Origin of the sequence: Streptomyces cupreus, from assembly GCF_014257025.1 — a bacterium.
Taxonomy (GTDB): domain Bacteria; phylum Actinomycetota; class Actinomycetes; order Streptomycetales; family Streptomycetaceae; genus Streptomyces; species Streptomyces cupreus.
In genome coordinates this window covers 1-54,630 of sequence record NZ_JACMSF010000024.1, presented here as the reverse complement: position 1 = coordinate 54,630, position 54,630 = coordinate 1, and the positions used below count along the sequence as shown (strand labels likewise).

Below are 54,630 nucleotides of genomic sequence, written 5' to 3'. Positions count from 1 at the left end.
CGCGTCCGAGCGCCAGGACCAGCACGGGACGTCCCCTTCGGGCCAACCCTCGGGCTTGTCCTCCCACGCCTCGCCGCGGCCGTAGGGCGTCATGTCGAGCAGACCCAAGGAACCGTTGACCCGCTCGTTGCCCCGGCCCGTCGTGGAGTAGGTGAGGAACACCCGGTCGCCGTCGCGCAGGAAGCAGGTGAGGTACCCCATGTCGCCACCGGCCGGCCCCTCCACGCCCCGCACCGAGTACCAGGGCTGGGTGTAGCCCATGAACTCGATGTAGGAGGCCACCTCCTCCCAAGGTCCCGTGGTCAGGACGGCGAACGAGACGCCGCGGGCGTTGAGGTAGACGGCGTCCTTCAGGTGCCAGGCCGTGGTGGTGCAGCCCTCGCACTGCCCCTGGTGCGGCGCGCCGTCGTACCACATGTGCTTGTACACCACGAGCTCGTCCCGGCCCTGGAACAGCTCCAGGAACGGCACCGGTCCGTCGGGCCCGACGACCTCGACCGTCCCGTCGAACTCCACCATCGGCAGTCGGCGCCGCGCGGCGGCGATGGCGTCCCCCTCGTGGGTGTGGGCCTTCTCGCGGACCAGCAGCTCGTCACGCGCGGCCTGCCAGGTGGCCAGATCGACCACGGGCGGGCGGCCGGGCTGCGCGGTGGTCGGGTCACTCGGCGTGGTCGTCATGGTGTCCTCCGTGGTGTCACGTGCCGGGCAGGCGTCGTACGACGTGTACGACGGCCACCAGAACAGACTCCCGACGCGACCGGAACTCACCGGCGCTTGGTGTTCCCGCGGTCCTGGGCCTCGCCGGTGAGTATCCGCTGTTTGTGCGTCCAGAGCTTCTTGCGTTCCTCGTGGGTGAGATTGTCGGCGAGACGGTTGACTTCGTCCCAGGCCGCCGAGCGCGCCGTGCGGGCGGCCGGCCAGTCGCGCCGCTGGACGGCTGCCTCCAACTGCGCCATGAGTTCGGTGAGCTGCTTCCGGGCCGCCTTCTGGCTCTTCGTGAACCCGGGCCGGCGGGGCACCGCGTCGTTCCTCCCACGCGGGACCACCAACGTGTGCAGGGAGGGCGGATGCCTTCGGGCGGCGTCGGTGGGCGCTGACGCTCACAGCAGCCCGTGGTCGCGGGCGTAGAGCGCGGCCTGGGTACGGTCGCGGAGGCCGAGCCGGGACAGGACGCGGGAGATGTGGTTCTTGACGGTTCCCTCGCTGAGGAACAGGCGAGCGGCGATCTCGCGGTTCGTCGAGCCGTCGGCAAGGAGCCGCAGTACGTCGACCTCGCGGGCGGTCAGTCCGGTGGTGCCGGGAGGAGGGACGGACGGCGGCCGAGGGCCCGAGGCCGGGGACGGGGTCAGGTATCCGGTCACCGAGGAGTCGAGCTGGGCGACCCCGGCGTGCGCCAGCCGCACCGCGTCCGCGAGCTGAGCCGCCGGAAGGTTCTTGAGCAGATAGCCGCTCGCGCCCGCCCGCAGCGCCGCCACCACGTACTCCTCGTCGTCGAACGTCGTCAGCATGACGACCCGCGCGGAACAGCCTCGTCGCCGCAGGATCGCCAGTGCTTCGACGCCGTCGATGCCCGGCATCCGCACGTCCATCAGCACCACGTCGGGTCCGAGCGCCAGCGTCTTCTCGACCGCGTCCCCGCCGTCGACGGCCGTGCCCGCCAGCACGATGCCGGGCTGGATGCCGAGGAGTGAGGCGATGCCGTCTCTGACCAACTGCTGGTCGTCGACGACGAGTACGGACACGGACTCGGCTTCCGGGTTCTCGGTCATACGTCTGTCTCCGGTACGGCGCGAGGGACCTCGACCGTGAGACGCGTGCCCGCCCCCGGTGCACTGTCGATCCCTACCGTGCCGCCGACCAGCCGCGTTCGCTCCTGGATGCCGAGCAGCCCGAAGCCCTGGGAGACCGTGACGGCCCCGGGTCGGAACCCACGCCCGTCGTCCGCGACGACGAGGCGCGCGCCGGCCGCGCCGAACGTCAGGAACACGCTCACATGCCGCGCATCCGCGTGCCGCCGCACGTTGGTGAGCGCCTCCTGTGCCGCGCGGTAGAGGGTGGTGAGCGCCGCCCCGTCGGGGCCCAGAGCGTCGTACGGTTCGCCGTCGACCTGCAAGGACACCTCAATGCGGCCGTCGTTCGACTCCCGTACGAGATCGGCCAGTGCGGACGGAAGCGGGAAGGGCGCGGCACGGTCGTCGCGCAGCGCCCGCACCGATGTCCGTACGTCGTCGAGCGCGCGCCCCGCCGAGCGACGGGCGTCCGCCACGGCCTGGTCGGCGGTGTCCGGATCGTGGTCGCGGAAGGCGGCGGCCTTCTCCAACTGGACGGCTATCGCGGTGAGATGGTGCCCGAGGCTGTCGTGGATGTCGCGGGCCAGCCGGTTGCGCTCGTGGGTGGCGGACAGTTCGGCGATCCGTGCCGCGTACTCCTCCAGCCGGGCCCGTCCCCGCTGCTCGCCGATCGCGACCGCGGCCATGGAAAGGGCGAGAACCAGGCCGATGAGCAGCATGAGCAGATCGGAGACGTATTCGGGGTCGGCGTACCAGGCGGGGGCGGTGAACGTGTAGAGGGCGAGGACCACGGCCACGCAGCCGCCGGCGAGGGCGAGAGCTGCTGTGCGGCCGAAGGCGAAGTAGGCGGTGAAGGGGACCAGGACGAGCAGCGCCCGGGACAGGCCCGAGTCATCGAGTGCGGCGACGGCGACGATGAGGACGACACGGGCTGCGAGCACGGCCAGGGGCGGCCGGACCGGCTTGCGCTCCAGCAGGAGGAGCAGCAGGAGTCCTACGACGAAGGCGGCGGTACGGGCAGTGGCGAGGGAACTGTTGTGGGCGGCGGCGGTCAGCCCCGCGAGGAGGACCGCGACGTAGAGGAGGGGCGCGACCCAGGGAACAGGGCGGGAGGGGGTGGCGGGCGGGGGGCCGGTGTCCGTCCTCATACCAAGGTCCATACGACGGCCGTTCAGCCCCACTGTCGCCATCGTCCCTCCCCGAGCCGGCACTGTCAGGCTACGTGCCGTCGCCCCGCCACGGACCCTGCCGAACGTCACATGACCTTTGGCCGCGAGGACTGGTCACCCGGCACTCACGGCCCGCGCCGGCCCGCTCCTACATTCGCCGTGTCCCGCTGAACTGCGGGAACCGTCGTCCTCGGAGTGTGCTGAGATGCTGCTGCCTCCTGCCCCTTCCCCTTGGTTCTTCCGCTTCGGTGCCGTGTGCGGAATGCTGTCCGGTCTCCTCATCGCACTGCCAGGTGCCATCGAGGCCTTCACCGGCGAGACCACCGCCACCAGCTTCGTCCTGGGTGTCTCGCCCGCCTTCGCCACACCGCTGCTCGTCGCCCTGCACCTGCGCCAGCACCGCGACGCGGGGCGCGCGGGCGCGATCGCGTACGCCGTGAACCTCATCGGCCTGGGGCTGTTCGGCGGTGCGGCGTTCACCCTGAACATGGCACTGTTCGGCCTCGACGACGCGACGCTGGACGAGGTGCTGACCGGGACGACCCGGGTGGCGCTGCTCGGGAGCGCGCTCGTGTTCGCCGTCGGTACGGTGCTGTTCGGGCTCTCGATGGTGCGTACCGGACTCTTCCCGAAGGCGCCGTCATGGGGGTACGCCGTGATGCTGGGCGCGCTCGCGCTGCTCGGGCCGCTTCCCGACTCGGTGTTCACCAGCCTCGTCCATGTCGTCGCGGGCGCGTCGGTGGCCTGGCTCTCGCTGTCCCTGTGGGGGTGGATCCGGTCGGTGGGCACCGTCGTGCACGACGGGTCCGCCACGTCCGTCTCCATGCCCTGGCGGTCGACGCACCGGCGGAAAATGCCTCGCGCTGTGGCCGGAACGGGCCGAGACTCCTCTCATGTCTGACATGGGGGCGTTCCGGGACGCGGTCACCGCGTGGGCGGCGGGTGGCCCCGGCGAACGCGCGCAGGAGTTGGCCGCGCGGCTGTCCGTACGGGTGGCCGTCCTGCTCGAAGGCGCCAGCGATGTCGCCGCGGTCAACGCGCTGGCAGAAAGCCGCGGCCGAAACCTGGCGGACGACGGAGTCTGCGTCCTGTCGATCGGCGGCGCGATGAGCGTCGGGCGCTACGCCCGACTCCTCGGCGCACCCGGCCTGGGACTGCGCCTCACGGGCCTGTGCGACGAGGCGGAGCGTCCCTACTACGCCCGCGGCTTCGCACAGGCCCGTGCGGCAGAGCAGGACTTCTTCGTCTGTGCCGCGGATCTGGAGGACGAACTCATCCGCGCGCTGGGCGTGACACGGATGGAGGAGCTCGTCCGGGCCGAAGGGGAGCTGCGTGCCCTGCGGACCTTCCTGCGCCAGCCCGCACAGCAAGGCCGGTCGCCAGAGCGGCAGTTCAGGCGCTTCCTCGGAACGAAGAAGGGGCGCAAGATCCGCTACGGCCGTGTCCTGGTCGAGGCCCTCACCCCCGGCCGCGTCCCAGCCCCCCTCGACGGCCTGCTCTCCAGCCTCTGACCGAGCTCAGCTCTCCGCCGGCTCGTGCGGTTGGCCGTTGGCCCAGTACAGGGCCGTGTCGAGATCGCGGGCCGTCCAGCCGCCGGCGTGGGCTCCGCCGTGTGCGAGGAGGTCGTCGAGGAGCTGCATGTAGCGGCCGTAGCGTCCCGGTTCGCGGGTCAGGGGCAGGCCGAGGGCGTCGAGGGAGCGTTGGACGCGCTCGTCGTAGACGGCCATCCGGGTGGGCGCCGCCGCAGTCAGGACCGCTGAGGCGAGGGCGTCGCCCTTGCGGAACCCGGGCATCTTTGAATCGGCAAGGATGGCGCGTCCCAGGCGGGCGGCTTCACTTCGGGGCAGCGCGGTGTCCCGGACCGCGGCGACGGCCCGTTCGGTGACCGCGCGGACGTGCGTGTCGGGCAGCGACATGAACACCGACACCCACCGAGTCTGCGCGGACAGCCGCTTCCAGACGAGCAGTGCCGCGATGTCCATCTTGCCCACGCTACCGACGCGTTCGGCTCTCTCCGCTACCTCGTGGAGGACCTCGTCGTAGTGGGTCGAGACTGCGGCCAGGTAGCGAGAGCGGGTGGGGATCAGGACGTTCCACGCCCGGGCACAGGCGGCGGCGAACTCGTCGTCAGCCGGCGTATCCGTGGTCTTCTTCATGCCCGCATCATGGCGGTCCGGTCGGCCGGGATTCCGGTCAGCGGCCCGTCGAGCGGGTTACGCCGACGCCGTGAGCATCGCTCGATCACGGGGTCAGCCTCCTAGGCAGCCCAGTCGAGCCCGAGGCCGGCCAACGCCCGAAGCCTGTCGGTGGTCAGCTTCGCCCGTCGGGTCTTCGTGTTCGTCAGCCACACGCCGAGCTTGACCTCGGTCCCGTCCTCAAGTCGCTCCACGTGGGCCCGAGGAACCGTCACGGAACCCGTACGCGCCTTGTACTGCGCAAGTGCCGCAAGCCCTCGCTCGAATGCACCGGCACCCTTGCGGGGCCCGGCAGGAGCCTCCTCCTCCGGCGGCAGCGGCACGATGCCGAGTTGTCCCAGGCGCTCGCGCTGTCCGGCCGTCAGCGCCTGCCAGACGGTGTGCCGACGCTGCTTGTGGAGCCACTTCCCGACGTCCATGCCGTGGCAGGTGACGCCCGGCAGGAGCTCGGGCTGTTCCTCGTCGCGCAACAGCTCGCGTACGGCGGCGTAGTGCCGTTGCCAGTCGGTCGGCCACCGAGGGTTCCAGTCCGGGTCGATCTCGTTCAACGCCTCCTCCCAGTCGGGGTGTCCGGCCAGCGCGCCGGGCCGGCGGAGGTTGGACAGCCACTGCCCCAGCGGCCGGTCCCGGGCGGTGGCGGAGCGGGGTGCGCACAGTGTCCAGTGCTCGTCGTAGTACACGCGGGCCGCCGCCAGGTTCTCCTGGAAGCGTTCGTCCGCGAGGCTCCAGACCATGCCCAGCGTCTCCAGCCGCCGGGCGCGATGACCGCTCATCTGCCCGGCCGCGTACGCCCTGCGCTGTTCCGCGACCCACTGTCCGAGCGGGTAGGCGCCCTCTTTGTGCTCGTACGGAACCCTGGTGTGCCCCGTTCGCTCGGTGAACGCCTTCAACTTCGCCCAGCCGCGCGCCCAGTCCTGCCTCTCCGTGTCGATCACGTTGAAGGACACCCAGGCCGCGACCATCTCCGGGTTGCGCGGCGAGGCAAACCGCAGCAGCAGGCGTGATTCTTCCTCGCCCTCCTGCGGTGCCGGGCCGATGCTCGTGGAGGGCTGCACCACGTTCTTCTGCGGCTCCTGCGGGATGGCGAGGAGTTCCACGGCTTCTTCGTCGTGAGCCCGCAGGCCTTCGAGCACCTTCACCAGCGGCCGGTACGAGGCGGAGGTGAACATGTCTTCCGGCTGTTCTCCGGGTTGGAGGAAGACGGGCACGATGAGGGACGCCACCTTCCCCTGTCCCGGCTTCTGCCGGAGCGCCCGGCCGATGGCCTGCACGATGTCGTGGGGCGCCCCTTTGGGATCCAGGAGTGCGACGGAGTCCACGGCACGGATGTCGACGCCCTCGCCCAGGACACGGCAGTTCGACAGGACGGCCGGACGGGCCGTGGTGGCGAAGCTGCCCAGGACGGTGCGCCGGTGTTCCGGGTCGTGCTCGCCGCACAGCCAGTCGGCCCAGATCCTCGCGGGGTACTTCTCCGGCTGGTCGGCGTGCAGCTTCGCGGCGACGTGCTCCAGGCCCTCCGCGTAGGCCTGCGCCTCGATCGTGCGGTGGTGGAAGGTGATGCACGTGCTGAGGTCGTGTTCCGCCATGGTGCGCAGCAGCGCCGCGTGGAGCGCCCCGAGCCGCTGCCCGCGTACCTCCTCAGTGCGGCGGTCCTCGCCCATCAGCCGCTGCGGGGTGACGACCGGGTCCCGTAGCTCCATGACGATGATCTGGTAGCGGGCGAGCAACCCGCGGGAGACCGCCGATGCGAGGGAGAGTTTGTAGAGCACGGGACCGAAGATCCGCTCGTCGTCCATGGAGGCCGCCATCTCCGCCGGCAGCGGGTCCCGGACGCCTTCGACGACCTCCCAATGCGCGGGCTGCTCCTGCCAGATCCGCGGCGTCGCCGTCAGATACAGCCGACGCGCCGCTGGGATGACCGACTGGTCGTGGACCTCGGCCCACGCCTTCCCCATCGACCCGCTGGTCCGGTGTGCCTCATCGACGCACACCAGGTCCATCGGGGCCAGCTGCCGGCCGTACACCCCCTCGAAGGCCTCGGCCAGGACGCCGAGCGAGGCGTACGTCGCGTAGATGGTGACCGGGCCGTCGCCGTGCCAGAGCGCGAGCCGGATCGGGTTGGTGGTGCACCGGACGTCCAGGGTCCACAGTTCCGGGTCGTCGTTGAGCGAGCAGACCGCCACGGCCGGGCCCTTGTGGCCGACCGCGCGCCACGCGCGCACGGTCTGGGTCAGCAGGTCGAGAGTCGGTACCAGCACCAGAACCCGGCCCCTGGCTGCGATCCGCTTCGCCGACGCGGCGGCGATGACGGTCTTTCCGGTTCCGCACGCGGCATGTACCTGGCCCCGCAGCCCGCCCACGGGAATCCCCTCGGGCGGGACGTCCAGCCCTCGTACGATCGCGGCCACCGCCTCGATCTGGTGGTCCCGAAGCCGAATACCGGCCACCTGCCGTCCCCTTCTCGCGTCCCATTACAGCCAGGAGGATAAGCGCCGCCCGTATTCCGTCCTCGACACACGCCTTCACAACTTGCCGAATGGGTTAAATCACAGGATAAAAATGCTAGGGTGCCGCGCGGAGGTTGACACGTATGGCATCCGAGGAAGAGCTGCTCCTGTCCGTGGAAGCCCTGCTGGAGGAGGAGCCGCAACTCCCGCCCCCGGCGGAGCGGGTACGGCTGCGTGAGGCCGCCGGAATCACCCAGGCCCGCACGGCGAAGGCCCTGGCCGTGACCGAGCAGACCGTGAAGAACTGGGAGAACGGCCGGAGCGAGCCGAGGGGGCCGCGTCTGGCGGCGTACAAGCGACTGCTGGACGGCTGGGCGGAGCGGCACTCCGCGCACGCCGCCGCTCCCGCCGCGCAGCGCCCGGTCCCGGCGGCACCCTCCGTCCCGGCCGCGCCCGAACCGGAGCCGACGCCCGCCCCGCAGACCCCGGCTGCCTCGAGCGCGCCGCAGCTCGGGCGCCCTGTCGGCCGACCGGCGACATCGCGCCGCCCGGCCAGGCAGCCCGCCGCGCTCCCCGGCGCCGACCCGCGTTTCCCGCACGGGCCGCTCGCGGTGGTGGATGGTGACGGTTCCGCGTACGGCGTCGGCGGCCTCGTGCTGGACTGCCCCGCGACCACGATCCCGGAGCTCGTGGAGTGGACGCTGCGCGAATCAGGCCTCGGTGCGCCGAAGCTGCACCGCCACGGCAAGGACGCCGACCCGCTGATCGTGCTCACGGCCGCGGCCGCCGTGAGGTTCGGGCTGCCGGAGCGGCTGGAGGACCGCCGCAACCTGCGCCTGCCCGACGACCACCCCGTCGTCGGGCAGGTGGGGAAGGCGAAGTGGCAGTTGACGCAGCGGGGTTTCGGGCCGTGGGCCCGGGTCTACCGCAAGGCTCAGGGGACCCGGCGGCAGTGCGTGCAGTTCGCGATCCTGCCGTGGGAGGCCCTGGATGAGCGCTCCTGGCCCGGCGTGGCGGACATGGAGCCGGCCGACATCGCCCGCGTGCTGGGCGTGTACGCCCAGCGTGTCATCACCCCGCGCGGATCTACGGCCGTGTCCGGGCTGGAACTGATGACCGCGCTGCGCCCGCCCACACGCCCGGAGCGGGACGAGGCGACCGGCAACTGGATCTCCGGCCACAACCCCGGCAGCCTCGGCACCGAGCCGATGGATCCGGCGCCGCCGGAGGCCACCCAGGAGCACCCCGTGGTCGTCAACTCCGGCTGGCGGGGCGGGTTCCTCAACGAGGAGGCGTATCAGTGGGTCCGGCCGGTCGACCTGCTCACCGATGAGGAGTGCACGCTGCCCTACGTGGTCGGCCTGGACCTGAACACGGCGTTCCTCGCCGCCGCGGCCCGCCTGGTCGTCGGCCTGTCCGCCCCGGACCACTTCCACGCCCCGACGTTCAACCCGAAGATCCCCGGCTCCTGGCTGGTGGACCTGAGCCACGTCGACCTGGACCCGCGTCTGCCGAGCCCCTTCACACCGACGGGGGAGCGCCCGGAGGGCCCGGCCTGGTACCAGACGCACACCGTCGCCTACGCCCAGGAGCTCGGCTACAACGTCGCCCCGATCGAGGCCTACCTGCGGCGAGAGACCGGCGCGTACCTGGACCCGTGGCACGACCGGCTGAAGAACGCCTACGTCGACACCCTCGCCGACCTGGGAGTCACCCGGGATCTGTCCGATCATGAGTTCCTGACGGCGATGGAGCGGCACAAGGACGTCGACCCCGTTCTCACCGCCGTACTGGCCGCCGTCAAGGCCACGGTCAAGGGCGGCGTGGGCAAGTTGCGCGAGCGCCCCCAGGGCAGGCACTACAAGGACGGGGACCGCTGGCCGGCCCTGGAGCGCCCGACCTGGCGCCCCGACATCCGCGCCGCGGTCATCAGCAAGGCGCGCGTCAACATGCACCGCAAGCTGCTGAACATGGCGAAGATGACGGGCCTGTACCCGCTCGCGGTGCTGTCGGACTGTGTCGTCTACCCCTCACCCGGCGCGAGCCCGCTGGACTTCCTGCCGTACGCGGCCTCCGGCAAGCCCCAGCCCGGCGGCTTCCGCCTCGGGCCCACCCCGGGCCTGGCGAAGCTGGAGGGCGTCCAGTCGATGCTGTGGGCGGTCGACCTGATGGAGCAGGGCTTCAACCCGGCCCGCCACATCAAGGGCGGCGACGCCGTCCTTGAGGAAGGGGAGTAGGCCCGTGGGAGACATCGACGAGGCCTTGGACCGCGCCGACTTCGAGCACGTCACCAAGCCGCCGCCGAAGACGCCGGCCGCGCAGATGCGGCTGCTGACCAGGGCGGAGAAGGGCTCCACGAAGGCGGTGGCCCGGCGTCTGGGCATCTCCCAACGGCAGGTGGAGCGCTACCTCGCCGGGAAGGCCAAGCACCCCCGCCCGGCGCTGAAGGCGGCGCTGGAGAGGGAGGTGGCCAAGGCGTGGCAGCCGCGCGTACGGCAGCAGGCCCGCAAGAAGGCCGCCACCAGCACCGGACTGACGATCGAGACCCGGGCCCGGTTCGGCTACACCGCACCCGTCGGCACCACCGACGACCCCCGCATGCGCCGCCTGACCGTACACCTGCCACCGGAGTACGCCCACCGCCTCTTCAACGCCCAACAGCAAGGCGCCGACGACGCCCAACTGCGCGGAATCGTGGCCGAAGGGCTACAGGAGATCTACTTCAAGGACAGCGGACGCCGCGCCGACAACCTCGAAGTCGACATCAGCGACATCGACTACTTCGACGTGTCCTTCTAGGAACACGTCGGCACCCGACGGGACTTCGCTGGTCAACGCTTTCATAGAGAGGCCCAAGGGAGACGCCCCCACCTCGTCCCCTCGGAGGATGCTCAGTCGAGACAGAACTCGTTGCCCTCGATGTCCTGCATCACGATGCATGACTCGTAGTCGGCATCGGCAATCAGCACTCGCACGCGTACCGCGCCGAGCGCGACCAGTCGTGCGCACTCGGCCTCAAGTGCGGCGAGTCGCTCTTCACCCACGAGCCCGGTACCGACCCGCACGCAAAGATGCAGGCGATTCTTGACGACCTTGCCTTCAGGAACACGCTGGAAGAACAGTCGCGGGCCCACTCCTGAGGGATCAACGCAGGCGAACCCTGAACCCTGATGCTCAGGCAGCAGTGAGCGATCGAATTCGTCCCAAGTGGCAAACCCCTTCGGTGGCGGTGGTACGACGTACCCCAACACGTGGCACCAGAAGCGAGCGAGGCGCTCAGGTTCTGCGCAGTCGAAGGTGACTTGGAACTGCTTGATCGACGACATCGGCGCACCATAGCAGAGGGACTCTACTGGTCAATTCCCCGTGTGAATCCGCACGTTGTCGTGCTCCGCTGGGGCGTCGGCCACGCGGTCAGCGACATGATCGCCAAGGGAGAGCTCGTCCGCGCCGAGGCCGAAGCCAACCAGCCCATCAACCGCCTCGGTATCGCGGAGGATCGTCCAGGCGGTCCTGCGGCTGTGCACCCCCGGATCCGGCTTCGTCGTCGGCGTCGCCCTCCCCGTGGACGGCGGCCGCGGCATGTCAGCGGTGTACTTGGGGCCAAGCATGCCGGGATACTTCTCGGGTGCTGCTGACATGGATCGCTGAGATAGCGGACGAGCCGCTGTTGTTGGACCCTGCTGACCGTCGGGTGGAGTCCGAGACCAACACCTGGTGGCTGGGTGCGGAGGAGGACAGGCGTTCGCTGTCCGTGTCCGAGGTGGTCGACGCTTTCGAGCGGACCGCGGAAGGCATTCGGCTCCGTATCCGCGAGATGGGTTTCCCCGGGGTGGCGACGTTCTACGTGTGGCACGACGAGCAGGCCGGGCAACTGCGGTGCTCAACCGCGTCGGTGGCTGCGCATGAACTCCCTTTCGGCGGTGCCTATATCCCTTCTGGCGATCTCAAGCCTGTGGTTGAGGGCTTCCTGAGCGACCGTGAGCCGGGCGTGGTTGCCTGGTCGGAGCTTGAAGCCGTACGCGATGACTCGGAACCGACCGGGCCTGAGCCGGAGGCGGTGCCCTTTCCGGTGTGGGTGTGCAGCGTCGGATCGGTCACACAGTGATCGGTTCGGGCCGCTGTCACGGGTGATGCGCCTTCGACGAAGGTGAGGGGGTTGAGCAGGCCGAGCAGGTTCGTGCCTGAGGGCACCAGTCTTGCGAGGCACAACGCCATCCGGCACGGAACCTTGCCCGTTTCGGCAAGGCGGGCGCCTGGATCGCACGACGGCCGACGACGGGTACGGGACGGACACGAACTACCGAGCGTCAATTCCAGGGGTCCTGGTAGGGGTTTTCGCCCAGCACCTGCGCGGCGGCCGCGCAGAGGTCTTCCCCGTAGAGCTGGTTGCTGCCGTATTCGGAGCCCCAGAGGTCGGACGCGGCCTGGGCCACGGCGCGCCAGCTGAAGTCCTCATCGACTCGCCACGTGCGAAGCTGTACGGCCATCTCCGTAGTGACTGTCGCCGGATCCACAAGGTTGTGTGTCATTCCACCGACCCTAGAGACGTCGCCGACGAGGTGACCATCGGATTACGGCCTCGCCTGATCCACGGGACAGGACCCCAAGGCCTCTCTTTAGTAGACGGACAGCCCATGCGTGGCGAGGACCTCCTGGATGGGCTGGTAGTAAGTCGTCCCTCCAGTCGCGCAGTTGCCCGAGCCGCCCGAGAGGATGCCGATGATCTTGTCGCCCGCGTAGAGGGGGCCGCCGCTGTCGCCGGGCTCGGCGCAGATGTTGGTCTGGATGAGGCCGTAGACGATCTCGCCGCCGCCGTAGTTGACGGTGGCGTTCAGTGCGGTGACCACGCCGCAGTGGACACCGGTGGTCGCGCCGCGGCGGCAGACGCTCTGGCCGACGTAGGCGGTCGCCGTGCCGGTGATGTCGACGGTTCCGATGGTGCCGGGGTGCGGTACGGCCGTGTTGGCGTAGCGGACGACGCCGAAGTCGTTGCCCGGGAAGCTGCTGCTGGTGGTGGGGCCGATCGCGGTGGTCTGGGCGGAAGTGGTGTACCAGGTGGACGCGGTGTCCGTGCAGTGACCTGCGGTGATGAAGTAGTGCGTGGTTCCGCTGCGCACGTTGACCCCGGCCGAGCAGCGCAGGCCGGAGGCGTAGACGGCGTCGCCGCCCGACAGGAGGGTGCGGAGCCGGCCGTCCTGCCGTTCGAGGGTCATACCGTCGGCAAAGCGCGCGGCGACCTGTCGGAGTCGGGCGAAATCCGTGTCCGTCACCGTGGAGTCGGCGTGGACCCGCAGCGTTCCCGTGCGCCGGTCCTCGTACCAGGCCGTCCCGGGGACCCCCAGGGACTCGACGGCCGAGGCCGCGCGTGACGGTGCGTCGGGTGCGGCCACTGTCGTCGTGCCTGCTGTTGCGGCGTCGGTCGCGGGCTCGGCGGCCGAGCCCGTTCCGAACACGGTGAGGACGGCCACGACGAGCAGGCTCAGTAGGCAGGCGGTCGGCCGGAAACGTCTCATAGTGGTACGGCGTGTTTTCATCGCCCACAACTTCCGAGAACCGTCGGATGGTTGGCCGGGTGTACCGGGTACTGGTGCGGTGATGCCGGTGTGATGCGGCGTTTCACGCGGCGTGTCTGAGCCGCCTGCTGGAAACGGCAGCGCCCATTGTGCCGGGTCGCTGTAGGCGGGGGTAGGTCGGCTTCAGGCCGGGCCTCCACGCTGGACCCTGGTGCGCTGCAGCCCGTGCCGACCCGATGGGCAGGGGGCATGCCAATTCCAACGCCCTTGAGAAGCTGAGGCCTTCATGGAGTTTCCGCCCCACTCACCGTCCGGCTGGACCATGGCCGCGTTCGACCTCCTCGCCGCCGCCCTGCGCTTTACGGCCCCGTGGCTCCCGGGCACTTGGAAGGTGACCGCCCGGTCTTCGCGACCGCTCCTCCATAGCAGCGGTCAACTTGGGGCTGTACACCCTGGCCGTTTGCTCGGACTGGGAGACGTTCTTCCGCTGGACCGTTCCCCTCCGGATTCCTGCGTGTCGGCCGGCCGAGCCTGTGCTGCCATGTGCCCGATAAGCCGGAGCCGGCCGCCGGGCGGGCCCGCCTGGTCATTTGCGTAGGTGGGCCGAGCTGGTCTCCGACGGGGTGTGGGCGTTCGGGCTCAGCCATCCGCCTTCGCCGCGCCGATCGGGCAGGACACACCGATCGCCGTCGTCACACCGGTCCGTCGCAGGCGAGCGGGACTGGCCGGTCCAAGCATGACCAGATCAGCGATCGAGAGGGCGGCCTTCGCCCGAACCGGCCGCCGAGGTCTACGCCACCGGCGAGTCCCGTCCGCCCATGTCGAGCCGGAACGGCGGGTACTCATCGGTCATCAATGCGGCGTAGGCAGTCACCCGCGCGACCCAGCGGGCCAGGCCGAGCAGGAAGTCGAAGAGGTGAACCGGGTAGCGGGCGGTGGCCGCCAGGATGACCACAGCCACCAAGGAGAGGAAGGGAATCAGGCCAGCACGCCAGCTGTCCTCTTCCCAACCCCAGCCGCCGACGAAAATCCCCACGACGATGTACTGCGGGATCGCCAGCAACCACCACTTCACCAGGACCAGGCCGCGGGAGAGACGCTCGGGATAGACGATGTGGAAATGCGCCGGATAGTCGGGCACGTCCGCGAGCGTGAACGGCGGGTACCTGTCGGTACCGAGCGCCGTATGGGCGTAATAGCTGACACGCCAGTTCCAGCGCAGTACGCCGACATTGAAGTCGAAGAGGGATCGAGGGTACCGGCCGGTGAACAGGATGGCGAAGAACGCGACGATGGTCACCAGCACGAAGGCAAGCCACAAGAAACACAGCACGATGTAGTGCGGGATGGCGAGGAGCCATTTCACCAGCCACAACCATCTGGACAGCCGAGGATCGAGCGATGCCTCAAGACGCACAGATGACACAGTGACAGGGACCATGGGGCGCAACTCCTTTCGAGCGTCCCGCCCGACAGGCACCCGGCTGTGCCTTCACCCACGGGGGTCGACGGGCAGCACCATTCCGGCGGGTCGGGCGAAGTGACCGCCGAGAACCCGTGCAGCAGAGCCGCCGGGCGCACCCACCGGAACAGCGAGATTGCGACGACGGCACCCGGCACCCGGCCGGGATGATCGCCCGATCGTGAACTCAGGCTCACATGCGCGGCGAAAGCCCGCGACTCGGGTGAGCTCTTTGTGCAGACCATCAGAGAACTCACCGGAATCTCCCCGAGCACGCTGCCGGTGCTGCCTGCTGCCTGCCGCCTGCCGTCCGGCGAGGTCCTCCGCCCAGGCCACGCGCGGACCTGGAACACGAAGCGCGCACCTGGGTGATTTCCGTTATGCGCTGACTGCGGAGAGTGGCGGTTGAGGCTAGCGTGGCGTCGACCGTTGCGTGATCACTGGTCCGGTCCGTGCTGGTCGTTGCCACGGAGCGGGTTGCCATGGCTGAAAAGAGCTGCTTATGCGCTTCATTTCCCGCCGCACTCGCCTCCGCGGGGCCGTAGCGGTGTCCGGGCTTCCGGCGTTGCTCGCCGCTTCAGTGGCGGTCGGCGGTGCCGCTGACGCCGAGCCGGGTTCCCCCGAGGGCGGCCTTTCCCGCGCCGGTGCGGTCATCACGTTCACGACCGCCCAGGTCGGCGCCCCCGGTAATCCTTCGGTGGGCGTCCTCCCGTTCAAGGACGCCCTGTACCGCTCGTGCGCCGACGCCCCCTCACCAGAGAAGTGTCTGATGGTCGGAGGCGTGCGCTATCGCTACGAGATCGGGCAGCTCGAAGTCACCGTCGGGCAGTGGGTGGCGTTCCTGAACACGGTCGATCCCGAGGGACGCAACCACCTCGGCCTCTATCACGAGACCGAGAGCTCATCGGCGTGGCCGAAGTACGGCCAGATCAACCGTTCCTCCGGTGCCGCCAGGGGCAGGCACTACTCGGTGGCCTCTCCGGAGTGGGCTGACAAGCCGTACGGCTTCGCCAACTTCCTGAGGGCGGCACGCTTCGTCAACTCGCTCTACAACGGCGGGCTCATCTCCAAGCGGTCCGGCACCTCCGGCAGCTTCAACTACACCACCTATCGGGTCAGACTGTCGGCGCGGACCGAGCGCGGGATGTACGACCTCACCCGGCGGAACGCGACCCGAGAACATCCATCGGGCTTCGTCGTGCCGAGCCAGGACGAGTGGATCAAGGCGGCCTACTACGACCCGCGCGGCGGCGGCACCTACTCCTACTGGAAGTACCCGACCAACCCGGGAACCTTCGGCGACGGCGACGCGACCGCCCCCCGTCCCACGATCCTCAACCCCACCACCGGCGATGTCACCAACGCGGCGACTCAGCCACTGGCCTCCTACCACGCCGACGGCCTGCCGGCACCAAGCTGGTGTCCCAAGGAGGTACAGCCTGCCGCCTGCTCCACGGTCAACCCGTTCGGCTTGGATCCCCGCGCCTACGCCGCCCTCTACCAAGGCAGCCTGAGCACGGTTGGCCAGGCGAGGACCGTCTCGCCGTGGGGCACTCTCGACCAGGGCGGCAACGCGGTCGAGTGGACCGACACGATCACACCGCCCCCGGCCGGACTCGGCTCGAGCCGGGTCTGGCGGCGGTTGCACGGCGGGATCTCCAACGCGCCCGCCTACCAGATGTGGCCCTCGGCGGTAGGACTGCAACCGCAGGACAACGTGTTCTACAACCACACCTATCCGTGGCTGGGCATCCGGCTCGGGGTGATCGGCAACCTGAAGCCCGGCAAGTCCTGAGTCGGGACAACGCCGTGGGGCAAGCCCTCCTGGCCCTTGTCCCGCCGGGTGCTCCCGACCCGTAGACGTTACTCGTCCTTCGGCGCCGCCTGCTGCACCACCTCGAAGGACCACAGCGTGGACCCGCTGGCCGCCGGCCGGGGGCGCTCGCCGCCCTCCGCGCCGCCGCCCTGATGGGCCGCCTTCATCGGACCCTCCATCCACGCCTGGAAGGACTCCTCGTCGCGCCAGCGCGTGTAGACGAGGTAGTTGTCGGTGCCCTCGACGGGGCGCAGGAGTTCGAACCACTCGAAGCCGTCAGAGCTCTCCACGGCGTGCGCACGGGAGGCGAAGCGCTTCTCCAGCGTCTCGCGCTGCTCGGCAGGGACGGTCAGTACGTTGATCTTGACTACGCTCATGGTGCTCATCCTGCCGCACGGCGGCCGACAGACGGGCGCCGCCCCGCACGGGAGGTACCGCCGGTGGACGAGACGCCACGACGAGGGCTCACACCTCTTCGGTGAGCAGCTCGCCCAGCGGCTCGCCCGCTCCCCAACGCCGCAGCGCCGATCCGTCGAGCAGACGGGTCTTGCCTTCCCGTCGCGCCCATCGGACGTCGCGGGGCGCGAAGCTGCCCCGGTGCACGACCAGACGGAGGGTCTCCTTGTCCGGCTGCCCGCGGCGGGCAGGGGGGTGCGGCTGGTCCTCGTCGGGCAGGGGTTCCGCCACCGGGCGAAAGGCCACGTCCAGGTGACGGCCGTCGGTGTTCCGCGCGCACACGCGTGGCCGGTCTGGCGCGGGCATCAGCCGTACCCGCCATCCGTCCCGGCGCAGCATCCGCGCCACGGCCAGCGCCAGACCCTCGGTGTCGAGTTCGAGCAGTTCGTCCGGGGTGTAGTACCCGAGGCGCCGACGCGCACCCGGGCGCCGACGCCGCACCCACAGCGTGACGGCGCAGACGACGACCACGACACCGACGAGCGGCACCGCGATCCCCGCGGCCCGGTATCCCCACGCGAGCAGCGCGACGACCGAGCACACCGCTGCCACCACGAGTGCGAGTGCGGGCAGTACGTCGCGGAACCGGGGCCCGTACAGCCCGCGGGCTCGCAGCAGGCGCACGGCTTGTCGCCGTCGCGCGCGACGTGACTCGAAGGTGCCGGACGTCCACGACAGGCGCGCCACAGTGTCAGCCCCCCAACGCCTCCCCGATGCCACCGGGATGTGACTACCCAGTGCGCGGCCAAGCGCCGTACCAATGGCGGGAATTCGGCCATCAGCGCCAGCGCACGGAAGCGCGCGGGGGGCGCACGCGGCGGGTGCCGGCAGGGACGGTGACGGAGTGGGCTACCCGAGTGAGAGGCGTAGCCCGGCACGCCCGGAGCCGCGACTTTCCTGTACCACAAGTAACATGATCCACTTCTCTTGCGGGTGCGTCTCGCGAGGGCAGCCTCGCGGTCGGTCACCTTGGCACCCATGCCTCTTCAATCCCCCTCTGCGAGCGACTCCGAGGACTCTGATGCCGTCTCAAGGCGATGCCCTTCAGCAAGCCCGTACCGACTACGAACAGCACCTGCGCACGTGCCGACAGTGCTACGTGGACACGGTGCCGTGCGCGGTCGCGAAACACCTGCTGCGCCTGTACAACAACGCCCGGAGAAACAGCACCGGCGGGCCGGGCCCCAGAGGCCGCTGACCGCGGCCGGGGGCGGTGCGGATCCGGTCGGGTCTCAGGAGAACGGGTCGAGTGTGACGTACGCCTGACGCGGGTTGCCGTCGTGGACGAGGGACTCATGGTGTCCCACGTCGTCGAACGCGAATCCGTAGGCCTTACCGTCCGCCATCCGCTCATGGATGATCCGGGAGTAGTGGTTGGTCACCGCGTCCTGGTAGAAGTTGGCCGCGGTGGCGTCGGGCTGATGAGGGTTGGTCAGCAGGGTGGACCGGTTGAAGCCCGCGCACAGGGTCCGCGAAATCGGGCCGCGCACACGGTCGTTGGGGGCGTCCAGGAGCCGGTGGCAGCCGAAGACGCTGGGTGCGTCGGGCTTCTGGAAGCTGGTGACGACGGCCCCGGAGGAGTTGGTGAAGTTCATGACACCGCCCGAGACGCGGCCGTAGTACTTGGTGCCCGGCTGGTCGGCGAACGGGGTGACGGTGAGGGTGGTCGTGGCGTACTTCTGCCAGACGCGGTTAATGTAGTCGTCCAGGACGTTCGCCGGGAGCGCCCCGGTCTCCAGACCGTAGCCGGGGGACAGGGCCCTCAGCACGGTGCCGTCGGAACGGCTCTGGATCAGCCCGCCCCATCCGCCGGGCTGAGCGCGCAGCGTCGCGAACACCCCGTTGTAGCCACCGGACTTGAGGTGCCCGGTGCTGGTGACGCTGCCATCGGCGCGCTGGACGCCGACCGCGTAGGGGGCCGAGAACATGTCGACCTGCGTGCTGTTGATCCACAGTCCGTCGTTGTTGAGGGTGAACTCGGACCAGTTGAAGAGGATGTTGCGGTTGGGGTCGGACGGATTCTGCACGGCCGGTTGCACCAGTCCGCCGGTGGCCAGCTTGAACACGAGCTTCTGGCCGTAGGAGAAGTAGATGCGGCCGCCCGCGAGTTTGGGGATGCTGATCGTCCTGGACTGTCCGGCAGCCGGGCCCGGTATGGACGCGTCGGGCGCGGGTATGGGCGGGACGCTGCCCGCCGGCCACGGGTGGAAGGTGCCGCTCGCGTCGGCCCAGCCCAGCTGACCGGTCGTCAGGGAGGTGCCGAGGACGTAGACATGGACGGCGTCTCCGCGACCGGAGTTGTTGGTGATCTTGAGGGGGATGGTCTCGGGCACCGCGGCCGCGGCCGTCGAGGGGCCCGTGGCCGACAGTGCGGCGCCGAGCAGTGCGGCCGCCGCGGCGAGCGCGGGCAGGCGGCGTTTGAAACCTCTGAACATGCGTTGCCTCCTGAATGTGATCGGGTGGGGGGGTTGGTCCGGACCACTTTGAGAGCGCTCTCAATGTCGTGCGGGGGCGCGTCCATGTCAATGAGGGCGCCAGGGGAAATCTGTCGACGGGGATGTCGTAACGGGAAGAGTCGCGCGGGCGTCACGAGTGGAGCGCCGGCGATGCCGAGAGCGCGCCTGCGTTGTCGCGCCCGTCCTGACGCGGACAGGCCGTTGTACGCAACAGGCCGGCCGCACCACTGCCGGGGCACCGGAAGATCACGGCTTTACGCGGGCGCCGCCGCGTGATCAGCTCTGCGGTGTCATGTACAGGTGGCCTCTGGGGAGGGGAGCGTGCCGATGAGTGCCGCTACGAAGGAAACGACACAGCCGTGTCCGCAGTGCGGGGCCGAGATCCGCGCGGACGGACGGTTCACCGTGTGGTGCGCCGCGTGTGACTGGAACGTCGATCCGACGCGGCCCGAGGAGCGGCACGGCCGGCTGGAGAGGACCCGGCGCGCCCTCGCCCGGCGCCATGGCGAGAAGCTGCTGGCCGAGGTGACCGCCGGCGGCACCTTGCAGGCGCGGCGGGACGCCCCCGCGCTCCTCGCCTACGCGATCGCCCTCGCCGTCCACGGCATGACCCTGGTGCTGGCCCTGGCCGGAGTCTGGTTCGTCGTACGGGGGTGGGGCGGCTTCGGGATGGTGCCGGGCCTGTTCCTTCTGCTCCTGGCCTGGGCGCTGAGACCCAGGCTGAACCGCCTGCCCGACGACGCGCCGCTGCTGCGTCGCGCCGAGGCGCCGGAGTTGTTCGCCCTGCTCGACGAGGTCGCCCGGGTCGCCGGCACCCGCGGCGTGGACGTGATCGCGGTGGGGGCCGAGCTCAACGCGAGCGTGACGACGTATGGAGTCCGCGGCCACCGGCTGCTGACCCTCGGGTTGCCTCTGTGGGAGATCCTCACGCCCCAGCAGCGGGTCGCCCTGCTGGGCCACGAGCTCGGCCACTACGGCAACGGGGACACCCGCCACGGCCTGGTCGTCGCGACCGCCTTCCGCTCGCTCACGGCCTGGCGCTACTACTTCACCCCGATCGCCGACCCGACTCCCATGCAGATGGTCGTCAATCTCGTGTGCTTCGTGCCCTCCCTGCTCGTCCAGGGCGTCCTGCTCCTGCTCGACCACCTGACACTGCGCACCACCCAGCGCGCCGAGTACCTCGCCGACCGCGTGGCCACCCGCGCCGGATCCATCGAGGCCGCCGTGGGACTCATGGACCGGCTTCTGGTCGTCGACTCCGCGGCCATGACCCTGCGCCGGGAGGCCAACCAGGCAGGCCTGGGCGGACCGCGCCGCGCCGATGACGGCACGGACGGGTTGTGGGAGCGACGTGCCGCGCACATGGCGTCGATCCCGGAGCACGAGTACGAGCGTCAGCGGCGGGCCGGCGCACTGCGGGGCCACAGCGTCGACGCGACGCATCCGCCGACGCACCTGAGACGGGCCTGCCTGGTCAGCGGCGCGGCCACGCCTGCGGCCGTCGTGACGGACGCCGACCGGGAGCTGCGGATCGCGGCCGAACTCGCGGGCGCACGCGGCAGGGTGGCACGGCAGATACTGCGGAACGGTTTCGGCAACGGCTGATCGCGGCGCCGGCGCCGGCGCCGGTCGGGGACGGCACCGTCGTGGCCGCCGATGCGCGAGCTGGCGGCAGCCAGCCGGGCACTACCTCCAAGCCCGATCCTTCAGGACCGGGTCAAGTTGACGTAGGGGCCCGCGGTGCCGATCTGGCCCGGGCCGTTGAGGACGTACGCCCGCAGGTTGCCCTTGCCGGGGGCGGTACTGCGTTCCATGAGACTTCCTCAGAGCCGGAAACCGCGCCAGGACGAGCACAGTCAGGGGCGTGTCCGGCGCAAGAACCTTCGGAAAGTTGCTGCAAGTGATTTCGAGGCTGGAAGTTACCTCCGCATGAAGCCGGCGTAAAGACAACCCACAGCTCTTTCCCGGCGGTTGAGTCGGATCGTCCGTATGCCGACTCGCCGGCCTCGGCATACGGACGCGACCTCTTATTGGTTTGCCGCCGGCCGACGCGGTCGGATAGGAAACTTGCATGCTGAGGGGAAGCAAGGTCGGGCTCAGGGCCCGGCACGAGGACGACATCCCGGTCCTCCGGGCCGAGCTCTACGACGACGTGGTCAACGCCTCGCGGGCCGAAGGCGGGCCATGGCGGCCGATCACGCCCGGCTCGAAGGATCCGCGGCTCGTAGGGGACGAGCAGAACCAGGCGAACGTCCCGTTCTCGGTGGTGGAGTTGGAGGGCGGCACGCTGGTCGGCGCCGCGAATCTGTGGGGCATCGACAATCACAACCGGTCCGCGCACATCGGTCTCGGGCTGCTGCCGGCCTGCCGCGGCAAGGGCTACGGAACCGACGTGGTCGCGGTGCTGTGCCACTACGGTTTCATCGTGCGCGGCCTGCAGCGGCTGCAGATCGAGACGCTGTCGGACAACACCGCGATGCTGCGCTCCGCCGAGCGCAACGGCTTCGTCCGCGAGGGCGTGCTGCGCTCCTCGGCCTGGGTGATGGGCGAGTTCCTGGACGAGGTGCTGCTCGGGCTCCTCGCCCAGGAATGGAAGCCGGACTCGCAGGGCTAGGCTGCCGCCCGTGGGCCCTGTGCCTTGTCACCCCGTCGAACCCGCCTGTACAGCGTTGTAAAGATCATGTACGGGAACTCGGCGCACGGCCCGCTCTCGCGGGGAGTAAATGCGGTTCCGGTGGCGCGAGTTGACCTCCCGCCACCGGGACCGCTTCATGTGTGCTGCCGGTCGGGGCTTCTCGTCGGCGTAGAGGCCGCTCACCTCCTGGGCCCGGCCCACGGTCAGCGGGCCGGTGCTCGGACAGGCGGCGCCGCCGGTGGTGGTCGCCGCGAGCTTGTCGTCGACGTAGAGCTGGATCTGGTTGCTCGTGGCGTCCCGGACGCCGACGAGGTGGTACCGGGCGGGGTCGACCGGCGTGGGGCTTTTCAACGTTGGGGGTCGGCCCGGTCGAACTCTTGGCTCCTGCGTGATGCCGCGGCCCACTCCGCCGGTGAGGCGGAGACGTTCTGGGGCAGCCGTGCTATTCGACGCCCGGCGGGACGGGCGTGGCCTGGTGGTAGTACATCCGCCACCCCGTCCCGTCGCCGCGCTTGCGCCAGAGCGAGTTACGGCGGGCCCGCCGACCGCAGTTCGCCCGCGAGTGCCTGGTTCACGTCGTCCGATTCATGATTCACCGTCACATCGTCCCCCTGGCCGCGTAGTCGGCCACCCATGGGCGAGGAGTTCTACGCCCGAGGGCGTGCGCCGGGGCCCGGCCGGGCGGAGACCTCGCGGGGGGACAGAGCCGCATGTTCCTCGGCGCACTCGACGACGACGCGGACCGGGGCCCCGCAGTCGGTGTGGCGCATGTCCAGCACCGGGCCTTCGGGATCCGGGGCGTACATCTCACCCCACTGACGCAGAGCGACGAGCACGGGCCACAAGTCCCATCCCTTGCGGGTCAGCCGGTACTCGTTGCGGGAGCGGCTGCCCGGCTCCTGGTAGGGGACGGTCCTCAGGATGCCGGCCGCCGTCAGTTTCCGGAGCCGGTCGCTCAGGACTGCCTCCGACAGGCCGATGTGGCGCCTGAAGTCGTCGAACCGGCGCACGCCGTTGGCGGCATCGCGCAGGATCAGCAGCGTCCACTTCTCGCCGACCAGGTCGAGTGTGCACTGGACGGGACAGTTCTCCGTGCTGACCTCAAGCCACTCCATGCCACCATGCTAAGTGCTGGCTTCTCCTTTGACAGTCAGGTGAGCGCCCGGCTAGCTTCAGTCGACGAAGTCAGCGGAGAGGGTGGTGGCGGGGCATGGGACGGACACGCACGTACGAGTGGGAGGACCCGTCGATCAGCGCCGCCGCTGTGGGGCGTGCCTCAGGCCTGGACCTCCTGCGGGGGATGGTTGCGGGCCGACTGCCCGCGCCGCCCATCACGGCGACCCTCGACTTCACACTCGACGAGGTGGACGAAGGCAGGGCGGTGTTCTCGATGACACCAGGTGAGGAGCACTACAACCCGATCGGCAGCGTGCACGGCGGCGTCTACGCCACCCTGCTCGACTCGGCGGCGGGCTGCGCCGTGCAGTCCACGCTCCCGCCGGGCATGGGGTACACCTCGCTCGACCTGAACGTGAAGTTCCTCAAGCGCATCACGGCGGACACAGGCAGGGTCTGGGCCATCGGCACCATCGTCAGCCGGGGCCGACAGACCGCGCTGGCCGAGGCCCAACTGGTCGACGCGGACGACCGCCTGCTGGCCCACGCCACGAGCAGCTGCATGCTGTTCCCGGTGCCGGCCTCCGCGACCTGAGCCCGGGTCGTCGGTGCGTCGCCCGCCACCCCCAGCTGGCGATGGCGGTGGCGGTGGCCCCGGGCGGGAGCCACGATCCGGCCCTGGACGAGTGGTTGGAGACCACCCGCACGCAGCCTGCGCACGACCTCTCGGCCGCAGACCTCAAGCCGTGCCTGTGCGTTCAAACGCGGGCGACGACGACGATGGAGGGCACGTCGACGTAGAGGTTGGCTTGGGAGGCGGCCGGGAACTCGGTCTGATCCGCCGCTGCTGCGAACGGGCGCGCATACTCCGTTGCCCCGATCAGAAAGCGTGCACTGGGCGGACACCATGCTCCTCGCCGTCCACCGCAGGGCGCCTCGGTGTCCGCGCCTTCGACCCCGCCTTCGCACGATGGGCGAGCCCGACCAGAAGCGGACGCTTCCCGACCTCGCCCACGAGGAACTCGACACGCTTCGCACCGCGCTGGGCACCCTCATCACCCTCGAACAGCCGTAGGCGGAGGGGCGTGGTGGCGGGTCAGGTGCGCCTGAGTGCGGGTTCTGGCCGGTGGGGGAGAAGGAGTGGGGTCATCAGCAGGAGTAGACCGGCGAGGGCGATGGCGGTACGCACGCCGAGCAGGCTGCCGAGTACGCCCCAGACGGCTGTCAGTAGCGCAGTGGTGGCCCTGATGGTCACCGTCCAGGCGGTGAGGGTGCGGCTGATGCGGTGGGTCGGGGTGTGCTGGAGGCGGTAGGTGGCATGGACGGGGTTGAAGACGGCGCAGCAGAAGATGAGCCCGAACTCGACGGCTGTCACCAGCACCAGCCCTCGCATACCGGGCCCGAGAAGGGCGAGACCGAGGGGCCAGAGAGCGCGCAGGGTCCCGGCCGTGACCAGGACCCGGTGCTGCCCGAATCGGGCGACGAGTCCTGGGGTCAGGCGTGATGCGAGGAGGCCGCCCATGGCGGGTGCGGCGAAGGCGAGGCCGTACTGCCAGGGTGCGAAGCCGAGTGGGCCGAGCATGAGGACGGCGAGCAGCGGCTGGGTGGCCATGAGCAGGCCGTTGAACAGGGCGGTGTTGAAGAAGAGCGGACGCAGTGTCGGGTCGGCGAGGATGTGGCGCCAGCCGTCGAGCAGGTCCCGGGCCCGCAGGCGCGCGGCCTCCCGGCGTTCGGGGCGCGGCTCGTGTCCACCAGCCGCGCGGATACCCAGGGCGGAGAGCAGGTAGCTGACCGCGTCGGCCGCCACGGTTACCACCGGGCCGAGGAGCCCCATCGCCGCGCCGCCCAGCGGTGGTCCGGTGATCGTTGTCGTCCAAGTGGTGGACTCGAAGCGGGCGTTGGCGACAAGCAGATCCTCGGCGGGCAGCAGCGTCTTGAGGTAGGCGCCGGAGGCGGCACGGAAGGTGATGTCGGCCGCCGCTACGACGATGGAGACGAGCAGGAGCTGGAGGAAGCTGAGCGCGCCGAGCGCGTATGCGGCGGGAACCGTCAGCAGCGCCGTGCACCGCACCAGGTCCGTGGCGATCAGCACGGGCCGTTTGCGGCGGAACTCCATCCACGGGCCGAGCGGCACCGCCACGGCCGCGCCCACCGCCGCTCCCACCGAGGAGAGCACGGCGACTTCGGCGGGGCCGGCGTGCAGTACCTGGATGGCGATGAGGGGGAAGGCGCCGAAGGCGAGCCAGGTGCCGAGCGCACTGGCCCCGTACGCCGCCCAGAGCCACCCGAACTGCCGCCCCAGCCGGTGCCCGCTCTTCATGCCTGATGCCCCCCATCCGCACAACCGATCAGCGATCAAAGGCATCAAAGCGAGCCACACCACCAGGGATCAAACAACCGGAGGGCTGTCAGCCACAACCAGTGGTTGTGGCGATAGGGTGCCGGGCGTGGACCTGGACACCGTCCGTACCTTTGTCGCAGTCGCCGACGCGGGCCAGTTCCAGGAGGCTGCCGCCGAGCTGGCCATCACACAGCAGGCTGTGTCCAAGCGCATCGCCGCCCTGGAGCGCACCCTGGGGGTGCGGCTGTTCACACGCACACCGCGCGGTGCCGAGCTCACCATCGACGGGCAGGCATTCCTGTCCCACGCGCGCGAGTTGCTGCGTGTTGCCGAGCGCGCGGTGGCGTCCGTACGCACAGGCCACCGTCCGCTGCGCGTCGACGTGATCGCCTCCCGCGGTGCGGCGACTGGTCTGATGCGGGGCTTTCACCGCGCGTACCCCGACACCGAACTCGACGTGGTGATGCTGTTCGAGATCGAGACGGCCATCGCCGCCATCCGCTCGGGTGCGATCGACGCGTCCTTCCGCGCCGTGGCCGCGCCTGGCCGGCCTCTGCCGGAGGACATCGCGTGCGTGCGGGTGCTGGACGAGCCGCTCCAACTCCTCACCGGCCCCGCCCACAAGCTGGCCGGCGCCCGCTCGGTGACCCTCGCGCAGCTCGTCGGACACCGGATCTGGATGCCCGGCATCGTCCCCGGTACCGAGTGGGCCGCCTACTACGACGACCTGGTGGCCGAGTTCGGCCTGACGATCGAGGCGACCGGCCCCAACTTCGGCTCCGACGCGCTCCTGGACACCGTCGCCGACACCCCGGCCCTGGCCACCTTCATGGGCGGCCACACCCGCCTGGTCTGGCCCGACGGCCACGGCCTGCGCCGCATCCCGGTGACCGACCCCACGCCCGTCTACCCGCACGCGCTGCTGTGGCACCGCGACAACCCCCACCCCGCGCTGACCACCCTGCGCGCGCATCTCGCCGCCACAGCGCCCGCCCACGACACGGCCGGGACCTGGACGCCGACCTGGGCGATCCCGCACTGAACTCCGCTGCGCCCGCGACCGCCATGGCGGGACCGACGGACGGCCCGCCAGCACGCTCCGTGACCACACTCCGCACCGAGCGCGCCGAGCCGAACCCCAACGGCACGATCACCGGTACGGTTGCGGAAGCGACAGGGCCGATGGCGCGCGCCAGAGGCGTGACAGCGTGCGGGTTTTGATCACTCCGGGGTCCCGGGCGAGGCGGGGAAGGCCCGGGCAGCCCCGCGCACGTGCAGGCCGACTTCGTCGCCGGGGATGTGGGGGACCGAGGCCGGGTCGAAGATCCGGGCGACCACCGGCGTCCCGTCCGTCAGCCGCAGCGCCGGCAGGGCGTCGTGTCCCTGGCAGTCACGGCGTAGGACGGTCGCGGTGACCGCTGTCGCAGTGTCGGGCGAGACGACCTCGATCTGCTCGGGCCGCAGCAGTACGCGTCCCGCCGTGGATTGTGGACGGTTGGCTCCGGTGGCGACGACCGGCACCAGGCCGAGCGGTGTACGGGCACGGTCGCCGCCCTCACCCGTTTGCTGTTCGCAGCAACGGCAGCCCTTATTGGCCTCGTCATCCTGACCATCGCCACCGCCCAGCGGTCGATGAGGCGGGGCAGTGGGCGAAATCGGGCTCGGGCAGGTCTTCGAGGGCACCGTGGTGAAGGTTCCGCGGCCTGGAGCCATCGGGATCTTCGTGGACATCGGCCTGAGCGTCGGAGGCTTCGTCGACGTAGTGATGCTGCCGGAAGACGGCGATGACTGGCCCGTGGAAGGCACGGTCGCCGATTTCGAGATCTGGTGGGCCGACAGCCGCCGGCAGATCCGGCTGAAGCCGTCCGACGCTCGATATCTACGCAGCGACTTCCCGGACTTCGTCGAACGCTTCCGTCCCGATTGGCCATCCGACATCGGCCAACCCGTCCGTGACCCGGGGCGTGCGCCCCGCCGATGACGCGAGCCCGACGGGCCGCTCCCCGTTCTTCTGGTGGAGCGGAGAGCGGCCCACCGCGCCGCCAAGGGGGGGCGAGCGGCGCGATGTCGGCGGGCCCCGTGCCTGCCGACGGTTCAAGGATGGCGGGGCGTCGGACACCACCGAGGCAGAGCGCCGAAAGATCGGTACACGTACGCGGCCGCGTACGAAAGGCCTCTTCAGGAAGGGCTGGGGGAGGGGCGGCGTCAGCTCGTGGGTTTGGCCGCCGCCAGGTACGCGCGGCACAGGGCTTGGCCGTCCGGGCAGCGGGTATGGGGTGCTTTCCAGCAGTTCGGGCAGGTCTTCAGGTGCTCCACGTACGTGTCGTAGCGGTCCTGGGCGCGGGCGTTGAGGGCGCTCAGCAGCATGGGGCTCCTTGCGACGCGGCGGTCTAGGCGGGCGCCGGGTTCGGGGGTGTGCGGCACTGTTGGCGCCAGCGCCGCCGGGAGCGGGTGCCCTCGCGGTCGTACGGACCGCGGAGGCACCTGTCCCTTCCGCCCCCGGCGACGTTGTCGACTATGCCCGGCACCGCCTGCTCGCAAGCGGAGTTCCGAGCAAGATCGGTGGTTGTACGGGGCGGTTACGTAGGGGCCGGCTGATGGCGTACGTAGACGTAGGTAAGCGGGAGGGCACCGGCCCAGGCACAAGGCGTCGGGTCACCACTGGGCGATGAGCGGGGTGTCCGGTTCGTGTTGCCGCCAGGCTTCGGTGAGGCGGACGAGGCGGGCGGGGGCGGCGATGCCGCGCACGGTTGCGATCTTGCCGCCGGCGATGTCGAACGTCACGGAGCCGACGACCTGGTCGCCGAGCACGAAGAGCATGGCGGGGGCTCCGTTGACGAATGCGTAGTGGACGGCGGGCGTGCCGCCGGCCAGACGCCGTTTCGCGGGTGTGGGTTTGAAGCCGGCCCGTGCGATGGCGGCGATGCGCTGCGGAGTGTCGTACTGGAGCAGCTTCTCGGTCAGGCCGGCGCCGTCGGAGATCGCGATGGCGTCGTCGGTGAGCAGCGCCACCAGCCGCTCGGTGCGGCCCGAGGATGCGGCGGCGAGGAACTCCTCGACGATCCTGCGGGCGGATGCCGGGTCGACTTCGCCGCCGCCGCGGCGGCGCGCGGCGGCGATGCGGTGCCGGGCGCGGTGGAGGTGCTGCTGGCTGGCGGACTCGGTGATGTCGAGGATCTCGGCGATCTCGGCGTGGCCGTAGGAGAACGCTTCGCGCAGGACGTAGACAGCCCGCTCCAGGGGGGAGAGTCGCTCCATGAGAGTCAGCACGGCCAGGGAGACCGATTCGCGCTGCTCGAACGTGTCGGCCGGGCCGAGCATCGGGTCGCCGTCGAGGAGCGGTTCGGGCAGCCAGGCGCCGGCGGTGCGTTCGCGACGGGCTTGTGCCGAACGGAGCCGATCGAGGCACAGGTTGGTGACGACCTTGGTCAGCCATGCTTCCGGCACCTTGATCCGCTGCCGGTCGGCGGCCTGCCAGTGCAGGAACGCATCCTGTACGGCGTCCTCGGCGTCGGTGGCGGAGCCCAGCAGCCGGTACGCCAGCGAGGCCAGCCGGTTGCGGCTGGCCTCGAACCGACCGGTGTCGAAGCGATCGGTGTCGGTGCTGTCCACGCGGACCACCCTAGGCGGCAACGCGGTTCTCGGCAGCCGCATTTGGCGCGGCGGCCAGGCGGCGCTTGCGCTGGGGTATGCCGAAGGTCGGGTGCGAGGTGGCCCACAGCGATATCTTGAGGATGGCCGCCTTGATCCGCGCGGGCCTCCGGCCGCCCATGTACTTCGGCTTCGCCTGCCCTTCGTCGTCGACCGACTGCAGGATCCCGTCCCGCCGCCCGAGGCTGATGTGGTTGTAGGTGTAGACCAGCTTGGTGTTCGGGATCTTGCGACCGGTCAGGCGTCCCACGATCGCCTCGACGGCCTGGCGGCCGGTGTAGCCGGCCGAGGCGCAGGACATCGGCAGCGGCCGGCCGTTGTCGCCGATGACGTAGGCGCTGTCACCGATGGCGTAGACGCTCGGGTGCGAGACCGATCGCATGGTGCGATCGACGACGATCCGGCCGTTGTCGGTGACCTCAAGACCGCCGGCGGTGGCGATGGGACCGACCGCGAACCCGGCCGTCCACACGGTCGCGTCGGACGCCAGGGCGGTGCCGTCGGCGCACAGCACCCGCGTCGCTTCGACGGCTTCGACGGTGGTGTGCTCCAGGACGGTGATGCCCAGCCGGTCGCAGGCCTGGCGCAGATGGCCGCGGGCTCCGGCGGAGAGCCGGGCGCCCAGCCGGCCGCGGGCGATCAGCGCCACCGACAGACCGGGCCGGGACTCGGCGAACTCGGTGGCGGTCTCGATCCCGGTCAGCCCGTCGCCGACGACCACCACACTCCCGCCCTCGCCCCGCCTGCCCAGGTGGTCCAGGCGCTCGCGCAGGCGCAGCGCCGAGGGCCGGGCGGCGACGTCGAAGGCGTGCTCGGCCGCGCCGGGGACGCCGTGGTCGGCGCCGTGGCTGCCGAGTGCGTACATGAGCGTGTCGTAGCCGAGTTCGCCGCCGCCGTCGGCGTCGGCCACGGCGACGACCTGGCGCTCGGGGTCGACGGCGGTGACGCGGGCCAGGCGCAGCCGTATCCCCGTGCCGGCGAAGACGTCGGCGAGCTTCGGAGCCTCGATGCCCCGGCCGGCCGCGAGCTGGTGCAGCCGCATTCGCTGGACGAAGTCCGGCTCGGCGTTGACCACGGTGATCTCGGTGTGCGCCGGGGACAGCCGGCGGGCCAGGGTGCCGGCCGCGTAGGCCCCGGCGTAGCCGGCGCCGAGGACGACGATGCGGTGCTTCATGTGATGCTCCTGTCGGTTCGCTTGCTGTCGGTGACTTGAGCGGGACAGCGCCCCGATTGCTGACAGGAACTTCGTGTGATGTGAGTCACGGGATGGCGGCGCCGCCCGGCGATGCTCGCGACGCCGCCGATCACGATGCCGACCACCAGGTCGACCACGTTTCCGGTGAAACCGGATCGCAGCTGTTCACCCTGAGTCTGGCTGTTCGGTTCCGCCCTGCCTTTCCGCCTCATCACTGCATCGGTCCGCGACGCGTGCCGGAGATGGCGGCCAGGCAGCCCTCATCCTTCGGATCAGGGCTCATAGTCTGCGCCGGGGCCCGCGCGGGGTGGGCCCCGGGAGACGGTCACGGGGGCAACCCACTATGGGGCTCGGGTTCGGGCAGCGTCGCGGTGGACAACTGCCCGCCGAACGGACCAGTTTCGTCGGGCGGGCCGAGGAACTCGCCCTGGTGCAGAGGGTGTTCCAGCACGCGCCGCTGGTCACCCTGGTCGGGCCGGGCGGAGTGGGAAAGAGCCGGACGGCACTGCGGGCCGCGGCGGCCCTGCATGAACGCTTCCCCGACGGAGTGTGGCCGGCGGAGCTGTCGGCGCTGCGCGACCCGGAACTGCTCCCGGCGACTCTCGGCGCTGTGCTCGAACTGCCCGAGCAGCCGGGCATGGAGCCGTTGGACGCGCTGGTCGCCCATCTGCGGAGCCGCCGTCTGCTGATCATCCTGGACACCTGCGAGCACCTCGTGGACGCCTGCGCGACAGTGTGCGACACCCTGCTGCGGGAGGCGGCGGATGTGTGCGTGCTGGCCACCAGCCGACAGCCCCTCGATGTGCCCGGCGAACACTGCCTGCCCATCGCCCCGCTCCCCGTCGAGGATGCGCTGGAGTTGTTCGTGCAGCGGGCGGCGGCCGCGGTGCCGGACTTCGCGGTCACCGACGCCAACCGGGACCGCATCGAGACGCTGGTCGCCAGGATGGAAGGAATCCCCCTGGCCCTGGAACTGGCCGCGGTCCGGCTGCGGACGCTGCCGCTGGAACAGATGGTGGCCCGGCTGGACCAGCGATTCGGAGCACTGACCGGCACCCGGCGCACCGCACCCGTCCGGCACCAGACCCTGCGTGCCGCGATCGACTGGTCCTACGAACTGTGCACCCCCGCCCAGCAACTGCTGTGGGCACGACTGACGGTGTTCGCCGGATCCTTCGAACTCCCCACAGCGGAGAGGGTGTGCACCGGCGGCCCCCTCCAGGCCCAGGACGTACTGGAAACGCTGGCCGGCCTGGTGGACAAGTCGGTGCTGGAGCGCGCCGACGACAGCGGACGGTACCGGCTGCTGGACACCATGCGTACCTACGGCGGCCAACGGCTCACCGCGGCCGACACCGACGCGGTGCGGGCGCGGCACTTCACGCACTACCGGCACTTGGGCGCGCGGCTGTGGGACGAGCTGATGACCGAGAACCAGGCCGAACTGCACAAGGCGGTCCGTGCGGAGATCGCCGATATCCGGGCCGCCCTGCACTACGCCTACGCCACCGAGGACCGGGCACCGGAGGGACTGTGGCTGGCCGCGCAACTCGCCCCCTACTGGCGGGCGGCCGGGGCCCTCTCCGAAGGACGCTTCTGGATCGAGAGGGGCCTGGAACTGGTGGCCGAGGACTGCGCGCCGCGCGCCTGGGGCCTGTTCATGACCGGCGTGTTCGCGGTGTGGAGCGGCGATCTGACCAAGGCACCGGAGCAGTTCACCCGGGCCCGTGAGGCGGCACGACAGTGCGGTGAGACGCGCGTGGAGATGTTCACCCAGCCGTATCTGGGAGCGATGCGCGCCCTGTGCGGGGAGATCGACGAAGGGCTCGCCGAACTGGAAGAGGGCCGCCGGCGGATCGTCGCGGCAGGCGACGCCCTGGGGATGGGCGTGGTGCACTACGAAGGCGCCCTGCTGCGGGCGGTCCTCGGCGACATCGACGGCGCGCTGGAGTACTGCGACACCGGACTCGGCCACCTCGAAGGCACCGGAGAACGCCAGATCTACGCCTCCACCTTGGCGGCGCAGGGCATCATCCTCTGGCTCGCCGGGCGCCCCGAGGAGAGCGCGCAGCCCCTGCACCACGCGCTGGAGGCGGTGAGCGAGGTCGGAGACGTGCTCGTCGCCGCGCTGTGCTGCCTGGGACTGGCCTGGCACGCCGCTCGGAAAGAACGGTTCTGCCAGGCGGCCTGGCTGCTGGGCTACGCCGCCAGCGCGCGCCGCCTGACCGGCGATCCCATCGCGCTGCTGCCCTCGATGATGGAGCAGCAGCAAACCGTGCACAGAGCCGCCCGGACCGCGCTCGGCAGGCCGGCATTCGACCGCTGGCACACCGTCGGCGCACGCATGACGGGCACCGAGATCCTCCACGCGGTACGGGCGGATGCCGACGCACCGCCCTCGGCGCACACCGCATCGGCTGACCGGGGCAACGACTCCGCCACCCACACCCTCACCGCACGCGAAACCGAGGTCGCGGCCCTGGTTGTGCAAGGACTGTCCAACCGGGAGGTCGCCGAACGGCTGGTGATCTCCAAGCGGACCGCGGACACCCACGTCGAACGCATCCTCGCCAAGCTCAACATCACCTCGCGCACGGCGATCGCGGACGCCCTCGCGGCACAGCAGTAAGGCCTTCGCTGTCGCGGATACCGGCAAACCAGCCTCCTGATCCAGTGGTTCGGCTGGGGCAGGCTGTGTCGCTGACGAGGCGGTCCCATAATCTCGTGTGGGGAGACGTCCGAAACCATGTGTGCACAGTCAGGAGGCGATGGTGCTCGCAAGGGGCATGCGTTTGCTCGCGGGCGCCATGATCGTGGCCTGTACGGTGCTGGTCGGGCCCAGTGCACCGAGCGGGGCCCCCGTCGGCAGGCCGCTGCCCGTCGGTGCCGTCAGGGATGTGGTCCCGAACCGGGTGATGACGTGGAACCTCTGCAATCCCTGCGAGGAGAGCAACGTCGACCGGGCAGCGGAGATCGCCACATACGCGCCCCAGGTCATCGGCCTGCAAGAAGCGTGCGAGCGGGACGTCGCAAGGATCCGGGACTATCTGGAGAGCCTTTACGGGCTGGTCTACCACGTCGAGTACGGGACGGTTCTGCGGAATTGGAGCCGCTGCGGGGGAGTGCCGTGGCATCCGGGAGCCTACGGCCAGGCGATCCTGTCGGCGGCACCGATGACGGACCGCGTCAACGTGGAGTACCCCGACGGGGGATCCGAAGACCGTGGGTACATGGCCGTCACCACCCGGGTGGGCGGCCGACCGGTCCGGGTCTTCAACACCCACCTCGCCGAACGACGTCAAGAACAGGTCCGAGCAGAGCAGACGGACGTACTCGCGGCAGCGGTCGCCCCGTACGACCGCACCATCGTCCTCGGGGACTTCAACGCCGTCCCGGACGCCCCCGAACTCACGCCGATATGGGCACTGGCCACGGACGTCGACCCCCGGTGCCATCCCTCGCCCGTCGGTGCCTGCGAGCCGACCACCGAATGGCACACCAAGTTCGACTACATCTTCCTGCGAGGCATCGCGCCGCGCACGCACCGCGTGCAAACCTCCGCGTACTCAGACCACTACCTGCTGCACAGCGACCTGGACGCAACTTAGGGGGCTCCCGCGACCGCCGGCGTCCGCCTGGGCGTCTCGCCGGGTGACGGGCGCCCAGGAAGCCGTACAGCCGACACGCTGTCAGGGTGAGTCGCGCAGCTGGAGAAGGTATGTCGCGGTGAGCGCGACGGCACGGTCTTGGTCGTCCGACAGTTCTGCCAGGGCGCGTGACGCCGTGGTGCCGGGGATGTCCGCGAGGGCCTGTGCGAGGCGTCGACGTGCGGCGTCAGTGGTGCTGTCGGCAAGGCGGTTGATGACATCGGCAGCGATCGTCTCCGCCACTGAAGGTTCACGCGCCAGCGCGCCCAGCGCGTCAGCGGCATCAACGTCGTTCACGCCGTCGGCGATCATGTTGATCAGAGTGGGGATCGAGTCGACGACACCATGTGCGCTCAGCGGCAGCGCCGCGCACCGGCGAACCGCGAGGTCGGAGCTGGTGAGGGCGTCTTGGAGCAGCGCAGTCGCCGCGGCGTTCGGGATCTCGGCGACAGCCTGGACGGCACGCTTGCGCACCTCTGCCTCCGGCGAGGCCAGGCCCTCCGCCAGCAGCGCCAGTGCTGCCTCTCCGGTCTGAGCCAGAGCCCAGCGAAGGGCTCCGGCGACGTTGGGTTCCGTCTCGTTGAGCACAGCGTCGACCAGCGCTTCCACCGGCACCGGAACTTCTTCGACCGAGGACAAGGCCGCGCGCTGGCGCTTCCCGGCGCTCTCCGACGTCAGGGCTTGCAGGAGGGAGACGATCTGGAGGACGTTCTCCCAGCCGGAGGGTTCCGCGGCATCGATGCGTCGGAGGTGCCGGAGCAACTCCTGCTCGCGTGCGATGCGTTCGCGTGTCTGGCGGATGAGGTCGGCGACGAGCTCCGAGGGTTTGAAGCCGGGATCGTCCAGGGCGCGTCCGACGTCGCGCAGCGACAGTCCCAAGGACCGCAGGCTCTCGATATGGAAGATTCTCTGGATGTCCGCGTTGGAGTACTCGCGATATCCGGTCGGTGTGCGTCCTGTGGGCTGCACCAGGCCGAGCGATTCATAGTGCCGGAGCATGCGCGCGCTGACCCCGGACCTCCGTGCCACATCGCCGATCAACACCGCTGTTCACTCCTCCTGCCGGGTGGGGCCAAGGGCTACGATGCGCTTCGCCTCCTCAAGCGCGAACTCGCATGCGGCATCCGGACTGTGCGACAGTCGCTCCGTGGCGATCGCGTGCTGCCGTACGCGAGGGGCGCTGTGCGTCTTGGCGGTGCGCAGTGCGGGCTCGGCCGCCTCGCCGAGTGCGATCAGTGCCCGGCTGAGGCTCAACTGTGTTTCCCGTTCGCCGCGACCGAGTTGGGTTGCCAGTATCTCGGCCAACGTGGGTTTCTCGGCTTCGGGCACGAGGACGACCGCGGCTCGCCAGGCGCTCTGTGCTACCTCGTCGTCGGCGTCGGTCAGATGCGCGCGTGTGATCGCCGGCCACGCCCGCCGGTCGCCGATCTTGGACAGGGTGTGCAGTGCCTGGCTTCGGGCCTGCGCACGCTCCGAGCGGAGTTCGTCCATGAGCTTCGGGACCGTGATCTGCGATGAGTGCCGGGTGAGCGCCCAGGTGAGCATGTCCCGTACATAAAATTCAGGCTCCGTCGCGCACTGCTCAATGAGCCCGTCGACGCATCGAGGGTCCGGAGCCGTGCCGACCGCCAGCGCCGCCTTGAGCCGCACTGACGGGTCGCTGTTCCGCAGCCCCTGCAGCGCTGCCAATGTGTTCGTGTTCCCTTTGGGCATGGAGAGCACCTCCCTGGCCACAGTGAAGGCCTTGTCACTGTGTCAAGGTCAAGCTGCCGCGAGGCGCGGAGCGTCGACGCCGGACTTTCAATGGAAGGGTGAGTAAGTTCGGATGGATGGCCGCGGCCGGCCATGACGCCGCCGTCGATGTTCCAGACGGCGAACCCGTCGAGGGCCGAGTCGATGTCCGCCTTGGGGGTGAGTTCCATCGCGAGGAGCTGGGTCAGGGAGTGCAGGCCGGCCTTGGCCATCTAGTACGCCGGTGAGGATGTGGCAGCGATGGCCTGGTGGGCGCACATGGAGCCGATGTTGACGACGGCTCCCTTCGCGCCGCAGTCGATCATGTTGGCGGCGACGGTCTGGGTGAGGAAGAAGGAGGCGGTTGATGGCCTGGTAGCGGTCGTGGTCCTCGGCGGTGTGCTCCAGGAAGGTCTTCGGGGCGAAGACACCGGCCACGTTGACCAGGAGGGTGGCGTCGGCGTGCTCCTCGGTGAGATGGACGGGCAGACGGTCCACGGCCGCGGCATCGGCCAGGTCAGAAGTGCCTTGATAGCAGCCGTCCTTCAGCCCCCGCATTTCCTGCCCCTGGCCCGTCTGTGGCTGGCGCCGCGCGGCGCGGTGTCTCTACGCGTCGACGCCGACATCTTCGAGGCCATCGAGGACGCTTCGAAGTAGCTGCGCATCCGCTGGAGGGCACGCCTTGACGTACGAGCTTCTCGCTATCTGCGGCGCATGCGAGAAACCCATCGCTGATGGCGAGGGCAGTCTCTAAGGCTCTGGGCGAGGTTGCGAGAAGTGGTGTACGGGCTCCCACCTGATCCGGGCGTTTGCCCGGGCGTTCGCCGACGCGCTCATGTCTGCGCAGGCCGACGCTCTCTGCAACGCCGAATACGGGCCAGGTCTGCGGCGAGAGAGCCACCCACCGCAACAGGAGCTGACGGCGGTGACGGCGATCCCAGGCATGACCGTGGGCCCGTATGCCGCTCCAGCAGCAGATGGCGGTTGATCCCTTGCCGCATCCGAGCTGACTGGTGTAAGCAGCGAGCTGTATGGGTCACTGCACCTGGAGGCAGGGCCGCGTGAGGGGGTACCGATGGGGTTCCAGGAGCGGTGGCAGAGCAGGCAGGAAGAACTTGCGTCACAGGCGGAGGCCCAGGAGGTCGACGCTACCGAGCGGTGGAACGAGTACGTGGAAAAGCTCCAGGGCCCCATCATTGAGCAGGCCCGCAAGGCGTTTGAACGCGGTGATGGTTGGTTCGAGACTGAGATCAACCAGCGCAGCGCAGGCGGCTTGAGCCCCTACGGCGGCACCGGGCTGGACCTCGGCCTGCCGTCGACGGTCCAGCTCAAGGTGGATCACCCTGATGTGCCCCCTTCGCCGCGTAGTGACCTGCTGTCGCGGATCGAAGATGTGGGCTGGAAGCTGCACACCGCTCAATACGTCTACGTTCAGCTCGGCGAGGAGTCACGTGACAAGTGGCTGTCGTCGGGGCAACGCCTGGCGATCAAGGGGAAGATCGTCGGTATGTACCTGTTCCAGAGAGCCTGAGTCCTCGACCTGCCGGGCCAGGGAGCACGTCAAGGATCGTACGGCTCCATCGAGGACGTCCCCCTGGACGAGGCGCGCGCCCAGAGCGAGGTCAACGTCTTCGGGCCGGCCCGCCTGACCCAGCTCGGCGCAGAGCGCGCCGCCCGGCAGCTCCAGTGCGCCCAACTCGGCCCCCATCGCGGCGTCCAGGATCTTCGCCGTGCCCCCGGCCCCGGCGACGGCCACCAGGTCGCCGCGCGCGCTGAGCGCGACCGGCGCGTCGTCCACGGTGAGGTCCCGGGCGACGGTGAGTCCGGAGGCGACGGTGAGGCTCACGCGGCCGCTCCTGCGGTGGCCGGGCAGTCGGCGAAACCGCGCTCCAGGGCCTCGCGGTCTAGGTGGCGGCCGATGAACACCAGTTTGCTGCCGCACGGTTCGCCCTCGCGCCAGGCTCGTCCGAGGGTGCCGTTGAGCAGCATGGGGACGCCCTGGAAGACGCACTGCTTGGGCTCCCTAGCGAGGGCGAGGAGGCCCTACGAACGGATGCTGTCGACGCCTTTGGTACGCAGAAGCGTGCGGAGCCGGGCGTTGAGCCGGTCCTCGTCCAGCTCGCCCGCCAGCTCGGTCTCGGTGAGGAAGGCGGGATCGTCGGCGCGTATGTGCACCGCGCGTTGATCGACCGGATCCGCGCCTCGACCTGTGTTTGTCCGGAGTCGAGGAGGGTGGCCCGCAACTCGTCCTCGGTGAACTGCCCGGCCGGTCGGTGCAGGGTCCAGCGGCGGGGGCCTCGCCGTCCATCGGCAGCACGGCGACGACCGTCTCGACGGGTGGGCAGCCGGGTTCGGCGCAGATGGGCCGGCGGATCGCCACGGCGGTGTCGTCGTCGAGGTCGAGCAGCGCCCGGACGGACTCCTTCAGCCTGCGCAGCTGCGGGTCCGGCCCCGGCCGGCCGGTCGGGCGCAATCCCAGGGACATGGCGACCCTCCTCCTTCGGCCGGCCTCTCGGCCGGGCACGGTTGGCAGCCGGCGCAGATGCCGCTGAGTTCGACGGTGTGCTCCACGGCGGCGAAGCCAGTGTCCGCGGAGACGCGATCGGCCCACTCCTCGACGACCGCGGAGTCCACCGGGCGGCTGTGGCCGCAGGCCCGGCAGATCAGATAGTGCTGGTGCCCGTCGTCCGGCCGCGGCCGGTAGAGCCGTTCACCGGATTCATCGCGTACGACGTCGACCCGGCCGACGGCCACAAGGCCACGGAGCGTCCGGTAGACGGTGGTCAGCCCGATCCGATGTCCGCCCGCCGTCAGCCGGGCGTGCAGTTCCTGGGCCGACACGAAGTCCTGACAGCCCGCCAGCCCTTCCAGGACCGCGGCCCGCTGCCGGGTCGTCCGACTGGCCATGGCAGGTCACCTCCACAGGATGTCGCCGAGCGGCACAACAGTGAGGCTAAATGACAATGAAAGCCATGTCCATATGAATCACTTCTCATGGGTGCGGGGTCGGAGGGACCTGCTCGGCGCAAGGGGCGAGCCCCATGTGAAAGGCCTGAGCCGCGCGCACTGGAGCTCTGATCCCGTGCATGGCGTCGCGCTGACGGCCGGGGCAGACGCCGACGTGGACAGGCGAGATGCCGCGACTCAGGCTCTGCACGATCGGTCAGTCAGTCCGGCGCCGACCCGGGCCTGCATGCCCTGCTCTGGTTCTCGCCGCGCCCTCGCTTGGCACCGCACGTGAGCATCGCCGCCATGACGCCAGGGCACTGTCTGCCCGGTGGTGGATCGTCGCGGCCCGGCCCGGGGACAGACCGGTGAGTGCCCGTCAGCGCTCCAGGGTCCGCGGTGTGGTCGGCAGCGGAGCGCGGGACCAGCGGATGGGATGGCCATCGGGGCCGTTGGTGAGCCAGGAGCCGTCGCCCAAGGGCTCTACGTCGTACGGATTGCTCACCTCGAAGGCGATCTCGCCGCTGGGTGTGCCCGTGCGCACGTCGATCAGGTGGTAGCGGAACCACTCCTCCTCGTCCTGGCTCTCACCGCCCAGGGTGACGACAGCGGTGTCCGGGGTCAGGTAGCCGCCGCTCCACTCCAAGAAGGTCTCCTCCGGGTCGTACCCGAAGGCCTCGACGGGCAGACTGAAGAGCACGTCCCCGCTGGGGTGGCGGTGGAAGGCGACGTGCCCCTGCCCGTGGTCGACGGTCATGAACTGCTCCCCGTCCGGCGCCAGATCGATCAGGCAGCGGTCCCACCACGGGTACCTCACGAACTCCGGCTCGCCGTCGGCCCCGGTCATACCCCTGAGAATGACGGAGCCGTCCTGGCCCTCACCGATGTCGAGGTAGATGCTGCCGTCCACGGGGTGCACGTGGTGGCCGGCGCCGTGCCCGACCGTCTCCAACTCCCGGCGGACGAGGGCCGCCCCGCTGCCGGCGTCGTACACGACCCACTGGTCTCTGTCCCCGCGTTGCGCCATCGCGTCCGGCCGGTAGACCCACACAGTCCGGCCGTCCAGGGACAGCGCACAGCCAGGCCGGTGGCCAAGGCGCACGTCGGAGTGCGGCTCGAAGGCCGATGCCCACACCAGGTCACCGGCGCGCGTGAGGCAGACGATCCCGTTCAGCGTCGTATACACAACTCGCTCCAGATCGGGCCGAACCACCGACGCCACGACCTCGTCGCCGGCCCGCGGCTGGAACACCGCGGCGGGCTCCAGCGCCCCGAAAGCGCTGGAGTCCAGCAGGTAGGCACAGATCCGCCCGCCGCGGTGGCGCGTGATGACCTTCGGGAGTCTCGCAGGAATCATGAGCCGAGGCTAACGCCCCAGCATCGGCGCCGATGAAGTCGTGTTGACGGTTCGCTCGGCTTTGTTCCTGCGGGCACAGCGGGCACAGCGGGCCCGGTCGAAGCCGGATCCTCCGCATCGGCGTCGGTCTGAACAGCCCGACGATCGCCTCGCTCCACGCCGACCGGAACCATGCCGGCCCCGAGTCACCTTTGAACGGCCCGTCCTTGCGGTGGGGAGGGGACAGTCCGGTGAAGCCAGGTCCGTCGAAACCAGCGGGCCGGTGCCGGAACCCTCTCGGTATCCTCGCGGACGTGATCTACAAGGGAGCGGTGGGCATGGCTGAGGGCGCGCCGACAACGGCTCGGCTGCGGGAGGTGCTGAACCGTGCCGGTCGCGTCGTGATCGTCGAGGGACCGCCTGCCGAGGTCGACTCCGCCGACTTGGCGCGGATCGTGGTCACCGGTGCCGAGATCGTCGACCTGGCCCGGCTGCTGGCCATCGTTGACGGCGGCACCGGCGACCAGTGCCGGTGCGACGGCTGGCCGACGATCATGGTTCACGACGTGGACGGCGAGCTGATCGCCTGCTGGACGCTGCACCACCAGTCCGGTCTCCGAGGGATCGGGAATTGCGACGCCGACCTCCGGGACGGTCCGGCGCTCACCGAATGGCTGGCGGAGCGAGGCCTGACCGGATCGCGGGAGGCTCAGTCGGCGCTGGCTGCGCAGGAGGCCGAGGCCGAGCGGCGCAGGATGCGTTGGATCCAGGCCGCGCCAGCAGGGCTGTCCGAGGCGGCCGCGGACGTGGCTCATCCGCAGGGCCGCGACCTTGAAGCCTGGTCACGTCGACTTCAAGACGCTAAAGACCGGCTCGCCACTCTGGTCCGACACCGCTGTCCCGGCGCGGTCGAGCGGATCCGCGTCCTGCTGGCCTGGGCCGGGATTCCCTCCAGAGAGTCCACCGGCGGCCTGAAGTGGTACGACATGGCGGTACAACAGCAGCTGCTGGCCGAAGACCCTGACCTCATCCTCGCCGCACTCACCACGCGCTCTCCGAGCCCGGTCCAACTCGACGGCGCGGCCGCGCTTTTCGGCTCCCAGGAATGGATCAGCGTACACGGCAAGCAGTTGCCCGAGCCGCTGAGGTCGATGCTGATCGCGCACATCCAAGCCGAAGGCACCGACGCCATGAGGTTCCGGCTGCGCCACGGCTACTACGGTGCCGAACGATCTGTGTGACAGCAGCCTTGCTGCGAGGACTCCAGCAGCACCGGACGCGGCCCGTCAGGTCAGGCTCGACGGGACGATCCCGTAACGGCGCATCTTGCGGTACATCGTCGCGCGGGAGATCCCGAGGTCCTGCGCGGTGCGCTGGACGTTGGAGTTGCGGTCCATCAACCCGCGCAGAATGGCGTCGCGTTCGAGCGCCTCGATGGCGGTCAGGACCTTGTGCGAGGACACCCGGCATTCCGGCGGGAGGTCCTCCGTATGGATCATCGGGCCGGAAGGCCGCCGCGCCAGCCCGCGCATCACCGATTCGAGCTGGCGGACGTTCTCCGGCCAGGGGCATCGCTGCAGCATGGTCAGGGCATCGGGGGAGAACCTGCTCTCGCCGCTCGGCCGGTACTTGCGCAGGAAGAAGCGGGCCAGCACTTCGATGTCCGCGTGCCGATGGCGCAGCGGCGGCACCTCCACCAAGGCACCGCAGAGCTGGTCGAATCGGTCCTCCATGCCGGCCATCGACGGCTGGCTGGTCAGGACCAGTTGCCCGGTCGCGGTGCCGTCCAGATGCGTCAGCAGGTTCCTCAGCCGATGTCGCAGCTGGTCGCCCAGGAGGTGGACGTCGCGCAGGACGAGCACGGTGGACGGTACGGTGAGCAGCTCTTCGATGTCGTGCAGCCAGCCTTCGGTGACGGCAGGCGAGTCGGACAGCGGCGGCTGTGTCATCTCCAGTCGGCGTCCGGCACCGTGGGCTCGGTGCAGGGCCTCGACCAGCGTCCTCTTGCCGACGCCGGCTTCGCCCACCAGGTGCAGCCAGGTCCCGGCGACGAACGCCGTACGGCTGTCGGCGACGGCGCGCAGCCAGTGCGGGGACGAGCCCACCAGTCCCAGGTCGGAGCGGACGGGCGCGGCGAAGACGGCGGGGCCGGGCTGGGGGCGTCCGATCAGCCGGACCCGGAATACGGCGCCCGCGTCGCTGTGCTCGCGCCGACAGCGACTGACCCGGAGTTCGGCGACCCGTCCGGAGGGCAGGGCGAGGCTGCGCGTTCCCTCCGTGCGGGGGCTGTCGGCGATCTCGCGGGCGTGGTCGAGCAGTGCGTAGTGGTCCGGCCCGGTCACCGCGGCGCTGAGCTGCTCGTTCATCATGACGACATCGCGGCTGAGGGCCAGTACGGGTCCTGGACGCACCGAGGAGCACGCCTCCATGTAGTCATGGAACAGAGCCCGTTCACGCCGCGAGGTGATCGCCGCGATCTCACCCTCGATCTGGGCCGCGACCGAGCGGGCGAAGGCCATCAGCATGCCGTCGGAGCCCTGACGGATGGTGGTGAGGTTGAAGGCTCCCAGCAGGGTGCGCCGGGTGGGATGCAGGATCGGTACGGCCGCGCAGTGGAAGTCCCGCAGAGCCTCGACGTAGTGCTCCAGCCCGGCGATCATGACGGGGCGGCCGCTGGCCAGCGCGGTCCCGATGCCGTTGGTGCCCACGTAGCGCTCGGAGAACACATGGCCCGGAGCCAGCCGCACGCGGTTGAGGTTGGTCGTCAGCCCCTCGTGGGACACCCTCCGGGAGAGCACCACGCCGTTCCGGTCCGTGATCATCATGGAGACCGGGTCGTCGGCGAGCTGCTCGTGCAGCCGGTCCACGATCGGCAGCGCCGCCCGGGCGAGCGGGCTCTCCAGATTGGGGTTGTCCAGGTACGGAGCGTCGAGGCTGCCCGACTTCACCTGGTGCTCCATCGAACGCTGCCACGAGGCGACCACGAGCGGCCGGGCGCTCGGGTCCTTGGTGACTTCCAGGTAGAGCTCTCTGGCTGCTCTCAGCGAGCTTCCGGGCTGGTGGCGGGGCATTAACACTCCCGTACGGCGCGCGTCACGTTCTCTCAATGCAGTGATTGGACCAGCTCGACGGCGTGGCGCCTACGGCGTGTATCAGATTGAGACATCCGCGGACGATTTCTGAGACATCGGCCTGCGCACGGCGGCCTGTGTAATCGGCGCACCATCCACCCGCCGACTCGCAGGGAGCCGCCATGAAAGCCGTGCAGGTCATCGAGTACGACGAGCCGCCCGCGCTCGTGGACGTGCCCGATCCGCAGGTCACCGGTCCGCTCGATGTGATCGTGAAGATCGGGGGCGCCGGAGTGTGCCGGACCGATCTGCACATCCTCGAAGGACAGTGGAAGGACAAGAGCGGGGTCACCCTTCCGTACACGATCGGCCACGAGAACGCCGGCTGGGTCGCGGAGGTCGGACAGGCCGTCACCCACGTCAAGGTCGGTGACCCCGTCATCCTGCACCCGCTGGTGACCTGCGGCCTGTGCCGCGCCTGCCGGGCCGGGGACGACGTGCACTGCATGAACTCCGCCTTCCCCGGCATCGACACCCACGGGGGCTACGCCGAGTACCTGAAGACCAGCGCCCGCTCCGTCGTACCGCTCGCCCCGTCCCTGGAGCCGGCCTCGGTGGCGGCCCTGGCCGACGCCGGGCTGACGGCGTACCACGCCGTCGCCAAGGCGGCCCGGGTCCTGCGGCCCGGCGACCGGGCCGTGGTCATCGGCGCCGGCGGGCTCGGGCACATCGGCATTCAGGTGCTGCGGGCCCTCTCGCCGGTCGAGATGATCGTCATCGACCGCAGCCCGGAGGCCCTGGCCCTGGCCAAGGAACTGGGCGCCGACCACACGCTCATCGCGGACGGAAGCGAAGCCGACCGGGTACGGGAGCTCACCTCGGGGCACGGGGCGGAGGCCGTCCTGGACTTCGTCGGTGAGGGGGGTGCCGTCGAGACGGGCGTGGCCTGTCTGCGCCGTAACGGCAACTACTACGTCATCGGCTACGGCGGCCGGCTGCACGTGCCGACGATCGACGTCATCTCCACGGAGATCAACTTCATCGGCAACCTCGTGGGCTCCTACAACGACCTCTCCGAGCTGATGGTCCTCGCGGCCCAGGACAAGGTCACCCTGCACACCCAGCGCTACCCCCTGGCCTCCTTCCAGCAGGCCCTCGACGACCTGGACGCCGGGGCCGTACGCGGCCGGGCGATCTTGGTCCCCTGACACCGCAGGAGTCTCCATGACCAAGTCAAGCCTCATGCGCAGCAGACCGTCCACGGTTCTGACCGCCCTTGCCGTCGTCGCGGCCCTGACCGCCACGGCATGCACCGCCCAGAGCCAGGCACAGCACAAGCCCAAGGAGAAGCCCGGGCTCTTCAAGCCCGGCTCGCAGATCAGCTACCAGAAGTACGGCAAGGACTACCCGGCCACAAAGGTCAACGACGTCCCCGGACCCTGCAGCTACGACTCGATCAGCCGCAAGGACTACTCCGGCCAGACACTCAAGATCATCAGCCATGCCGTTCCCGTCATCGGCGAGCCGACCCAGCTGCACGCCAAGCAGTTCGAGGACATCACCGGCGGCAAGGTCGAGATCGTCAACGTCCCCTTCGGCGAGCTGTACCAGAAGATCCTCACGCCCCTTCAGGCCGGCCAGCCGGCGTACGACGTCATGTTCTACCCGTCCCTGTGGATCGGCGACATGGCCCCGTATCTGGAACCGGTGCCGCAGGAGTACCTCGACACCCGCGGGATGAAGGACGTCACCAAGACCTACATGGACGTGGCGACCTGGAACGGGAAGGTCGTGCAGTACCCGGTGGACGGTGACCGGCACTACCTCAAGGTCCGCGCCGATGTGCTGAAGGACCCGAAGTGGAAGGCGGCGTACCAGCAGGCCACCGGCCAGGAGCTGCAAGTCCCCGAGACCTGGGCCGAGTACCAGCGGACAGCCGAGTTCTTCAGCGGCAAGGACCTCGACGACGACGGCAAGCGCAACTACGGCAGCGCCGAGGTGACCAAGCGTGACGACCTGACGTTCTCCGCGTTCATCAGCCGGGCGGCGCCGTACGTGAAGAACCCGGACGTCAAGGGCGGTGTCTTCTTCGACGTCGAGACCATGAAGCCGCTGATCAACACGCCCGGCTTCGTCCGCGCCCTGGACGACATGGTCAAGGCCAAGTCCACCTGGGCACCCGGCGGCGCCAACTTCGGCCTGGGAGACGAGATCTTCTCCTTCGGGGGCGGGCAGACGCTGATGTCGTACTCGTGGGACGACGCCTTCATCCAGGCCCAGCAGCCGGACAGCAGGATCCGCAACGACGTTCAGGCGGCACCGCTGCCGGGTTCCTCCGAGGTCTACAACCGCACCACGAAGTCGTGGGACAAGAAGGCCAACCAGGCGCCCTACTTCACCTGGGGATGGACCTCGGCGGTGGCCAAGGCCTCGACGCACCACCAGATGGCCTTCGACTACCTGTGCTTCTTCAGCAACGAGGCCAACACCGCCCTCGACCTGACCATCGGCCGATTCGGCGTCAACCCCTACCGCTACTCCCACTTCGACCCGGCGTTCTGGCAGGAGCAGGGCTGGGACAAGGAGGTCGCCGAGTCGTACGTACTGACACTGTCCGGCATGGAGAAGAGCGGCAACCGCGTCTTCGACCTGCGCGTTCCCGGTGTCAACCAGTACATGTCCGCGCTGGCCAACGGCATCGCGTCGGCCGTGGCCGGTCAGGACTCGCCGCAGGAGGCGCTGGACGGCGTGGCCCGGGAATGGTCCAAGATCACCGACCAGATCGGCAAGGACAAGGTGCAGAGCGCCTATCGCGATGTGGTCGCGCTTGAGGACAACTCCTGATCCGACCGCAGGACGCCCCGGGTGGCCGGACCGGACCGGCCGGCCGCCCGGGGGCTCCCGCCCCCTTCCGCAAGGAGAACCATGGACGGCCTGCGCCGGCACAAGAGCATGTTCCTGCTGCCGGGACTGCTCACCCTCTTCCTGATCATCATTTTCCCGCTGCTGTTCACCATCCGCGTCAGCTTCTCCGGCTGGAACGTCAGCAACCCCTACATGGACTTCATCGCAGGGGCCAACTACACCGCCGTACTGCACGACAGCCGCTTCTGGGCGTCCATCACCCGGCTGATCCTGCTGGCGGGCGGCACGGTGCTGATCCAGTACGTCATCGGGTTCGGCATGGCCCTGCTGGTCTGGCGCGACGTACGCGGCCGCAGATTCTGGCGGGTGCTGTTCCTCGTCCCCATGATGACCACGCCCGTGGTGATGGCCGCCATCTGGCAGACGATCTTCCATGAGTCGCTGGGCCCGGCGAACGATCTGCTGGAGTTGCTGGGCCTGACCCGGATTCCCTGGCTCACCGAGTCCGGTCCGGCGCTGGTCGCGCTGATGACCGTCGAGGTCTGGCAGTGGACGCCCTTCATGTTCCTGCTGCTGCTCGCCGGCCTGCTGAGCCTGCCGAAGGAACCGTTCATGGCCGCCGCGATCGACGGCGCCGGCACCTGGCGCACCTTCTGGAAGGTGACCTTCCCGCTGATGGCGCCGGTGTCGGTCGCGGCGGTCGTGATCCGGCTGATCGAGGCGTCCAAGCTCTCCGACAGCGTCTACGTACTCACCTCCGGCGGGCCGGGCTCCTCCACGGAGACCCCGGGCTACTACCTCTACATCCAGGGGCTGAGGGACCAGCAGACCGGGTACAGCGGCGCGATGTCCCTGCTCTACCTGGTGCTGATGAGCGTCACGCTCACGGTCGTCGCCGCCCTGCTCACCCGGGCGTTCAAGCTGAAGGGGGACTCATGAGGTCACGCCTTTATCCCATGTTCAAGTACACCGTGATCGCCCTGTGGGCCTGCTTCGTCGCGGGACCGTTCTTCTGGGCGATGACGACCAGCTTCAAGAACGCCAACGCGGTCCAGGGCGGCCCCACTTACCTACCCTGGGCGCAGTACGAGCCCACCCTCACCGGCTGGCGCAACATCTTCGGCGGCGCCGGCGGCGTCGATGTGATCGATCCCTTCCTCAACAGCGCGATCGTCACCCTCGCCGCGTCCGCCATCAGCCTGGCCCTGGGCTCCCTGGCCGCCTACGCACTGTCCCGCTACCGGTTCCGGCTGGGATTCATCAAGAACGGAGACATCGTCTTCTTCTTCGTCTCCCAACGCATCATGCCGCCGGTCGTGCTGGTGATCCCCTTCTTCTACCTCCTGCAGTGGGGCGGCCTCCTGGACACCATCCCCGGCCTGGTCATCGTGACGATCGCCCTGCTGCTGCCCATCGCGGTCTGGGTGATGGTGGACTTCTTCAACGGCATCCCGCGGGAGATCGACGAGATGGCGATGCTGGACGGCTGCGGCCCGTTCCAGACCTTCGTACGGGCCATCCTGCCGAACTCCCTGCCCGGCCTGACCGTGGCGGCGATGTTCTGCGCGGTGTTCGGCTGGAACGACTTCTTCTTCGCCTTCCGGCTGACCTTCACCGAGGTCCAGACGCTGCCGCAGGCGGTCGTCGCCCTCAACTCCTCCATTCCGCCCTGGTGGACGCTGTCCGCCGCCGCGCTCTTCGGCGTGACACCGCTGATCCTGCTCGCGATCTGGGTGGAGCGCTATCTGTCCAAGGGGAACCTGTCGGGAGCGGTCCGATGAACCTGAACGCCACTGATCTGAGCCTGACCGTCGACGGCGTCGACCACCTCAAGAACGTGACCGCGACCTTCCAGCCGGGACGACTGCACACCGTCATCGGCCGGACGATGGCCGGGAAGACAACACTGCTGCGGGTCCTGGCCGGCCTGCAGAAGGTGGATTCCGGCTCGCTCACCCGGGCGGAAGCGGACTTCCTGAAGACGCCGGTATGGCGGCGCGACACCGCCATGGTCTACCAGCAGTTCATCAACTACCCGCATCTCAACGTGTTCCACAACGTGGCCTTCCCCCTGAAGCGGGCCGGGCTGCCACGGGACGAGATCCAGCGACGGGTCCGGCAGAGCCTGGCGCGCGTGGGGCTTGCGGACTTCGAGAAGCGCAAGCCGTCCCAGCTCTCCGGCGGCCAGCAGCAACGCGTCGCGATGGCCCGGGCCTTGGCGCGCGGTGCCGGAGTCCTCCTGCTCGACGAGCCGCTGGCGAACCTGGACTACAAGTTGCGCGAACAACTGCGCGACGAGTTCAAGACCCTCTTCTCGGACCAGGGGGACACGATCGTCATCTACACGACCACCGAACCCGCCGAGGCGATGATGCTCGGCGATGTGGTGCTGGTCATGCACGAGGGGCAAATCCTCCAGACCGGCACCCCGCAGGAGGTCTACGAACGCCCCGCGACCACCACGGTGGCGTCCATCATCAACGACCCGCCCATGAACATCTTCCCGGGCCGGATCGAGGGCGGCCAGGTCACAGCCGCCGGCTTCCAGACCACGCACGACTCCGCGCACCTGGCCGATCTGCCCGACGGCACCTACCGGTTCGGCCTGCGCGCCACGGACGTCGGCCTGGCCTCCAGCGGCGTCGAGGGCGAGGTCACCTTCGTGGAGATCTCCGGTTCCGAGACCTTCGTCCATGTGGTCGTCGGCGAGAGCCCCTTCGTCGTCCAGGTCGAGGGCATCCACGACGTCACCCTCGGCGACCTGGTCAAACTGCGGCTCCGGCCCGACCGGCTGTTCGCCTTCGACGAGAGCGGGGCGCTCGTGCGGACACCTTCATACGATCTCGCTTCAGTGGAAGGCCGTTGACATGGCTCAGTTGGACATCGTCGACGTCGGGCACGCGTACGCGCCGGGTGTCGCGGAGGAGCGGTGGGCTCTCAAGCCGCTGAAACTGACCTTCGAGTCCGGAAAGACCTATGCGCTGGTCGGACCCTCGGGCTGCGGCAAGACAACGCTGCTGAACATCCTGTCCGGCCTGGTCAGACCCTCCCGGGGACAGGTGCTGTTCGACGGAGTCGACGTCACCGCCCTGCCCACCAAGGCCCGCAACATCGCCCAGGTCTTCCAGTTCCCGGTCATCTACAAGTCGATGACGGTCTACGACAACCTCGCCTTTCCGCTGCAGTGCAGGCGCTGGGAAAGAGCGAGGATCGACGCCAAGGTCCACCAGGTCGCCGAGGCCCTGGACCTGCACGACCGGCTGGGGCAGCCCGCCCGCGGACTCACCGCCGACGACAAGCAACTGATCTCACTCGGCCGCGGCCTGGTCCGGGACGACGTCGCGGCCATCCTGATGGACGAGCCGCTCACCGTCATCGACCCACAGCTCAAGCAGATGCTGCGGCGCAAGATCTGTGAGATCACCGAGCAGTTCAGGCCCACCGTGATCTACGTGACGCACGACCAGTACGAGGCGATGAGCTTCGCCCAGGAAGTACTGGTGATGAAGGACGGCCGCGCCGTGCAGCAAGGCACCCCGGAGCAGCTCTTCGAGGCGCCCTCGTCCACCTACGTCGGCTACTTCATCGGCTCGCCGGCGATGAACTTCCTGACCGTGGACCGGAACGACGGGCACTTCGCGCTCGGTGGCCGGACGCTGTCCGTCGCCTGGGACATCCCGCACACCACGACCGAGGTCCAGGTGGGCGTCCGGCCCGAGTACGTCAAGGCCGTCACGGAACCAGGCCCCAACACCTTCCCCGGCACTCTGCGGGGCGTCAGCGACCACGGCGCGCAGCGCGTACTGGAGGTCGAGGTGGCCGGACAGCTCCTGAGGGCCAAGACGCCGCGGGAGGAGGGAGTCCCGGCGGGCGAGGAGGTCCTGATCCACCTGCCGCGCGCCAAGGTCCTTCCGTACGCGGACGGCCAGTTGGTGCTCCAGTCCTGACCATCCTCCGGGCATGCCGTGCCATCCGGTGGGGCCAACTGAGGCGCTCGGTCACGGAAGTGTGGGTGAGCGCCTCAGTTGGCCGGCGAGCGGGCCATATGGCCGATCAATAGGTAAGCGCGTCCTCAGCGGTGCCGAAGAAGCTGGTGACCTGGCCGTCGTTGACCGTGACGGGGCCACCGTTGATCGGCACTGTCGTGGGGCTCTCGGAAGCGGTGAGCGCGATCTCCACCTGGTCGGCGCTCTTGCCGCCCGCGGTATCGGCGCGCGAGAACAAGATCCCGGCGTAGGCGTTCTCACCGGCCTTCAGAATCCAGTCCTCACCCTCGGGTCCCATGTGCTCGGCGGCGCCGTCGAGTTCCGGAATCGTGATCACCAGCTCGCTCGCCGGCAGCAGACAGGGGTCACTTCCCTTGTTCACCGCGGTGAGCAAGGCATGGTTGACGGGCTTGGACGCGACGGTGACGGTGTAGCTCAAGTCGGTCGTCTCGCACATGCCCACGCCTCCGTCCTGACCGTCCTCGGCCCCGGGCTCGCCCGACGGCGCGGCGCTGTCACCGCTGTCCGAGGAGCCCCCGCCGGCGCTGCCGCCGTCACCCGGGCCGGCCGTCGAGGGCGCCTCGGAGCCCTCGTCCGTACCCGCAGCGGACGGATTGGCTGCCGCGCTCGGAGCGGCCGTGTCCTTCTCGGCGTCGCCGTTGCACGCGGTCAGTGCCAGGATGCCGAGCGAGAGAGCGGCCAGTGCGGCGGTGGTACGGCGTGAACGAGCTGCGTGAGCCATGAGAAGTCCCCCCGGGAATCGGAATGTCCCGGTGATCGTGCCTCATCAGGGCGATGATTCCGCCAGCTCACACCGAGCGGGAGCCGTTCGCGAACACGTTTGTGACACTGCGACAGCGACCAGCGAGCGCGGCGTGCGCGCGGTGACTTTCGGAAACAGGACGGGTCTATGGATACGACGGTCGCCGGGGCCCAGAGAAGAACCCCCGTCCGTACCCACACCGATCAACTCTCAAGGAGAACGACATGACCGCTACCTACACCTTCGACCTCTTCTCCAGCCTCGACGGCTATGGCGCCGTCGGCGGCAACTGGACCGGCTACTGGGGTAAGCAAGGCCCGGAGTTGCTCGACCACCGCCTTTCCTTGTACGCCGAGGAGCAGCGGATGGTGTTCGGGGCCAACACGTATCGGGCGTTCGCGCGCATGCTGGCCGCGAGTACCGAGGAGTCCGAGGTGCGTGACCCGTGGGTCACCCGGATGAGGAATCTGCCGACAACGGTGGTGTCGACGACGCTGGAAGGCCCCCTCGACTGGCCGGACGCGACCGTCGTGAGCGGTGACGCCGTCGATGTCGTCGCCCGGCTCAAGGAGGAGTCCGAGGTGCCGTTGCGCTCGCACGGCAGCCTGTCGATGAACCGGGCACTGATGGCCGCCGGCCTGGTCGACCGCCTGCATGTGACGCTCTTTCCTGTCATCACCGGTCAGACCGGCCTGGACCCGATCTTCCAGGATGCGGCCGACTTCGACCTGGAACTGGTCGAGAACCGGACGCTCGACGGTCACATCCAAGAGCTCATCTACCGACCCACGCTCCATTGACATCGAGGCGGCAGCACAGATCGATGAGCGGGCCAAGGCCGTACTCGAACGAGCCGCCTGACGACGGCACCGCGGTGGCGAGGACAAGCGCTACGCGTCTCCGTGAGCTTCCTGAGCCGCACGCTCCAGCCGGCTTCGGTAGTTGTCCCACCACGCCGAGTCGCCTGCCGCCATGCTGTCGTTGCCCTGGTTCATCCCGACGGCACCGTCGATGAGTTCCCGGACGATATCGGCGTGCCCCGCGTGCCGATGAGTATCAGCGATCACGCGCACTACGGCGTGATGCAATGTCACCTCGTCCCTGCCGTTGGGCCACCACGGCACCCTGCCGATCGTGTCCAGCGCCAGCGCGTCGATCGTCGCGTCCGCGTGCGCCCACGCCCGGCGGTAAAGCTCCACGATGTACTCGCGTGACTCGTCCGCGGTGGCCCACATGTCCGCGTTCGGCTCAGCCCCGTCTTCGAGCCAGGGCAGCGCCTCGCCGGACGGCCGCCCGAAGGTGTCGCCGAGGTAGCCCAGTTCCACGCTGGCGACATGTTTCACCAGGCCCAGAAGATTGGTCCCGGTCGGTGTCAGCGGGCGGCGGATGTCGTACTCCGAGAGCCCTTCGAGCTTCCAGAGCAGGGCATCACGGGCGGACTGCAGGTAAAAGTGAAGGTCAGCCTTGGGATCCGATGCGGTCATACGGCCAGTCTGCCGCTCGCGCGATCTTTGTATCGGGTAAATGCGAACAGAGGGGCGCTGTGACCTGCTGGGTCTGGACTCCGGTGGGACGAGGTTGCGTGAGCACGGAGGACGGCCTGCCGCCGGGTACGTATCGAATGACTGTCAGAGCCGCGTAGTTGTGCCCTGATCAGCTGGGCTGTCTGCTCCGCGCGGGGCAGCGGCCCGTGGTGGATCGCCGGCGGCGGGGCGTTGCGGAGGCGTCCACCGAGCAGAACGGCTTGGCCGGGTGCGGAGGCCGTCGTGCTTCGGGGCCTCGACGGCTTCACGTATGTAGCGGCAGGGTGCTTGATTCAGCGGTGGACCGTTGCGGTGAGGCGTCGCAGGGCGGCCTGGGCCGGTGGGCCCCAGGTGGGCTTGCCTCCGGGGCGGCCGTGGACGCCGGCGTCTGCGATGTGCAGGCAGGCGAGGGCCCGCAGCACCGCCCAGCCGCGGGCGCGGCGCAGGGTCGCGGCGTCCGGGCTTGGCCGGTAGGCCTGGTGGAAGCGGTCGACGGCGCCGTCCGGCAGCAGGATCCAGGCGGCGGCGAGGTCGAAGGCCGGGTCTCCGGCAAAGAGGTCACCGAAGTCGATCACGCCGGAGAAAGTGCCGTTCGTGGTCAGGATGTTGGCCGGATGCAGGTCGCCGTGCAGCCACAGTCGTGGTCCTGCCCACTGTGGCGCGGCGGCGGCGTCTTCCCAGACCGCGCGGACGGCGTCCGGATCGCTGATCAGCCCCAGTTCGACGGCCGAGGCGAGCCCCCGGGCGAAGCCTTCGGCGGTGTCGGCCAGCGGGCCACCACGGTCTCGGCCCGCGGGTGCCCCGTCGGGGGCGGGTCGGTGAAGGGCCGTCAGGAAGTCGGCCAGGGTTACGGCCGCCTCCGCGGCGCGTGTCGCGGGGGCGCGGTCGGCGGGCTCGCCCGGTACCCAGGTGGTGACGAGCCAGGGCCGCGGAAACCGTTCGGAGGGCTCACCAAAACGCTGCGGAACGGGGATCTGCAGCGGAAGGTGCGGGGCGAGGCGGGGCAGCCAGGCGTGTTCCTTGCGCAGCAGCGCGTCCGCGGACTGCGTGGCCCAGGGCATCCGGACGGCGAGATCGTCGCCGAGCCGCCACACCTGGTTGTCCCAGCCGAGCGCTCCGAGCTTCAAGGGGCGGTCCGCCAGGTCGGGGTGCTGCTCGCGCAGCAGTTCCCGGATCAGGTCTTCGGTGATGGCCGTCTCGGTGGTTGTCATGGGGCGCAACGGTAGTGGGGTGGCGGACTGCCTGGATATCGGGCGCATCTGAGTCGAGGTCAGACGTCGGGCATACGTCGAACTTGCCCGGGTGTCTTCGCAGTGGCGTACGCCGACCGGCGAGGGTGCTGCCGTGTCCTCGCCGGTCGTGCGTCATGCTCCGTCGGCGGGCATCAGCTGAGGGTCCACTTCTGGTTGTTCTGGCCGTTGCACGTCCACAGGATCAGCTTGGTGCCATTGGTGGTGCCGTTGTTGTCGGCGTCGAGGCACTTGTTGCCATAGACGACGAGTTCGTCGCGCGAGGTGTGGGTGAGGGTCTGGTTGCGTCCGCCGGAGCAGTCCCAGATCTGTGCCTGGGTGGCGTTGACGTAGGTGTTCTTCTCGATGTCCACACAGCGGCCGGATGCGGAGCCGACGAGGGCGGTGCCGTTGGTGCCGGGGATGCCCTGGACGCGGAGGGCGTCGATGTCGGGGGCGGTGCTGCCGGAGACCGCGGCGAACTTGACGGTGTTCGCGCCCTTGGCCAGGTGCGCGAGCACGGACACGGTCCGGTAGGTGCTGGCCGAGCCGGTCGGCGGGAAGGAAACGACGTACTTGAACTGGCCGCTCACCTGGATGGTCGCCTTGCGGGCGGCGCTGCCGCCGTTGGCGTAGGTGATGTCCACGAGCTTCGTGCCCCCCCGCCGCACTGCTCGCCAAGTCCGACCTATCGGCCCGAAGGGCTGCGCAAGCCCGCCGTGCGAAACGTCGTGGGGATGCCAGGCACAAGGCATCCCCACACGACGCAGGCCGATCCCGCCCCACTCCCGGGCGATCACGCCCAGTCCCACCCGCGGCGTCCCCGGCTCCCGCCTGCTGTCCGCCGCACCGTCATGCACCGATCCCTTGCCGACGTGCCCGGCGCGCCTCTTCGACACCGCGGTCGGACGACACAGTGATGAGCCCGCGGCGCACCACCGCGCACCGCGAGCGCGGCAGGCCCGTACCCCGCCGCCGCGCTGTGGCTCAGGGAACGGTCAGCGACGCGCCTTGTCAGGGCCAGCCGACGTACCCCGGCCCCCGGACGGTTGGCGTCGGCGGGGCGGTGGCTGGTGTCTGGCCAAGCGCGGTCGGCGAGGCCGCAGCTTGCGGGAGTGCGGTAGGAACGCCAGAGGCCCTTCACTCCAAGCCCGGCGTGTGTCAGCCACGTCGGCGGGAGGATTTCCCTCCAGCCCGCTCTCCAAGGCTCCAGGCGTCACAGGCGACCCGGTGGGTGCGGGATCAGCGGGGCTTGTGGCGCATCTCCCGGGGGCTGACCCCGAAG

At 69.6% G+C, this 54,630-nt stretch carries 55 protein-coding genes and 3 pseudogenes (1 of these 58 only partly in view); 23 read left to right on the top strand and 35 right to left on the bottom strand.

Annotated elements, in window-relative coordinates:
- From H4N64_RS22335 to H4N64_RS22320, 4 genes are all read right to left on the bottom strand, one after another.
- Positions 1–678 carry the 5' portion of a DUF899 domain-containing protein gene (locus H4N64_RS22335; protein ID WP_186284239.1) on the bottom strand. 102 nt of this gene lie to the left of the window's left edge, so 678 of the gene's 780 nt are visible here — the first part of the coding sequence; it begins with the start codon at positions 676–678; its stop codon lies beyond the left edge, outside the window.
- An 86-nt stretch (positions 679–764) separates the two neighbouring features.
- Complete coding sequence (locus H4N64_RS22330; protein ID WP_222109269.1) at positions 765–1,019, bottom strand: hypothetical protein; 255 nt, start codon at positions 1,017–1,019, stop codon at positions 765–767.
- A gap of 81 nt (positions 1,020–1,100) precedes the next feature.
- Positions 1,101–1,769: a response regulator gene (locus tag H4N64_RS22325; protein ID WP_186284190.1), complete on the bottom strand. Its 669-nt coding sequence runs from the start codon at positions 1,767–1,769 to the stop codon at positions 1,101–1,103.
- Complete coding sequence (locus tag H4N64_RS22320) at positions 1,766–2,938, bottom strand: sensor histidine kinase (RefSeq protein WP_186284189.1); 1,173 nt, start codon at positions 2,936–2,938, stop codon at positions 1,766–1,768. Before H4N64_RS22320 ends, H4N64_RS22325 begins: the two co-directional genes overlap by 4 nt.
- Positions 2,939–3,164: 226 nt before the next feature.
- Between H4N64_RS22320 and H4N64_RS22315 the strand changes: the two genes are divergently transcribed.
- Both H4N64_RS22315 and H4N64_RS22310 read left to right on the top strand, forming a co-directional pair.
- On the top strand, positions 3,165–3,860 hold the full coding sequence (locus H4N64_RS22315; RefSeq protein ID WP_186284188.1) for a hypothetical protein: 696 nt from the start codon (positions 3,165–3,167) through the stop codon (positions 3,858–3,860).
- Positions 3,853–4,470, top strand: a complete 618-nt coding sequence (locus H4N64_RS22310) for a TOPRIM nucleotidyl transferase/hydrolase domain-containing protein (protein WP_186284187.1) — start codon at positions 3,853–3,855, stop codon at positions 4,468–4,470. The genes H4N64_RS22315 and H4N64_RS22310 overlap by 8 nt, the downstream gene beginning before the upstream one ends.
- Before the next feature lie 6 nt (positions 4,471–4,476).
- Here the strand turns inward: H4N64_RS22310 and H4N64_RS22305 are convergent, their stop codons facing one another.
- Both H4N64_RS22305 and H4N64_RS22300 read right to left on the bottom strand, forming a co-directional pair.
- Positions 4,477–5,115, bottom strand: a complete 639-nt coding sequence (locus tag H4N64_RS22305) for a hypothetical protein (RefSeq protein WP_186284186.1) — start codon at positions 5,113–5,115, stop codon at positions 4,477–4,479.
- 101 nt (positions 5,116–5,216) lie between these two features.
- The gene (locus tag H4N64_RS22300; RefSeq protein WP_186284185.1) at positions 5,217–7,601 is read right to left on the bottom strand and encodes a Helicase associated domain protein; all 2,385 of its coding nucleotides are present in this window, start codon (positions 7,599–7,601) and stop codon (positions 5,217–5,219) included.
- Between the two features lie 143 nt (positions 7,602–7,744).
- Between H4N64_RS22300 and tap the strand changes: the two genes are divergently transcribed.
- Both tap and tpg read left to right on the top strand, forming a co-directional pair.
- Positions 7,745–9,838, top strand: coding sequence for a telomere-associated protein Tap (gene tap, locus H4N64_RS22295; RefSeq protein WP_186284184.1), 2,094 nt, complete (start codon positions 7,745–7,747; stop codon positions 9,836–9,838).
- Positions 9,839–9,842: 4 nt separating this feature from the next.
- A complete protein-coding gene (tpg, locus tag H4N64_RS22290; protein WP_186284183.1) occupies positions 9,843–10,400 on the top strand; it encodes a telomere-protecting terminal protein Tpg in 558 nt (185 codons plus the stop codon).
- 92 nt (positions 10,401–10,492) lie between these two features.
- Here the strand turns inward: tpg and H4N64_RS22285 are convergent, their stop codons facing one another.
- The gene (locus H4N64_RS22285; RefSeq protein WP_186284182.1) at positions 10,493–10,927 is read right to left on the bottom strand and encodes a VOC family protein; all 435 of its coding nucleotides are present in this window, start codon (positions 10,925–10,927) and stop codon (positions 10,493–10,495) included.
- Positions 10,928–10,957: 30 nt separating this feature from the next.
- Positions 10,958–11,212, bottom strand: coding sequence for a hypothetical protein (locus H4N64_RS46780; RefSeq protein ID WP_186284181.1), 255 nt, complete (start codon positions 11,210–11,212; stop codon positions 10,958–10,960).
- A gap of 17 nt (positions 11,213–11,229) precedes the next feature.
- Between H4N64_RS46780 and H4N64_RS22275 the strand changes: the two genes are divergently transcribed.
- On the top strand, positions 11,230–11,709 hold the full coding sequence (locus H4N64_RS22275; protein ID WP_186284180.1) for a hypothetical protein: 480 nt from the start codon (positions 11,230–11,232) through the stop codon (positions 11,707–11,709).
- 202 nt (positions 11,710–11,911) lie between these two features.
- On the opposite strand, the gene H4N64_RS22270 is transcribed toward H4N64_RS22275, so the two are convergent.
- The 3 genes from H4N64_RS22270 to H4N64_RS22260 all read right to left on the bottom strand — a co-directional run bounded on the left by H4N64_RS22270 (position 11,912) and on the right by H4N64_RS22260 (position 14,558).
- Positions 11,912–12,133, bottom strand: a complete 222-nt coding sequence (locus H4N64_RS22270; protein WP_186284179.1) for a hypothetical protein — start codon at positions 12,131–12,133, stop codon at positions 11,912–11,914.
- A gap of 87 nt (positions 12,134–12,220) precedes the next feature.
- On the bottom strand, positions 12,221–13,138 hold the full coding sequence (locus H4N64_RS22265) for a S1 family peptidase (RefSeq protein WP_186284178.1): 918 nt from the start codon (positions 13,136–13,138) through the stop codon (positions 12,221–12,223).
- 769 nt (positions 13,139–13,907) lie between these two features.
- Positions 13,908–14,558 (bottom strand): DUF4389 domain-containing protein, encoded by a 651-nt coding sequence (locus H4N64_RS22260; protein WP_186284177.1) that lies wholly within the window; start codon positions 14,556–14,558, stop codon positions 13,908–13,910.
- Positions 14,559–15,081: 523 nt separating this feature from the next.
- On the opposite strand from H4N64_RS22260, the gene H4N64_RS22255 reads away from it, so the two are divergent.
- Complete coding sequence (locus H4N64_RS22255; protein ID WP_186284176.1) at positions 15,082–16,374, top strand: hypothetical protein; 1,293 nt, start codon at positions 15,082–15,084, stop codon at positions 16,372–16,374.
- Positions 16,375–16,442: 68 nt separating this feature from the next.
- Here H4N64_RS22255 and H4N64_RS22250 read toward each other — a convergent pair whose 3' ends face one another.
- The 3 genes from H4N64_RS22250 to H4N64_RS22240 form a co-directional block, all read right to left on the bottom strand.
- Positions 16,443–16,772 (bottom strand): antibiotic biosynthesis monooxygenase family protein, encoded by a 330-nt coding sequence (locus H4N64_RS22250; RefSeq protein WP_186284175.1) that lies wholly within the window; start codon positions 16,770–16,772, stop codon positions 16,443–16,445.
- Between the two features lie 88 nt (positions 16,773–16,860).
- Positions 16,861–17,475, bottom strand: a complete 615-nt coding sequence (locus H4N64_RS22245; protein ID WP_336246757.1) for a hypothetical protein — start codon at positions 17,473–17,475, stop codon at positions 16,861–16,863.
- 608 nt (positions 17,476–18,083) lie between these two features.
- The gene (locus tag H4N64_RS22240; RefSeq protein WP_186284173.1) at positions 18,084–19,286 is read right to left on the bottom strand and encodes a glycoside hydrolase family 64 protein; all 1,203 of its coding nucleotides are present in this window, start codon (positions 19,284–19,286) and stop codon (positions 18,084–18,086) included.
- 348 nt (positions 19,287–19,634) lie between these two features.
- Between H4N64_RS22240 and H4N64_RS22235 the strand changes: the two genes are divergently transcribed.
- Positions 19,635–20,915, top strand: a complete 1,281-nt coding sequence (locus H4N64_RS22235; protein ID WP_186284172.1) for a M48 family metallopeptidase — start codon at positions 19,635–19,637, stop codon at positions 20,913–20,915.
- 466 nt (positions 20,916–21,381) lie between these two features.
- On the top strand, positions 21,382–21,924 hold the full coding sequence (locus tag H4N64_RS22230) for a GNAT family N-acetyltransferase (RefSeq protein WP_186284171.1): 543 nt from the start codon (positions 21,382–21,384) through the stop codon (positions 21,922–21,924).
- A gap of 27 nt (positions 21,925–21,951) precedes the next feature.
- Here H4N64_RS22230 and H4N64_RS22225 read toward each other — a convergent pair whose 3' ends face one another.
- The 3 genes and pseudogenes from H4N64_RS22225 to H4N64_RS22220 form a co-directional block, all read right to left on the bottom strand.
- A complete protein-coding gene (locus H4N64_RS22225) occupies positions 21,952–22,296 on the bottom strand; it encodes a LamG domain-containing protein (RefSeq protein WP_186284249.1) in 345 nt (114 codons plus the stop codon).
- A 91-nt stretch (positions 22,297–22,387) separates the two neighbouring features.
- Positions 22,388–22,492, bottom strand: a pseudogene (locus H4N64_RS45250) (DUF4440 domain-containing protein); the annotation flags it as partial.
- Between the two features lie 100 nt (positions 22,493–22,592).
- Positions 22,593–23,060: a winged helix-turn-helix transcriptional regulator gene (locus tag H4N64_RS22220; protein ID WP_186284170.1), complete on the bottom strand. Its 468-nt coding sequence runs from the start codon at positions 23,058–23,060 to the stop codon at positions 22,593–22,595.
- A gap of 95 nt (positions 23,061–23,155) precedes the next feature.
- Between H4N64_RS22220 and H4N64_RS22215 the strand changes: the two genes are divergently transcribed.
- Positions 23,156–23,656 carry a PaaI family thioesterase gene (locus tag H4N64_RS22215; RefSeq protein WP_186284169.1) on the top strand — a complete coding sequence of 167 codons (501 nt, stop codon included), beginning with the start codon at positions 23,156–23,158 and terminating at the stop codon, positions 23,654–23,656.
- 501 nt (positions 23,657–24,157) lie between these two features.
- Here H4N64_RS22215 and H4N64_RS22210 read toward each other — a convergent pair.
- Positions 24,158–25,381, bottom strand: a complete 1,224-nt coding sequence (locus tag H4N64_RS22210; protein ID WP_186284168.1) for an MFS transporter — start codon at positions 25,379–25,381, stop codon at positions 24,158–24,160.
- 127 nt (positions 25,382–25,508) lie between these two features.
- Between H4N64_RS22210 and H4N64_RS22205 the strand changes: the two genes are divergently transcribed.
- Positions 25,509–26,444, top strand: coding sequence for a LysR family transcriptional regulator (locus H4N64_RS22205; RefSeq protein ID WP_186284167.1), 936 nt, complete (start codon positions 25,509–25,511; stop codon positions 26,442–26,444).
- 179 nt (positions 26,445–26,623) lie between these two features.
- Here H4N64_RS22205 and H4N64_RS46405 read toward each other — a convergent pair whose 3' ends face one another.
- Positions 26,624–26,923: a TOBE domain-containing protein gene (locus H4N64_RS46405; RefSeq protein ID WP_336246756.1), complete on the bottom strand. Its 300-nt coding sequence runs from the start codon at positions 26,921–26,923 to the stop codon at positions 26,624–26,626.
- 124 nt (positions 26,924–27,047) lie between these two features.
- Between H4N64_RS46405 and H4N64_RS22195 the strand changes: the two genes are divergently transcribed.
- Positions 27,048–27,383, top strand: a complete 336-nt coding sequence (locus tag H4N64_RS22195) for a hypothetical protein (protein WP_186284165.1) — start codon at positions 27,048–27,050, stop codon at positions 27,381–27,383.
- A gap of 224 nt (positions 27,384–27,607) precedes the next feature.
- On the opposite strand, the gene H4N64_RS22190 is transcribed toward H4N64_RS22195, so the two are convergent.
- The 3 genes from H4N64_RS22190 to H4N64_RS22180 form a co-directional block, all read right to left on the bottom strand.
- On the bottom strand, positions 27,608–27,769 hold the full coding sequence (locus H4N64_RS22190; RefSeq protein ID WP_186284164.1) for a hypothetical protein: 162 nt from the start codon (positions 27,767–27,769) through the stop codon (positions 27,608–27,610).
- Between the two features lie 288 nt (positions 27,770–28,057).
- On the bottom strand, positions 28,058–29,014 hold the full coding sequence (locus H4N64_RS22185) for a sigma-70 family RNA polymerase sigma factor (RefSeq protein WP_186284163.1): 957 nt from the start codon (positions 29,012–29,014) through the stop codon (positions 28,058–28,060).
- Positions 29,015–29,024: 10 nt separating this feature from the next.
- Positions 29,025–30,227, bottom strand: coding sequence for an NAD(P)/FAD-dependent oxidoreductase (locus H4N64_RS22180; protein ID WP_186284162.1), 1,203 nt, complete (start codon positions 30,225–30,227; stop codon positions 29,025–29,027).
- A gap of 364 nt (positions 30,228–30,591) precedes the next feature.
- Here H4N64_RS22180 and H4N64_RS22175 point away from each other — a divergent pair, with 364 nt between their 5' ends.
- The gene (locus tag H4N64_RS22175; protein WP_186284161.1) at positions 30,592–32,877 is read left to right on the top strand and encodes an ATP-binding protein; all 2,286 of its coding nucleotides are present in this window, start codon (positions 30,592–30,594) and stop codon (positions 32,875–32,877) included.
- 139 nt (positions 32,878–33,016) lie between these two features.
- Positions 33,017–33,856: an endonuclease/exonuclease/phosphatase family protein gene (locus H4N64_RS22170; protein ID WP_186284160.1), complete on the top strand. Its 840-nt coding sequence runs from the start codon at positions 33,017–33,019 to the stop codon at positions 33,854–33,856.
- An 81-nt stretch (positions 33,857–33,937) separates the two neighbouring features.
- Here H4N64_RS22170 and H4N64_RS22165 read toward each other — a convergent pair whose 3' ends face one another.
- Both H4N64_RS22165 and H4N64_RS22160 read right to left on the bottom strand, forming a co-directional pair.
- Positions 33,938–34,939 (bottom strand): MerR family transcriptional regulator, encoded by a 1,002-nt coding sequence (locus H4N64_RS22165; protein ID WP_186284159.1) that lies wholly within the window; start codon positions 34,937–34,939, stop codon positions 33,938–33,940.
- 6 nt (positions 34,940–34,945) lie between these two features.
- Entirely contained in the window at positions 34,946–35,608 is a 663-nt protein-coding gene (locus H4N64_RS22160) for a HEAT repeat domain-containing protein (RefSeq protein ID WP_186284158.1), read from the bottom strand.
- Between the two features lie 279 nt (positions 35,609–35,887).
- Between H4N64_RS22160 and H4N64_RS22155 the strand changes: the two genes are divergently transcribed.
- Both H4N64_RS22155 and H4N64_RS22150 read left to right on the top strand, forming a co-directional pair.
- Positions 35,888–36,283 (top strand): hypothetical protein, encoded by a 396-nt coding sequence (locus tag H4N64_RS22155; RefSeq protein ID WP_186284157.1) that lies wholly within the window; start codon positions 35,888–35,890, stop codon positions 36,281–36,283.
- 418 nt (positions 36,284–36,701) lie between these two features.
- Positions 36,702–37,157 carry a hypothetical protein gene (locus H4N64_RS22150; protein ID WP_186284156.1) on the top strand — a complete coding sequence of 152 codons (456 nt, stop codon included), beginning with the start codon at positions 36,702–36,704 and terminating at the stop codon, positions 37,155–37,157.
- Here the strand turns inward: H4N64_RS22150 and H4N64_RS22145 are convergent.
- The 5 genes and pseudogenes from H4N64_RS22145 to H4N64_RS22130 all read right to left on the bottom strand — a co-directional run bounded on the left by H4N64_RS22145 (position 37,074) and on the right by H4N64_RS22130 (position 39,929).
- Positions 37,074–37,472: a hypothetical protein gene (locus H4N64_RS22145; protein WP_186284155.1), complete on the bottom strand. Its 399-nt coding sequence runs from the start codon at positions 37,470–37,472 to the stop codon at positions 37,074–37,076. The two genes, H4N64_RS22150 and H4N64_RS22145, sit on opposite strands and share 84 nt — an antisense overlap.
- Positions 37,469–37,657 (bottom strand): annotated as a pseudogene (locus H4N64_RS45245) (CobW C-terminal domain-containing protein); the annotation flags it as partial. The gene H4N64_RS22145 and the pseudogene H4N64_RS45245, both read right to left, overlap by 4 nt.
- 12 nt (positions 37,658–37,669) lie before the next feature.
- Positions 37,670–37,801 carry a hypothetical protein gene (locus tag H4N64_RS45240; RefSeq protein ID WP_260859864.1) on the bottom strand — a complete coding sequence of 44 codons (132 nt, stop codon included), beginning with the start codon at positions 37,799–37,801 and terminating at the stop codon, positions 37,670–37,672.
- 249 nt (positions 37,802–38,050) lie between these two features.
- A complete protein-coding gene (locus tag H4N64_RS22135) occupies positions 38,051–38,533 on the bottom strand; it encodes a Fur family transcriptional regulator (RefSeq protein WP_186284154.1) in 483 nt (160 codons plus the stop codon).
- Positions 38,534–38,951: 418 nt separating this feature from the next.
- Positions 38,952–39,929, bottom strand: a complete 978-nt coding sequence (locus H4N64_RS22130; protein ID WP_186284153.1) for a hypothetical protein — start codon at positions 39,927–39,929, stop codon at positions 38,952–38,954.
- 293 nt (positions 39,930–40,222) lie between these two features.
- Between H4N64_RS22130 and H4N64_RS22125 the strand changes: the two genes are divergently transcribed.
- Positions 40,223–41,149, top strand: coding sequence for a hypothetical protein (locus H4N64_RS22125; RefSeq protein ID WP_186284152.1), 927 nt, complete (start codon positions 40,223–40,225; stop codon positions 41,147–41,149).
- A 45-nt stretch (positions 41,150–41,194) separates the two neighbouring features.
- On the opposite strand, the gene H4N64_RS22120 is transcribed toward H4N64_RS22125, so the two are convergent.
- Positions 41,195–42,979 carry a sigma-54-dependent Fis family transcriptional regulator gene (locus H4N64_RS22120; RefSeq protein WP_186284151.1) on the bottom strand — a complete coding sequence of 595 codons (1,785 nt, stop codon included), beginning with the start codon at positions 42,977–42,979 and terminating at the stop codon, positions 41,195–41,197.
- A 182-nt stretch (positions 42,980–43,161) separates the two neighbouring features.
- On the opposite strand from H4N64_RS22120, the gene H4N64_RS22115 reads away from it, so the two are divergent.
- The 6 genes from H4N64_RS22115 to H4N64_RS22090 all read left to right on the top strand — a co-directional run bounded on the left by H4N64_RS22115 (position 43,162) and on the right by H4N64_RS22090 (position 49,791).
- Positions 43,162–44,187: an NAD(P)-dependent alcohol dehydrogenase gene (locus H4N64_RS22115; RefSeq protein ID WP_186284150.1), complete on the top strand. Its 1,026-nt coding sequence runs from the start codon at positions 43,162–43,164 to the stop codon at positions 44,185–44,187.
- Positions 44,188–44,203: 16 nt separating this feature from the next.
- Positions 44,204–45,823 carry an extracellular solute-binding protein gene (locus H4N64_RS22110; protein ID WP_260859863.1) on the top strand — a complete coding sequence of 540 codons (1,620 nt, stop codon included), beginning with the start codon at positions 44,204–44,206 and terminating at the stop codon, positions 45,821–45,823.
- Between the two features lie 81 nt (positions 45,824–45,904).
- Positions 45,905–46,783: a carbohydrate ABC transporter permease gene (locus H4N64_RS22105; RefSeq protein WP_186284149.1), complete on the top strand. Its 879-nt coding sequence runs from the start codon at positions 45,905–45,907 to the stop codon at positions 46,781–46,783.
- The gene (locus tag H4N64_RS22100; RefSeq protein ID WP_186284148.1) at positions 46,780–47,625 is read left to right on the top strand and encodes a carbohydrate ABC transporter permease; all 846 of its coding nucleotides are present in this window, start codon (positions 46,780–46,782) and stop codon (positions 47,623–47,625) included. Before H4N64_RS22105 ends, H4N64_RS22100 begins: the two co-directional genes overlap by 4 nt.
- Positions 47,622–48,710, top strand: a complete 1,089-nt coding sequence (locus tag H4N64_RS22095; protein WP_186284147.1) for an ABC transporter ATP-binding protein — start codon at positions 47,622–47,624, stop codon at positions 48,708–48,710. The genes H4N64_RS22100 and H4N64_RS22095 overlap by 4 nt, the downstream gene beginning before the upstream one ends.
- Before the next feature lies 1 nt (position 48,711).
- Entirely contained in the window at positions 48,712–49,791 is a 1,080-nt protein-coding gene (locus H4N64_RS22090; RefSeq protein ID WP_186284146.1) for an ABC transporter ATP-binding protein, read from the top strand.
- A gap of 106 nt (positions 49,792–49,897) precedes the next feature.
- On the opposite strand, the gene H4N64_RS22085 is transcribed toward H4N64_RS22090, so the two are convergent.
- Positions 49,898–50,572 (bottom strand): DUF4232 domain-containing protein, encoded by a 675-nt coding sequence (locus H4N64_RS22085; RefSeq protein WP_186284145.1) that lies wholly within the window; start codon positions 50,570–50,572, stop codon positions 49,898–49,900.
- 245 nt (positions 50,573–50,817) lie between these two features.
- On the opposite strand from H4N64_RS22085, the gene H4N64_RS22080 reads away from it, so the two are divergent.
- On the top strand, positions 50,818–51,393 hold the full coding sequence (locus tag H4N64_RS22080; RefSeq protein ID WP_186284144.1) for a dihydrofolate reductase family protein: 576 nt from the start codon (positions 50,818–50,820) through the stop codon (positions 51,391–51,393).
- 90 nt (positions 51,394–51,483) lie between these two features.
- Here H4N64_RS22080 and H4N64_RS22075 read toward each other — a convergent pair whose 3' ends face one another.
- The 4 genes and pseudogenes from H4N64_RS22075 to H4N64_RS22060 all read right to left on the bottom strand — a co-directional run bounded on the left by H4N64_RS22075 (position 51,484) and on the right by H4N64_RS22060 (position 54,100).
- Positions 51,484–52,077 carry a DinB family protein gene (locus H4N64_RS22075; protein WP_186284143.1) on the bottom strand — a complete coding sequence of 198 codons (594 nt, stop codon included), beginning with the start codon at positions 52,075–52,077 and terminating at the stop codon, positions 51,484–51,486.
- Positions 52,078–52,226: 149 nt separating this feature from the next.
- A pseudogene (locus tag H4N64_RS45235) lies at positions 52,227–52,340 on the bottom strand (histidine phosphatase family protein); the annotation flags it as partial.
- A gap of 69 nt (positions 52,341–52,409) precedes the next feature.
- Positions 52,410–53,327: an aminoglycoside phosphotransferase family protein gene (locus H4N64_RS22065; protein ID WP_186284142.1), complete on the bottom strand. Its 918-nt coding sequence runs from the start codon at positions 53,325–53,327 to the stop codon at positions 52,410–52,412.
- 173 nt (positions 53,328–53,500) lie between these two features.
- Entirely contained in the window at positions 53,501–54,100 is a 600-nt protein-coding gene (locus tag H4N64_RS22060) for a ricin-type beta-trefoil lectin domain protein (protein ID WP_260859873.1), read from the bottom strand.
- Positions 54,101–54,630: the final 530 nt, after the last annotated feature.

Bases quoted from the DNA above. Each gene is read 5' to 3' on its own strand.
- H4N64_RS22325 (WP_186284190.1), bottom strand. From the start codon at position 1,769: ATGACCGAGAACCCGGAAGCCGAGTCCGTGTCCGTACTCGTCGTCGAC.
- H4N64_RS22320 (WP_186284189.1), bottom strand. From the start codon at position 2,938: ATGAGGACGGACACCGGCCCCCCGCCCGCCACCCCCTCCCGCCCTGTT.
- H4N64_RS22315 (WP_186284188.1), top strand. From the start codon at position 3,165: ATGCTGCTGCCTCCTGCCCCTTCCCCTTGGTTCTTCCGCTTCGGTGCC.
- H4N64_RS22310 (WP_186284187.1), top strand. From the start codon at position 3,853: ATGTCTGACATGGGGGCGTTCCGGGACGCGGTCACCGCGTGGGCGGCG.
- H4N64_RS22305 (WP_186284186.1), bottom strand. From the start codon at position 5,115: ATGAAGAAGACCACGGATACGCCGGCTGACGACGAGTTCGCCGCCGCC.
- tap (WP_186284184.1), top strand. From the start codon at position 7,745: ATGGCATCCGAGGAAGAGCTGCTCCTGTCCGTGGAAGCCCTGCTGGAG.
- H4N64_RS22285 (WP_186284182.1), bottom strand. From the start codon at position 10,927: ATGTCGTCGATCAAGCAGTTCCAAGTCACCTTCGACTGCGCAGAACCT.
- H4N64_RS46780 (WP_186284181.1), bottom strand. From the start codon at position 11,212: ATGCTTGGCCCCAAGTACACCGCTGACATGCCGCGGCCGCCGTCCACG.
- H4N64_RS22270 (WP_186284179.1), bottom strand. From the start codon at position 12,133: ATGACACACAACCTTGTGGATCCGGCGACAGTCACTACGGAGATGGCC.
- H4N64_RS22265 (WP_186284178.1), bottom strand. From the start codon at position 13,138: ATGAAAACACGCCGTACCACTATGAGACGTTTCCGGCCGACCGCCTGC.
- H4N64_RS22260 (WP_186284177.1), bottom strand. From the start codon at position 14,558: ATGGTCCCTGTCACTGTGTCATCTGTGCGTCTTGAGGCATCGCTCGAT.
- H4N64_RS22255 (WP_186284176.1), top strand. From the start codon at position 15,082: ATGCGCTTCATTTCCCGCCGCACTCGCCTCCGCGGGGCCGTAGCGGTG.
- H4N64_RS22250 (WP_186284175.1), bottom strand. From the start codon at position 16,772: ATGAGCGTAGTCAAGATCAACGTACTGACCGTCCCTGCCGAGCAGCGC.
- H4N64_RS22240 (WP_186284173.1), bottom strand. From the start codon at position 19,286: ATGTTCAGAGGTTTCAAACGCCGCCTGCCCGCGCTCGCCGCGGCGGCC.
- H4N64_RS22235 (WP_186284172.1), top strand. From the start codon at position 19,635: ATGAGTGCCGCTACGAAGGAAACGACACAGCCGTGTCCGCAGTGCGGG.
- H4N64_RS22230 (WP_186284171.1), top strand. From the start codon at position 21,382: ATGCTGAGGGGAAGCAAGGTCGGGCTCAGGGCCCGGCACGAGGACGAC.
- H4N64_RS22220 (WP_186284170.1), bottom strand. From the start codon at position 23,060: ATGGAGTGGCTTGAGGTCAGCACGGAGAACTGTCCCGTCCAGTGCACA.
- H4N64_RS22215 (WP_186284169.1), top strand. From the start codon at position 23,156: ATGGGACGGACACGCACGTACGAGTGGGAGGACCCGTCGATCAGCGCC.
- H4N64_RS22210 (WP_186284168.1), bottom strand. From the start codon at position 25,381: ATGAAGAGCGGGCACCGGCTGGGGCGGCAGTTCGGGTGGCTCTGGGCG.
- H4N64_RS22190 (WP_186284164.1), bottom strand. From the start codon at position 27,769: ATGCTGCTGAGCGCCCTCAACGCCCGCGCCCAGGACCGCTACGACACG.
- H4N64_RS22180 (WP_186284162.1), bottom strand. From the start codon at position 30,227: ATGAAGCACCGCATCGTCGTCCTCGGCGCCGGCTACGCCGGGGCCTAC.
- H4N64_RS22175 (WP_186284161.1), top strand. From the start codon at position 30,592: ATGGGGCTCGGGTTCGGGCAGCGTCGCGGTGGACAACTGCCCGCCGAA.
- H4N64_RS22170 (WP_186284160.1), top strand. From the start codon at position 33,017: ATGGTGCTCGCAAGGGGCATGCGTTTGCTCGCGGGCGCCATGATCGTG.
- H4N64_RS22160 (WP_186284158.1), bottom strand. From the start codon at position 35,608: ATGCCCAAAGGGAACACGAACACATTGGCAGCGCTGCAGGGGCTGCGG.
- H4N64_RS22155 (WP_186284157.1), top strand. From the start codon at position 35,888: ATGGCCTGGTGGGCGCACATGGAGCCGATGTTGACGACGGCTCCCTTC.
- H4N64_RS22150 (WP_186284156.1), top strand. From the start codon at position 36,702: ATGGGGTTCCAGGAGCGGTGGCAGAGCAGGCAGGAAGAACTTGCGTCA.
- H4N64_RS22135 (WP_186284154.1), bottom strand. From the start codon at position 38,533: ATGGCCAGTCGGACGACCCGGCAGCGGGCCGCGGTCCTGGAAGGGCTG.
- H4N64_RS22130 (WP_186284153.1), bottom strand. From the start codon at position 39,929: ATGATTCCTGCGAGACTCCCGAAGGTCATCACGCGCCACCGCGGCGGG.
- H4N64_RS22120 (WP_186284151.1), bottom strand. From the start codon at position 42,979: ATGCCCCGCCACCAGCCCGGAAGCTCGCTGAGAGCAGCCAGAGAGCTC.
- H4N64_RS22115 (WP_186284150.1), top strand. From the start codon at position 43,162: ATGAAAGCCGTGCAGGTCATCGAGTACGACGAGCCGCCCGCGCTCGTG.
- H4N64_RS22110 (WP_260859863.1), top strand. From the start codon at position 44,204: ATGACCAAGTCAAGCCTCATGCGCAGCAGACCGTCCACGGTTCTGACC.
- H4N64_RS22105 (WP_186284149.1), top strand. From the start codon at position 45,905: ATGGACGGCCTGCGCCGGCACAAGAGCATGTTCCTGCTGCCGGGACTG.
- H4N64_RS22100 (WP_186284148.1), top strand. From the start codon at position 46,780: ATGAGGTCACGCCTTTATCCCATGTTCAAGTACACCGTGATCGCCCTG.
- H4N64_RS22095 (WP_186284147.1), top strand. From the start codon at position 47,622: ATGAACCTGAACGCCACTGATCTGAGCCTGACCGTCGACGGCGTCGAC.
- H4N64_RS22090 (WP_186284146.1), top strand. From the start codon at position 48,712: ATGGCTCAGTTGGACATCGTCGACGTCGGGCACGCGTACGCGCCGGGT.
- H4N64_RS22085 (WP_186284145.1), bottom strand. From the start codon at position 50,572: ATGGCTCACGCAGCTCGTTCACGCCGTACCACCGCCGCACTGGCCGCT.
- H4N64_RS22080 (WP_186284144.1), top strand. From the start codon at position 50,818: ATGACCGCTACCTACACCTTCGACCTCTTCTCCAGCCTCGACGGCTAT.
- H4N64_RS22075 (WP_186284143.1), bottom strand. From the start codon at position 52,077: ATGACCGCATCGGATCCCAAGGCTGACCTTCACTTTTACCTGCAGTCC.
- H4N64_RS22065 (WP_186284142.1), bottom strand. From the start codon at position 53,327: ATGACAACCACCGAGACGGCCATCACCGAAGACCTGATCCGGGAACTG.
- H4N64_RS22060 (WP_260859873.1), bottom strand. From the start codon at position 54,100: ATGCCTTGTGCCTGGCATCCCCACGACGTTTCGCACGGCGGGCTTGCG.